The 48,837-nt window shown below is 41.8% G+C and carries 43 protein-coding genes, 1 tRNA gene and 1 pseudogene (1 of these 45 only partly in view); 7 read left to right on the top strand and 38 right to left on the bottom strand.

What is annotated here, in order from left to right; translation table 11 throughout:
- Positions 1 to 187: 187 nt before the first annotated feature.
- Positions 188 to 261: transfer RNA gene (locus NBH03_RS02835), tRNA-Pro, on the top strand.
- Between the two features lie 193 nt (positions 262 to 454).
- On the opposite strand, the gene NBH03_RS02830 is transcribed toward NBH03_RS02835, so the two are convergent.
- The 5 genes from NBH03_RS02830 to NBH03_RS02810 form a co-directional block, all read right to left on the bottom strand.
- Positions 455 to 2,527, bottom strand: coding sequence for a heavy metal translocating P-type ATPase (locus NBH03_RS02830; protein ID WP_250796876.1), 2,073 nt, complete (start codon positions 2,525 to 2,527; stop codon positions 455 to 457).
- A gap of 5 nt (positions 2,528 to 2,532) precedes the next feature.
- Positions 2,533 to 2,862 carry a DUF6110 family protein gene (locus tag NBH03_RS02825; protein ID WP_215689930.1) on the bottom strand — a complete coding sequence of 110 codons (330 nt, stop codon included), beginning with the start codon at positions 2,860 to 2,862 and terminating at the stop codon, positions 2,533 to 2,535.
- Between the two features lie 130 nt (positions 2,863 to 2,992).
- The gene (locus NBH03_RS02820) at positions 2,993 to 3,694 is read right to left on the bottom strand and encodes a response regulator transcription factor (RefSeq protein WP_117528623.1); all 702 of its coding nucleotides are present in this window, start codon (positions 3,692 to 3,694) and stop codon (positions 2,993 to 2,995) included.
- Positions 3,687 to 4,760 (bottom strand): sensor histidine kinase, encoded by a 1,074-nt coding sequence (locus NBH03_RS02815; protein WP_250796874.1) that lies wholly within the window; start codon positions 4,758 to 4,760, stop codon positions 3,687 to 3,689. The genes NBH03_RS02820 and NBH03_RS02815 overlap by 8 nt, the downstream gene beginning before the upstream one ends.
- Positions 4,761 to 4,876: 116 nt before the next feature.
- Positions 4,877 to 5,407, bottom strand: coding sequence for a phosphatase PAP2 family protein (locus NBH03_RS02810; RefSeq protein WP_015514495.1), 531 nt, complete (start codon positions 5,405 to 5,407; stop codon positions 4,877 to 4,879).
- An 82-nt stretch (positions 5,408 to 5,489) separates the two neighbouring features.
- Here NBH03_RS02810 and NBH03_RS02805 point away from each other — a divergent pair, with 82 nt between their 5' ends.
- On the top strand, positions 5,490 to 6,635 hold the full coding sequence (locus NBH03_RS02805) for an SLC13 family permease (RefSeq protein ID WP_250796871.1): 1,146 nt from the start codon (positions 5,490 to 5,492) through the stop codon (positions 6,633 to 6,635).
- 284 nt (positions 6,636 to 6,919) lie between these two features.
- Here NBH03_RS02805 and NBH03_RS02800 read toward each other — a convergent pair whose 3' ends face one another.
- From NBH03_RS02800 to NBH03_RS02775, 6 genes and pseudogenes are all read right to left on the bottom strand, one after another.
- Complete coding sequence (locus NBH03_RS02800) at positions 6,920 to 7,720, bottom strand: helix-turn-helix transcriptional regulator (RefSeq protein ID WP_250796869.1); 801 nt, start codon at positions 7,718 to 7,720, stop codon at positions 6,920 to 6,922.
- A gap of 261 nt (positions 7,721 to 7,981) precedes the next feature.
- On the bottom strand, positions 7,982 to 9,472 hold the full coding sequence (galT, locus tag NBH03_RS02795) for a UDP-glucose--hexose-1-phosphate uridylyltransferase (RefSeq protein WP_250796867.1): 1,491 nt from the start codon (positions 9,470 to 9,472) through the stop codon (positions 7,982 to 7,984).
- A 23-nt stretch (positions 9,473 to 9,495) separates the two neighbouring features.
- Positions 9,496 to 9,633, bottom strand: a pseudogene (locus tag NBH03_RS02790) (NAD-dependent epimerase/dehydratase family protein); the annotation flags it as partial.
- A gap of 31 nt (positions 9,634 to 9,664) precedes the next feature.
- Positions 9,665 to 10,945 (bottom strand): galactokinase, encoded by a 1,281-nt coding sequence (locus NBH03_RS02785; RefSeq protein ID WP_250796865.1) that lies wholly within the window; start codon positions 10,943 to 10,945, stop codon positions 9,665 to 9,667.
- Positions 10,946 to 11,026: 81 nt separating this feature from the next.
- Positions 11,027 to 12,424, bottom strand: a complete 1,398-nt coding sequence (locus tag NBH03_RS02780; RefSeq protein WP_250796861.1) for an MFS transporter — start codon at positions 12,422 to 12,424, stop codon at positions 11,027 to 11,029.
- 167 nt (positions 12,425 to 12,591) lie between these two features.
- Complete coding sequence (locus NBH03_RS02775) at positions 12,592 to 15,630, bottom strand: glycoside hydrolase family 2 TIM barrel-domain containing protein (protein ID WP_250796859.1); 3,039 nt, start codon at positions 15,628 to 15,630, stop codon at positions 12,592 to 12,594.
- Between the two features lie 200 nt (positions 15,631 to 15,830).
- On the opposite strand from NBH03_RS02775, the gene NBH03_RS02770 reads away from it, so the two are divergent.
- Complete coding sequence (locus NBH03_RS02770) at positions 15,831 to 16,703, top strand: AraC family transcriptional regulator (RefSeq protein WP_250796857.1); 873 nt, start codon at positions 15,831 to 15,833, stop codon at positions 16,701 to 16,703.
- A gap of 79 nt (positions 16,704 to 16,782) precedes the next feature.
- On the opposite strand, the gene NBH03_RS02765 is transcribed toward NBH03_RS02770, so the two are convergent.
- Both NBH03_RS02765 and NBH03_RS02760 read right to left on the bottom strand, forming a co-directional pair.
- Entirely contained in the window at positions 16,783 to 17,262 is a 480-nt protein-coding gene (locus tag NBH03_RS02765) for a hypothetical protein (RefSeq protein WP_250796854.1), read from the bottom strand.
- A 17-nt stretch (positions 17,263 to 17,279) separates the two neighbouring features.
- Positions 17,280 to 17,474: a helix-turn-helix domain-containing protein gene (locus tag NBH03_RS02760; protein ID WP_227081273.1), complete on the bottom strand. Its 195-nt coding sequence runs from the start codon at positions 17,472 to 17,474 to the stop codon at positions 17,280 to 17,282.
- 195 nt (positions 17,475 to 17,669) lie between these two features.
- Here NBH03_RS02760 and NBH03_RS02755 point away from each other — a divergent pair, with 195 nt between their 5' ends.
- On the top strand, positions 17,670 to 18,032 hold the full coding sequence (locus NBH03_RS02755) for a hypothetical protein (protein WP_250796847.1): 363 nt from the start codon (positions 17,670 to 17,672) through the stop codon (positions 18,030 to 18,032).
- A 170-nt stretch (positions 18,033 to 18,202) separates the two neighbouring features.
- On the opposite strand, the gene tsf is transcribed toward NBH03_RS02755, so the two are convergent.
- The 7 genes from tsf to NBH03_RS02725 all read right to left on the bottom strand — a co-directional run bounded on the left by tsf (position 18,203) and on the right by NBH03_RS02725 (position 25,985).
- Positions 18,203 to 19,141 (bottom strand): translation elongation factor Ts, encoded by a 939-nt coding sequence (gene tsf / locus NBH03_RS02750; protein ID WP_015514515.1) that lies wholly within the window; start codon positions 19,139 to 19,141, stop codon positions 18,203 to 18,205.
- Positions 19,142 to 19,270: 129 nt separating this feature from the next.
- The gene (rpsB, locus tag NBH03_RS02745) at positions 19,271 to 20,002 is read right to left on the bottom strand and encodes a 30S ribosomal protein S2 (protein ID WP_015514516.1); all 732 of its coding nucleotides are present in this window, start codon (positions 20,000 to 20,002) and stop codon (positions 19,271 to 19,273) included.
- A gap of 206 nt (positions 20,003 to 20,208) precedes the next feature.
- Positions 20,209 to 20,973 (bottom strand): GTP-sensing pleiotropic transcriptional regulator CodY, encoded by a 765-nt coding sequence (gene codY, locus NBH03_RS02740; RefSeq protein ID WP_015514517.1) that lies wholly within the window; start codon positions 20,971 to 20,973, stop codon positions 20,209 to 20,211.
- A 292-nt stretch (positions 20,974 to 21,265) separates the two neighbouring features.
- Positions 21,266 to 23,344 carry a type I DNA topoisomerase gene (gene topA, locus NBH03_RS02735; RefSeq protein ID WP_250796841.1) on the bottom strand — a complete coding sequence of 693 codons (2,079 nt, stop codon included), beginning with the start codon at positions 23,342 to 23,344 and terminating at the stop codon, positions 21,266 to 21,268.
- 17 nt (positions 23,345 to 23,361) lie between these two features.
- Positions 23,362 to 24,441 (bottom strand): DNA-processing protein DprA, encoded by a 1,080-nt coding sequence (gene dprA, locus NBH03_RS02730; protein WP_250796836.1) that lies wholly within the window; start codon positions 24,439 to 24,441, stop codon positions 23,362 to 23,364.
- Positions 24,428 to 24,835 carry a magnesium chelatase subunit ChlI family protein gene (locus tag NBH03_RS15965; RefSeq protein ID WP_334303170.1) on the bottom strand — a complete coding sequence of 136 codons (408 nt, stop codon included), beginning with the start codon at positions 24,833 to 24,835 and terminating at the stop codon, positions 24,428 to 24,430. The genes dprA and NBH03_RS15965 overlap by 14 nt, the downstream gene beginning before the upstream one ends.
- Positions 24,836 to 24,902: 67 nt before the next feature.
- Complete coding sequence (locus NBH03_RS02725) at positions 24,903 to 25,985, bottom strand: YifB family Mg chelatase-like AAA ATPase (RefSeq protein WP_330663646.1); 1,083 nt, start codon at positions 25,983 to 25,985, stop codon at positions 24,903 to 24,905.
- Between the two features lie 220 nt (positions 25,986 to 26,205).
- On the opposite strand from NBH03_RS02725, the gene dtd reads away from it, so the two are divergent.
- Positions 26,206 to 26,655, top strand: a complete 450-nt coding sequence (gene dtd / locus NBH03_RS02720; RefSeq protein ID WP_250796832.1) for a D-aminoacyl-tRNA deacylase — start codon at positions 26,206 to 26,208, stop codon at positions 26,653 to 26,655.
- Positions 26,656 to 26,731: 76 nt separating this feature from the next.
- Here the strand turns inward: dtd and NBH03_RS02715 are convergent, their stop codons facing one another.
- From NBH03_RS02715 to hisA, 7 genes are all read right to left on the bottom strand, one after another.
- Positions 26,732 to 27,367, bottom strand: coding sequence for a GDSL-type esterase/lipase family protein (locus NBH03_RS02715; protein WP_250796817.1), 636 nt, complete (start codon positions 27,365 to 27,367; stop codon positions 26,732 to 26,734).
- Between the two features lie 179 nt (positions 27,368 to 27,546).
- Positions 27,547 to 27,846 (bottom strand): AtuA-related protein, encoded by a 300-nt coding sequence (locus NBH03_RS02710; RefSeq protein ID WP_117528632.1) that lies wholly within the window; start codon positions 27,844 to 27,846, stop codon positions 27,547 to 27,549.
- Positions 27,847 to 27,851: 5 nt separating this feature from the next.
- A complete protein-coding gene (locus tag NBH03_RS02705) occupies positions 27,852 to 29,204 on the bottom strand; it encodes an acyclic terpene utilization AtuA family protein (protein ID WP_250796812.1) in 1,353 nt (450 codons plus the stop codon).
- A 71-nt stretch (positions 29,205 to 29,275) separates the two neighbouring features.
- A complete protein-coding gene (locus NBH03_RS02700; protein WP_117528634.1) occupies positions 29,276 to 30,610 on the bottom strand; it encodes a CitMHS family transporter in 1,335 nt (444 codons plus the stop codon).
- A gap of 204 nt (positions 30,611 to 30,814) precedes the next feature.
- Positions 30,815 to 32,155: a sigma-54 interaction domain-containing protein gene (locus NBH03_RS02695; protein WP_117539061.1), complete on the bottom strand. Its 1,341-nt coding sequence runs from the start codon at positions 32,153 to 32,155 to the stop codon at positions 30,815 to 30,817.
- A gap of 143 nt (positions 32,156 to 32,298) precedes the next feature.
- A complete protein-coding gene (sigG, locus tag NBH03_RS02690; protein WP_015514527.1) occupies positions 32,299 to 33,078 on the bottom strand; it encodes an RNA polymerase sporulation sigma factor SigG in 780 nt (259 codons plus the stop codon).
- Between the two features lie 83 nt (positions 33,079 to 33,161).
- The gene (hisA, locus tag NBH03_RS02685; RefSeq protein WP_250796809.1) at positions 33,162 to 33,932 is read right to left on the bottom strand and encodes a phosphoribosylformimino-5-aminoimidazole carboxamide ribotide isomerase; all 771 of its coding nucleotides are present in this window, start codon (positions 33,930 to 33,932) and stop codon (positions 33,162 to 33,164) included.
- Positions 33,933 to 34,036: 104 nt separating this feature from the next.
- Here hisA and NBH03_RS02680 point away from each other — a divergent pair, with 104 nt between their 5' ends.
- Together NBH03_RS02680 and nrdR are read left to right on the top strand one after the other, a co-directional pair.
- Positions 34,037 to 34,297 (top strand): YlmC/YmxH family sporulation protein, encoded by a 261-nt coding sequence (locus NBH03_RS02680; protein WP_015514529.1) that lies wholly within the window; start codon positions 34,037 to 34,039, stop codon positions 34,295 to 34,297.
- A gap of 75 nt (positions 34,298 to 34,372) precedes the next feature.
- Positions 34,373 to 34,828, top strand: coding sequence for a transcriptional regulator NrdR (nrdR, locus tag NBH03_RS02675; RefSeq protein WP_250796805.1), 456 nt, complete (start codon positions 34,373 to 34,375; stop codon positions 34,826 to 34,828).
- 162 nt (positions 34,829 to 34,990) lie between these two features.
- Here the strand turns inward: nrdR and NBH03_RS02670 are convergent, their stop codons facing one another.
- The 11 genes from NBH03_RS02670 to NBH03_RS02620 all read right to left on the bottom strand — a co-directional run.
- A complete protein-coding gene (locus tag NBH03_RS02670; protein ID WP_250796803.1) occupies positions 34,991 to 37,330 on the bottom strand; it encodes a transglutaminase domain-containing protein in 2,340 nt (779 codons plus the stop codon).
- Between the two features lie 35 nt (positions 37,331 to 37,365).
- A complete protein-coding gene (locus NBH03_RS02665; protein WP_250796802.1) occupies positions 37,366 to 38,472 on the bottom strand; it encodes a DUF58 domain-containing protein in 1,107 nt (368 codons plus the stop codon).
- Positions 38,469 to 39,425: an AAA family ATPase gene (locus tag NBH03_RS02660; protein ID WP_250796801.1), complete on the bottom strand. Its 957-nt coding sequence runs from the start codon at positions 39,423 to 39,425 to the stop codon at positions 38,469 to 38,471. The genes NBH03_RS02665 and NBH03_RS02660 overlap by 4 nt, the downstream gene beginning before the upstream one ends.
- A 148-nt stretch (positions 39,426 to 39,573) precedes the next feature.
- Positions 39,574 to 40,311 carry an RNA polymerase sporulation sigma factor SigE gene (gene sigE / locus NBH03_RS02655; protein WP_015514534.1) on the bottom strand — a complete coding sequence of 246 codons (738 nt, stop codon included), beginning with the start codon at positions 40,309 to 40,311 and terminating at the stop codon, positions 39,574 to 39,576.
- A 47-nt stretch (positions 40,312 to 40,358) separates the two neighbouring features.
- Positions 40,359 to 40,781: a sigma-E processing peptidase SpoIIGA gene (locus NBH03_RS02650; RefSeq protein ID WP_117528639.1), complete on the bottom strand. Its 423-nt coding sequence runs from the start codon at positions 40,779 to 40,781 to the stop codon at positions 40,359 to 40,361.
- 286 nt (positions 40,782 to 41,067) lie between these two features.
- Entirely contained in the window at positions 41,068 to 42,213 is a 1,146-nt protein-coding gene (ftsZ, locus tag NBH03_RS02645; protein WP_215689944.1) for a cell division protein FtsZ, read from the bottom strand.
- Positions 42,214 to 42,296: 83 nt separating this feature from the next.
- Positions 42,297 to 43,070, bottom strand: coding sequence for a cell division protein FtsQ/DivIB (locus NBH03_RS02640; RefSeq protein WP_215689945.1), 774 nt, complete (start codon positions 43,068 to 43,070; stop codon positions 42,297 to 42,299).
- Positions 43,071 to 44,354, bottom strand: a complete 1,284-nt coding sequence (murA, locus tag NBH03_RS02635; protein WP_250796800.1) for a UDP-N-acetylglucosamine 1-carboxyvinyltransferase — start codon at positions 44,352 to 44,354, stop codon at positions 43,071 to 43,073. It lies immediately after the preceding gene.
- A 43-nt stretch (positions 44,355 to 44,397) separates the two neighbouring features.
- Positions 44,398 to 45,489, bottom strand: coding sequence for an FtsW/RodA/SpoVE family cell cycle protein (locus tag NBH03_RS02630; RefSeq protein ID WP_250796787.1), 1,092 nt, complete (start codon positions 45,487 to 45,489; stop codon positions 44,398 to 44,400).
- The gene (locus NBH03_RS02625; protein ID WP_250796785.1) at positions 45,482 to 47,221 is read right to left on the bottom strand and encodes a peptidoglycan D,D-transpeptidase FtsI family protein; all 1,740 of its coding nucleotides are present in this window, start codon (positions 47,219 to 47,221) and stop codon (positions 45,482 to 45,484) included. Before NBH03_RS02625 ends, NBH03_RS02630 begins: the two co-directional genes overlap by 8 nt.
- A 60-nt stretch (positions 47,222 to 47,281) precedes the next feature.
- A protein-coding gene (locus tag NBH03_RS02620) for a peptidoglycan D,D-transpeptidase FtsI family protein (RefSeq protein ID WP_215689949.1) crosses the window boundary here: on the bottom strand, positions 47,282 to 48,837 show its 3' portion. The gene runs 373 nt beyond the window's last position; the window shows 1,556 of its 1,929 coding nt (coding positions 374-1,929); its start codon lies off the right edge, out of view; the stop codon is at positions 47,282 to 47,284.

Genomic DNA, 48,837 nt, shown 5'->3' with positions numbered 1-48,837 from the left:
TATTTTAACTCCGTTTTCAGGGATTTCATATATCTAAGTCATTATTTTTCTATTTTGTATAGAATTTAACCCTGCAAAGTAGAATTTACTTCTGCAAAGTAGAAGTTACTTTTGCAACTCACCAGAAATTTTTTTTGCAGGTAAACCTTGACAAATCTCTTGATTTGATGCATAATAAACAAGTCGGCGGCGTGTGGCTCAGCTTGGTAGAGCGCTACGTTCGGGACGTAGAGGTCGCAGGTTCGAATCCTGTCACGCCGACTCCTTGGCAGGGGCAAGGCCGGAAGCTTTCTGAGTTTCCGGTCTTTTCTTTTTATCCTTGCGAATGATCGTCATGAAACGGCTATATAGATAATACCCATTCCCACAAAAGAAACGCCAACAAAAAAGTACTTCTATTTTCTAAAATCCATGTATAGAAAAATAGAAGTACTTTTTTGTTGGATTGTTTTATTTACAGGATGTCCTGCATACTTTTCAAGCCGATCATCAGTGTAGATGTGTTATGTAATAAGGCAGATGTTGCCGGCTGCAGAATACCTGCAACACCAAGTACGATCAGTCCTGTATTAAATCCGACGATGAATCTGTAATTCTTGTGAATACGTTTCATCAGGCCGTCACTAATCAGTTTCAGTGTAACCAGTTCATTCAGACTATCGGCACCAACTGTGATATCTGCTATCTCACGGGCAATCTCAGCACCGTCGCTGATAGCAATACCGATGTCCGCTGCAGATAATGCCGGTGAATCATTAATACCATCACCGATCATAATAACCTTACGACCGGCTTTCTTCTCCTCTTCAACAAAGGACGCTTTGTCTTCGGGAAGAACCTCTGAATAATATTCATCAACACCGACTCTTGCTGCAATGGCCTTCGCTGTACGGTCACTGTCGCCAGTCATCATAACAACCTTGCTGATGCCGGTTTCTTTCAGTTTCCTGACAACAGCAGCCGCCTCTTCACGCAGTGGGTCTTCAATGCAGATAACTGCAGCCAATTCGTGATCAATGGCCATAAACAGATGTGAGCATTCTGAAGGCAATTTATCAAATTCCTCCATCATACCATCCGGCACGGCACATTTCTCATCTTCAAATACGAAATGATAACTGCCGATAACAACTTTCTTGTCGTTGATCTTGGAAGAAATACCGTGGGCAACAATGTATTCAACCTTTGAATGCAGCTCCTCATGCACCAGATGTCTGTCAATGGCTGCTTGTACAACTGCTTTGGCCATGGAGTGCGGGAAGTGTTCTTCCAGGCAGGCTGCAATACGAAGGAGTTCGTTTTCGCTCATACCGTTAAAAGCAACCACCTGTTTCACAGTCGGCTGAGCCTTCGTAAGGGTACCTGTCTTATCAAATACAATGGTATCGGCTTCTGCCATAGCTTCGAGATATCTTCCACCTTTGACAGTCACATGATAGTTGCTGGCTTCGCGAATCGCCGAAAGAACAGAGATTGGCATAGCCAGTTTCAACGCACATGAGAAATCAACCATCAGCACAGAAATCGCCTTCGTCATATTTCTTGTCAACAGATAGGTAATGCCTGTTCCCAACAACGTATACGGTACAAGTCTGTCTGCAAGATGTTCTGCTTTACTCTCAAGTCCGGATTTCAGCTTCTCTGACTCCTCGATCATCGTAACAATCTTGTCAAACTTACTGGAACCGTTTGTCTCTTTGACGCGAATGGTCAGTTCACCCTCTTCGACCACTGTGCCTGCATAAACCGTGCTCTCTATATACTTTCGGACAGGTTCAGACTCACCGGTAAGAGAAGCCTGGTTCACCATCGCTTCACCCTCTGCAACAGTACCATCAAACGGAACCATATTGCCCATATGAACACGGACAAGGTCACCGGTCTGAATTTTCGTTGTAGGCACAAGCATCTCCTGGCCGTCATTGCACAGCCATACTCGACTGATATTCAGCGACATGCTTCTGGCCAGATCATCCACAGATTTCTTATGGGTCCATTCTTCAAGAATCTCACCAATACCAAGCAGGAACATAACAGAACCGGCTGTACTGATATCACCTCTGAACATGGAAACACCGATGGCTGTCGCATCAAGAACAGGTACCTCGATCTTACGCTGAAGCAGTGTATGAATACCCTGATAAATATACTTTACAGACTTTACACCTGTGATCACCGTTCGGATTGGCATCGGCAAAAACAATTTGTTGCCATAGTGAACAACTACTTTTGTTACAAGTTTATCCCAGTACTCGCGATTGGTCTCTCTTCCGGAATTCTGTCTGTAAACATCCGGAACATCTACTTTCTCATAATGAAAGCTTCTTAACAGAGCGATAACTGCCGATTTCTCACCTGTATAGCAGATTGTCGCATCCTGTGTACGCTCCTGAACTTTGGATGATGTGATCATTTCCTGGGAATCCAGATAATATTGCAAAGTATCCGCTTCTTCAAAAGTCATTCTTTTCTGACAAAAATGAACACGGATCCTTCCTTTTATTTCATGTTTTACAACGAATTTCATGCGAATTATTTCGCCTCGTTTTCCTCAGATGCTTCTTCTGCTGTTTCTTCAGCTTCTTCTACATCCTCAACATCTGTATATTCTTCTGCATCCTTTGCAGCTCTCTCTTCATTAATCTGCTGTGCTTCTGCATAGATATCTTCAGCATTTTCCTGGATTGTTGTTGCTGTCTTCAATACACACTCTTTCGCACGTAAAACAGCGGCTGCACAGTTTGTGTAGAGTTTCTTGGCATCTTTGCTGGAAAGCAGTTTAATACCTGCTGTTCCGAATAAAAGACCTGCTGCAAAAACACCTGTATCTTTCTTGTTAATCTTCTTAAAGCATTTTAACATGATATCATCCTCCTGATTTTGTTTGTAACCGGTAAAACAACGTTTTCTAGGTTTATCCTACATTTTACATATATTTTTTTGTGTTGTCCAGTAATTGATAAAATTTGTCATATTCTCAGGTTACATATTGCTAATCGCTGTTCATCCGGTAACCGACGCCCAACTCGTTGGTAATATAGGTAGCCTCTCCCGGCTTTACGCCGAATTTCTTGCGGATATTGGCCATATTCACCTGAAGTTTTTTAACACTGCCTTCATCCGGATAGCCCCAGACTCCTTTAATGATCGCGGAATACGTCATCATTTTGCCACAATGCTCGGACAGTAATGCCACGATATTATACTCCGTCTGGGTCAGCTTGATTTCCCTGCCCTTAATGAAAACCTGTCTGGCGTCGTATAAAATTTCCAGATCCTGTACAGAAAAACGACCACCCGGAAGTTTACCGGAATCTGCACTGTGAGAACAATTGCGCAATGCAGAACGGATTCTGGCCAGCAGTTCAGCTGCACCAAAGGGTTTTGTAACATAGTCATTGGCCCCGCTGTCAAGCGCTAATACTTTATCCCGTTCATTGGTCCTTGCCGAAAGAACAATAATCGGTGTCAGAGAGTTCTTTCTGACTTCTTTAAGAAATGTCATACCATCCATATCCGGCAGACCAAGATCCAGAATGACCAGATCCGGACAATAAGAAATAAACAACGTTTTGGCCATGGCACATGTTCCAGCCGGGATTACTTGATATCCTGCTGTCTCAAGCATGGTCATTACCAGTGTACTGATATTCTGTTCATCTTCCACAAGAAGAATTTTGTATTTATTATTCACTTTCTGACGTCTCCTCTCTGTTAAGTGAAAATCTGAAAACAACACCGCCTTTGGTATTGTTCTCAGCCACGATCACACCATCATGGGCTTTGATGATTGTCTGGCAGACAGATAACCCTATACCGGAATTGTGTTTTTGGCTGTCAGCGGAAGAAGCTTTATCCTCAAATAAATGGTAGCTGCCGTTAAATATACCGCTGAGACGATCTTTTTCTATACCGCATCCGTCGTCACTGACTTCAAAGACAACCTGCTGGCCCAGCACAAATACTTTCAAAATCAGTTCCGTCATCCCATCTGCATGCAGAACTGCATTCTCAAGCAGATTAAAAATTACCTGTTCGATCAAAATGGCATCCATTGGGATGATAATAATATCCTCTGGCAAGTCCAGATAAACTTCCTGCTGAGGGTAACGCTTGTGAAACTTGACCATAACAGAATCAATCAGTTCATCAAGAACGGTAGGGGTCTTGATAATCTTGATCTTTCCTTCATCAATGCGTGTAATGGACAGAAGATTTTCCACCATGCGCATCAGCCAATCTGAATCTTCTTGGATCCCCTTCAGGATCTTTATCCGCTGCTCTTTTGTATAATTTTCTCCGCTTTCCAGCAAGGTGGTACTGGCCCCATAAATGGTTGTCAGGGGTGTCCGTATATCATGGGATACCGCCCGCAGGAGATTGGCACGCATACGTTCCTTTTCACTCTCTACTTTGATTGCTTCATGCGTTTTGACCTGTGTTGTCAGCATGCCTGTCAATACAGCAATCGCCATCATGACAACTGCAGAAATCATGTTGCTCTGAAATCTGAAATCCAGGGCATAAAAGGGATAAGTATACGCATAGTTGACAGCCAGTGTTCCCACAAGTGCCGATACGATGCCGTAAATATAGCCATCGGTTAAAATAGATGTCAGAAACACTGCAAAAATAAAAATAGCGGTAATATGTTCATGCACACCTGTTTTCTGCAAAATAAAACTGCTGCCAGATGCAACCAGAAAAACCACCGCCATTATTAAAATATTTTTCCATATATGATGACGTTTCTTTTTCATAGTAAACTCCTTTTACCGCTATTTTATCATATTCATATTAAAGATACAGCAAAATCCGCTTATCTGTATCGAATTCTTCGTTTTGTTCGTCCTTTTGGCAGGCCGGCAGGATTATCCTATTCATTCTGATTCGCCCTTTTCTTCATCATGTATGTGACAATTTTGGAGCCTATAAATCCGGAAAAAATGCCAACAAGGATACCTCCCAGAATATCCGTCGGATAATGTACATACAGATACATTCTTGAAAAGGCAATCAAAATTCCAAGTACTATCGCAGCCTTCCAAATTTTTTTATCTCCTGAAAAATATAGCGCTGCCACAGCAGTAAAAGAAGCTGCTGTATGCCCGGAAGGAAATGAATAGTCCGTCGGATGTGAAATCAAAAGCTGTATGGCCGTGTTCACATCACAGGGCCTTGTGCGAGCCACAAGATTTTTCAAGAGGCCATTACATACAATCACATCAATGCAAAGCCCGACTAACATGGCCAGTCCATATTTTCTCATTTTTGGTAGTATAAGTAATAGGATTGTTAAAAAAATCCATATAATTCCCGCATCCCCCAGCTTTGTGATGCCTATAAAAAAATGATCGCCGACTGTTGTGTGCAGGTTTTGTATCATATCAAGAATCTTAATTTCCATTACACATTTCTCCTTTATTTGTTTTTCTATTTATTTTATGATATACTTGCTTTGATTACTTTACTGAAAAGGATTGAAGCATATGCTGCGAAAAATATTAACTTTTTTTCAAAAGGAAACTGTCTTATCTATTTCTGCCATTCTGGCAATCTTATCTATGTTTATTGTACATCCAAACGGCAAGTATTTCTCCTATATTGATTTTCGGACGCTCAGTCTTCTGTTTTGTTTAATGTCAATTGTCGCAGGCCTGAGTGAAATTGGATTATTTGATTATCTTGCCGAAAAAATATTGTCCAGAGCCAACAGCATCAAATCCATCATCGTATTGCTTGTTTTGTTATGTTTTTTCTTTTCAATGATTATCACAAATGATGTCGCATTAATTACTTTTGTGCCCCTTGCAATCATTATTCTAAAAAAAATGTCAGAAAAGCAAAAGAATTACTGGATTTTAAGAACGGTTGTTATGCAGACAATTGCCGCAAATCTCGGCAGTATGCTGACTCCCATCGGAAATCCTCAAAATCTTTATTTATATGCCAGAGCCAATATGTCTGCATTAGCACTCATCCGACTCATGCTGCCTTATTCTATTGCAGCCTTGGTGCTGCTTCTTGTGTGGATACAGATTGCTGCGCATAGAGAACCTGGCTCAACCACCGAGAATCATATAAGTGAATTATTTAGCATACACAAAACAAACGCTCCGAACCAAACATCCCTCATTGGATATCTAATTTTATTTTTAATTTGCCTTTTGGTTGTAGCACATATCATAGATTACAGAATTTCATTCATCCTGGTGATTGGCTATATCTTCTTCAAGAATTGGCATTTATTTAAAAAAGTAGATTACTCTCTTCTACTGACATTTACCGCTTTGTTCATTTTTATTGGAAATTTGAAATGTATTCCGCAGTTTAATCATTTTCTGATCAGCATCATAGATGGACATGAAACCTTAACAGCCATCCTTTCCAGCCAGATAATAAGCAACGTTCCCGCTGCCATTCTTTTATCCGGATTTACAAAGAACTATTCTGCACTCATTATCGGAACAAATATTGGCGGACTTGGAACATTAATAGCCTCCATGGCCAGCTTAATCAGCTTTAAATATATTGCTAAGGAAAAGACGACACTACGTGGTAAATACTTTATGATGTTCACCATTGCAAATATTGTCTTTCTGATTCTGCTGCTGTTATGCATTAACCTTCTATAAATCTGCTGATATCCTTGTACCAAATTTGTTCTCAATATTGAGTATAAACAAAAGCCCTTGCGTATTCTATTCGTAAACGGTAGAACCTAAGTACCTTGAAAAATATCAGGCTGCTTCTGCAGCCACGCTATTTTTCATCCATTTTCTTTGGTTTTCGTATATTTTCTGGAAGTGTTTCTGACCAAGGCAGAAGCTCTTCCAGAAAATTGTTATTTTTATCATCCATATGTTTTGGTATCTCTGTCAGCAGATATCAAAGTAAATATTTCTATCAACAGAACCTTTTATGACAACATCTCTTTCACACAAATACTCCGATAATCACTCGGTGATATTTTATATCTTTCTTTAAATACTCGGTTAAATGTTCTCTGACTTTCAAATCCACTATCCAGACAAATGTTTGTAATAGAATCACTCGTATTTTCCAAACGATGGCATGCATAGTTCAGCCTTGCATCGTTAAGATATTGATTAAAGTTTCTATGGAATGTTTTGGAAAAGAGTCTGGATAAAACATATTTGCTCACCCCCAGATCTTTTGCCATCTCTTCCAGAGAAAACTTCTTCTTAAAATTTGCTGATATATAGGAAACTGTCTGGTAAATAAGATCATTGCTCCCCACACTACTCTTTTCTACCAAATTTAATTTTCCTATGCAGCGTGCCAACACAATTTGAAGATATGCCTGTGCAACAGTAATATCCGACTGTTCTGTCTCTAAAATTGCATTTATACCCCTATATACCTCCGGTTCAACCTTTTCCGCTTTGATGATTGGGTATTCAGGAGCCATGGATTGCATGATATCTGCAAATTTGACTATCGTAAATGGCGATGCAATCAGATAAGTCGTTTTATTTACACCGGGTGTCAGTACCTGATAGTGATGAATAACATATGGAAATACAAAGCCTATATCTCCTTTTTCCATATGGTATAGTTCCTGTCCGACACCAAGTTCTAATGCTCCACTTGTTACACAAACGATCTCCAGTGCATTATGAAGATGTGGTTCAATATGTTTTGACTTCCTATTTATTGCTATAATCTCCTCTTTTGTGTCAACATATTTTAAATGCATGAAATACTCCCCTTTGCAACATTTGTCTATATCTTCTTTCGATTTGGCAAGCAATTCTTTTACACCTATCTTATAATCAACTTGTAAATAAGGAAAGGAGGAATTGCAAATGAGCAACCTAAAAAAATATCTGAATGACCTTTTAGTATTCTACACTGAATATTTTGAGCATCCTTACCATGTATAAATACTAAAAGGACTATTTTGTGAAAACTGTATATTTTCTTAAGGCCATTTCACAAAAATGAAGTGGTCCTTTTTTTATAAACTTTCAATAAATCTTTTGAATGCAGCTTTCCCTTCATCTGTTCTCTTGTAAACGCCTGCATCCTCCAGAACTTTCGCAAACACAATTCCAATTTCTTTCTGTATGATAGAATGAATATTACTATCTGTAATCTTATATTTTGGTATCCATCCCTCTGCCCATTCAGCATGGGCAGCCACTGTTTCATTCTGTCTCAGGTCTTCATGATTCAGAATTGCCTGTTCTAGTTCTGCCATTTCTTTCTTCAATCTGGCGGGTAATACAGCCAGTCCCATAACTTCAATCAGTCCAATATTTTCCTTTTTGATATGGTGATACTCAGTATGCGGATGGAAAAGTCCGAGAGGACAATCAATAGTTGTGATATTATTGCGCAAAACCAAATCCAGTTCATACAAATCTCCACGCATCCTTGCAATTGGCGTAATTGTATTGTGTGGGATGCCATCTGTATCACTGAAAATATTAACTTCTGGATCCGAATATCCACGCCACTTCGTAAGGATATGATTTGCAGCCGCTACAATACTATCCATTGCTCTCCCCTGTAAACGAATCACTGACATCGGCCACTTTACAATTCCTGCATGTATATCTGGATATCTCTCTAAGTCAAATTCCTGTTCATAAGGAGCTTTTGCCATAGCAAAGACATAACTGCCACCCTGAAAATGATCATGACTCAAAATAGACCCTCCTACGATTGGCAGATCTGCATTGGAACCTGCCATATAATGAGGAAACTGCTTAACAAAATCAAGAAGTTTGTTAAAAGTTATCTCATTAATCGCCATCGGAATATGATTCTTGTTAAATATAATGCAATGCTCATTATAATATACATATGGTGAATACTGTAAATAATACTGTTCTCCACACAGAGTAATTGGTATAATCCTGTGGTTTTGTCTTGCTGGATATGAGAGGTGACCTGCATACCCTTCGTTTTCCCTGCAAAGCAGGCACGCCGGGTATCCAGATTTTTTTGCAGTTCCATCTTTTGCAATATCCCTTGGATCTTTTTCTGGTTTTGACAAGTTAATTGTGATATCCATCTTGCCAAATTCTGTATCAGTCTCCCACTTTTCATCCTTTATAATCCGATCTGTGCGGATATAGTTTGTTGCCTGGCTGAAATGATAATAAAATTCAGTTGCTGCCTTTGGGGATACCTGATATTTTTCTTCAAAAATTTTTCTTACCACGGACGGTGCAGGTGTTAAAATACCCATGATCTTTGTATCAAGAAGATCCCTCATTGTCACTGTATCATCTTCAAGAATTCCCTGTGACAACGCAAACTCTAACAAATCATCCAAAATGAGCTGTAATTTTCTCGGTTTTCCTAGTTTCTCCGGTTCTTGATAATCTTGCCTTTGAAACAATTCCAATAAGCCGTTTGTAACATACACTTTATCTGCATCATCTATCAGTCCATTTTCTAGTCCATAAGCCACCAGTTCAGAAATCAGCTGATCAATCATTTTACCGTTTCCCCCTACTCATATGCATCTTGGTGAACAGCTTTACAAAAACCTGTTTCAAGATTATCAACAACTACAACATTTTCTCCTACCGCAATCAGCTCATATACAGTATGAGAACCAATATAACCTGCTCCGCCCAAGACTAAAATGCTACTCATAGATTATTTCTCCTTTTCTTTGTTTTTATGATTATAAAACTTTTATGCCACCATACTTACGAATTTTTAATACTTCACATGAACCATTTCCAAATATCTTATCCATCTCTTTTTGATAGTTGGACACCAGATAATTGGGAACAAATGCCTGTATGGTTCCTGCAAATCCTCCTCCATGTACTCTGCACACGCCTTTTTTTCCAAATATCACGTCACTTAATGCCAATGCAATAGACACATTCTGATGTTGCACATCGTGACATGTATATACATTCTGAAGGTATTTAAAAGAAGAATCTCCGGATTCTTTCACTTTGGTCAGAAATTGTGGAAAATTATTCTTTTTTAGTGCATCTACTTCCTCTTTGACACGCTCATTTTCGCATACAAAGTGTAATGCCCTGAGTGTAGCACGATCACCAGCGCAGTCACGTATCCGTGTGATATTATTGATAATCTCTTCCTTGGATACCTCTCCTAAAAAGTTTTTTCCAAAACATTCCGCTGCCTTTTTCATTTCCTGTGGAATTGCTGCATAGTCTGGGGTCAAATCTGTGTGAGTGCCTTTCGTATCTGTAATACATAAACTATATCCATATGTATTCAAATCAAACTTCAACTGTTCCACAATCGGATTTTCCGGATCTGCAAAATCAATATGTATCAGACTTCCTACTGAGCATGCCATTTGATCCATTAAACCACATGGTTTTCCGAAATACACATTTTCTGCATACTGACCAATCTTGGCAATTTCTATCGGATTAACTTCACCACCATTGTACATATAGGAAAGAATCGTTCCAATAAGTGTTTCAAAAGCAGCTGAGGAAGAAAGGCCTGCACCAATCAACACCTCACTGGTCACATATGCCTGAAATCCTCCAATTGCATGACCATCCATTTTCATCTTGGCAAGCACACCACGGATGAGTGCATTCGTGGTACCTTCTTCTTCTGTTTTTTTCGCCAGCTCATCCAGCTGAACGATAATCATACCACTATATCCATCTGACATCACTTTTACAATCGGTTCATCCAGTTTTCTTGCAACTGCGATTGCATCATTGTTAATGGATGCGGCAAGTACCTCCCCATGCTGATGGTCCGTATGGTTTCCTCCTATTTCACTTCTTCCAGGTGCACTGAATATCTCTATTTCACCTTCACCGAAAAATGTCTTGTAACTGTCGATTGCTTTCCGATAACGTTCCTTCTCATATGGAATCCGGTTCAAATCAACATATAATTCTGTTAATTTATTATCGAAAAAAGTCCCATTCAATAATTCGATCGTTTTTTTAATTTCCATAATACCACCCCAATCACCTTATATATAGAAAAAGCACTGTCTCATCGAGCAACGACCAGACAACGCTTTCTCCTGTCAATTCTAATTTATGTCTGATGCATCTGTTATTTCATCTGCAGCAATTCCTTTTTCTGCTTTCAGTTTTTTATTTGCATCTTCTACATTCATTCTTGAAAGTACAAACATAATCAATACATCAAAGATTAACGGAAGCCAAAGATACATAAACTGCATCATATCAAGTGCAGACTGCGGCTGAGTTGCATTTGTTCCGACATATCCACTGAACTCAAGCATCCATCCAACAACAGCGGTTCCAAGACCTCCACCGATTTTTACGCCAAGAGAAGTACAAGAGTACATCGTTCCGTCAATTCTCTTTCCCTGTGTAAGATAAGTGTATTCAGAGCAGGATGCGATAACTGCATTCATATCTCCCTGCCATGGTCCCTGACCTAAGGCTGCAAGAGCTGTAAACGCCATCATCAGCGGAACACTGCCCATATATCCGGCAACAACAACAAGTGCTCTACCAATGACTGCTAAAACATAACCTCTTAAGTTCAGTTTGTACATACCTTTCCACTTACCAACTAAGGTTGGTGTAAAAATTAAGGCAATGATCAGTGGAATATTAACTGCCCATGCAAATTGTCCAAACAAATTCTTATTTTTCAGTACCCATGTCATGTAATAAATGCCAGCTCCAATCATGGCACCATATAACTGCTGTAAAATATATGTTCCACAAATCATCATGTAATATTTGTTTTTAACAAGAAGCTTGAATGCCTGTACCATTCCGTACTTTTCATTATCATCCTTTACTTCTCCTTCGTTAAGTTCTTCCTCAGGAAGTTCCTTAACAGAAAGTGCTGAAATCGTATTTATGACAAGGCCAATGATTGCATAGATAATAGCAACCGTTCTCCATGCCGCAGCATCTCCACCACATTTATCTACAAATCCAACTGTAATCGCCTGAATCAGAAGACTTGTTGAAAATGCAAAAATAAAACGGTAAGATCCCATCTGCACACGCTCTTTGCTGTTCTTTGTAATCAATGACGTAAGTGCTGAGTAAGCAATATTGTTTGCTGTATAAAACACACCATTTAACAGTGTATAAGAAATAAAGAACCATGCGTATTTAGCCGTTGTTCCAAAGCTGACTGGTACTGCAAAGCAGCAGACCAGCGTAATGGCACAACCAATGTATCCGTATAGCATCCATGGCTTCGCTTTTCCCATTTTACTGTGTGTTTTGTCAATCATTGATCCAAAAAATATATCCGTAAAACCATCAAATAGTTTTGATGCGGCAATCAGGGTACCTACGACACCTGCAGCAAGTCCTACTGAGTCCGTCAGATAGACCATCATGAAAGATGTCAGGAAGGCATAGACTACATTACCTGCAATATCACCTGATCCATATCCAATTTTGTTATACCATTTCAAATACTTTTTTTCTTCCAACGAATTTCTTTGCTCCTCATCTTCATCGCACTTAGAATCTCAATATGTCTAACCGTATGATGTCTAATTCTAATTTTTTCTCTGTTTTTGTCTGATTGCTCTGTATATCCGGACTTTACATTGCAATCAGACCATCCTTCTTTGTTTACGAGTTACATGAAACTTTATTATCCCTTTACATACGGTATCAGCGTAAACTGGAACCGGAATAATACATCATCAAATCGGTACTGATCCAATACAACTGGACCACAACTATTAGAACCAATGCCATTTAATGCGTAGTCAACGCAAAATACTACACTATCTGATTCTGTCAATTCATAATTATGCGTTTTCTTTTCAAGTTCTTCCTGCGTATAATAAGAAGCATTGAATGAGAAGGCATTTTCCGCGGATACCACAATTCCATATCGACTGTTGTTAAGTTCTACATATTCACAATCATAATGGCTTCCATTTTCCTGTGGGCAAATATAATCCTCATGCAAATCGTCTACATTTGCCTGGTACAAACCGTGGCTCGCAGCCTGATGTTTGTCACAATAGCTTTCCTGTGGTCCCATTCCAAAGTATCGTGCAGCTGAAAGTTTTTTATCCAGGAACATCCTCACACCAAATCTTGGCAGGTCCGGGAATTCATCATCTTTTGTTACTTCAATATCTGCATCAATCTTTCCAGCAGCTTCTATTTTCCATGTGATCGTCACATCAAGAATCTTCTGTACTGTCTCTGCCACAACGGATGCATGGCTTGTAATTTTCACACCATGCTTTCCCTGCACGACCTCTGTCGTGTAAGCTCTTGTATAAGCTTTATCATAATGGGCTTTCTTCCATTCAGACTTGATGTACATATCGTTATCTGTTGGAGCTCTCCAAATATTTAATTCCATCGGATGGTTCAAGTATTCCCGCCCTGCGAATTTCATCTCTGTAAAGAGTGCAGTACGTTTGTCTATGGTATAAGCAAATTCACGTCCCTTGATATGGATCTGTGTATCATTTTCATTTACCTGTAACTCAGAGTCCACTGCTGTTTTTTGTAGCCATTTCTCAGCAAGTTTACATTTTGCACCGTCTTTGCTTACCTCAATTTCATCGAATCCAAGAATATGGTCTTCATCCAACAGTGGCAATTCCTTTTTCAGATGGTAAATAAATTTTAAATAACATTTTCCACTCTCCGGCACATTGATTTTAAGGTTTATTTTTCCTTCACTGTGTGGTGCTGCTGAAACTTCTGGAAGTTTACCTTTGCTGATTACAAGCCCGTCCTGCGTCAGTTCATAACTGATCTTCACATAATCTTTCAAGTCATCAAAATCCATGTAGTTATGAAGCACCAGTTCTCCGCTTTCTTTGTCATAGGAAATAACCCTTGCCGGACGATAAACATTCTTGTATTCCAAAAGTCCTGTATGTACCGTTCTGTCCGGATATACTAATCCATCCATACAGAAGTTGCCATCATGAATTTCTTCGCCATGGTCGCCCCCATAAGCATATATAGTCTTTCCATTCTCAGCAGTTCCATGAGCAATCGCATGGTCACACCATTCCCAGACAAAGCCGCCACACATTTTATCATTATCCTGAATCATCTGGAAGTAATCTTCAAAATCTCCAGGTCCGTTTCCCATACTGTGACAGTACTCTACCAAAAGGAAGGGTTTGCTTCCATCTTTATCCAGATATTCCTGAATTTCGGAAAGCGCCGGATACATCCGGCTGTACACATCCAGATTGCTGTAATCATATGTTTCATCATAATTACGGTATCTTGCACTCTCATATTGTGTGATGCGGTCTGGATCAAAATTCTTTGTCCATTCCAGTGCTTTTTCAAAGTTGCAGCCATAAGCACTCTCATTTCCCATTGACCACATAACAATACAGAAACGGTTTTTGTCACGTTCCACCATGAGTTTTACGCGATCAACGATTGCCTCTTCCCATGCCGGATCATCTGCAATCATCTCATTCCAGCGTTTGAACCGATTGTAATCGGTGTCTTCTTTTCTGTAGATCATAAATGGACCATGAGCTTCAATATCTGCTTCATCTATCACCATGAATCCATACTTGTCACACATTTCATAGAAAAATGGTGCGTTCGGATAGTGGCTGGAACGGATCGCATTAAAATTATGCTGCTTCATTAACGTAAGATCGGTTGTGAGCTGTTCCAGACTGATTGTAAATCCAGTAACCGGATCGGAATCATGTCGATTGACACCACGGAATTTAATCTTCTGTCCATTTAGGTAAATGACCTGATCTTTAATCTCTATCTTTCTTAATGCAATGTGATCTACAATTACTTCATTCTCTGTTTCAAGAATCAGTTTATATAGATATGGATTTTCTGTATTCCAAAGTTCCGGACTTGCAATTTCTAATACAGCTGTTCCTTCTTCAGCAATACTTCCTAGTGCTACAACTGCTCCGTTTCTATCTTCAATCGAAATTTTTACATTTAGGGGAGAGTAGAATTTCATTTCAATTTCTACTTTCGCCAGCATATCCTCAATTCTTGTTTTAATATGATAATCACTGATTGCCTGTTTTGGGCGTTTCAAAATGTACACATCCCGGAAAATACCACTCATACGGAATTTGTCCTGATCTTCCAAATAGGAACCATCACACCATTTCATTACCAACACTGCCACCGTATTCGTTCCATCCTGAAGTACATCGGTAACATCAAACTCACTGGTCATATGTGAAACCTGGCTGTATCCTATGTAAGAGCCATTGATCCATACATAAAAGCAGCTGTCTACTCCTTCAAAGTTCAAAAAAGCTTTTGATGCTTTCTCATCTCTGCTGTACTCAAAATTATGTACATAAGCTCCACACGGAATATCCTGTGGCACATATGGTGGATCAAACGGAAACGGATACCGGATGTTTGTATACTGGTGTGTATCATATCCTGCCATCTGCCATACACTTGGAACCTGAATCTCATCAAAATTTTCTGTATCATAATTTTTCTCAAAGAAAGAATCCTGAATGTCATAGATGCTGTTAAAATACTGGAATTTCCAAGTTCCATTCAATAACTGCATACGATCTGATTCTTCTCTGTGTTCCACCAAGTTATCCATTCTTTTGGATGCCGGAATATAATAGGCTCTGGCTGGCATTGTGTTTTCGTGCAGTACGCTTAGATTTTCATAATAACGTGGCACAATCATAAATAACTCTCCTCCAATACATATACTTTTTTGTTCTTTGTTTCCCTAAAGCAAACCTTATACTTTACTTTTCTGTTTACGTTCCTTAGTTATGCTATATATAGCTTATCCTAATCCGCAAAATATGTCTATGAATTGGATTAGACAAAATATGCACTAAATGATACAATGATAAAAAGTGCGAAAAGAGGTGCTGTCCTATGTATTTGAACACCGGTTATTTGAACAACTCACATATGGATTTCAAAGACAAAAGTCATCCGCTGATTGTAGGTAGCTGTGGTACTTACCGTCTTTCCAGACATCCCAAACTTCCTACCTACCGTCCAAGGGGTCGTCTGGATTATCAGATTATATATATCACTGCTGGTTGTGGGCATTTTCATTTTGATAATGTAAATAACGAAACGATTGTTCCAGCCGGCAACATTGTACTGTACAGACCGAAAGAACTTCAGAAATATGAATATTACGGAGAAGATAAGACAGAAGTATACTGGATTCACTTCACAGGAAGCAATGTGAAAAATATCTTACGTCAATATGGGTTTCCGGATAAAGAACGTGTCTTTCAAGTGGGTACATCTAATGAATATGAACAAATTTTCAAACGTATCATTATCGAGCTCCAACGCAGTCAAGATAATTATGAGGAAATGCTTGTCCTTTTGCTACGTCATCTTCTGATTAGTTTCCACCGGGAACTGACAAGAGAGCATATATTAAAAAATGAATATCTTGATCATGAGATGGATAATGCTGTTACCTTTTTCAGTGAAAACTACAATCAAAATATCAATATTGATGATTATGCTGCCTCACGAGGCATGAGTGTCAGCTGGTTTATCCGAAATTTCAAAAAATATACCGGTTCTACACCAATGCAATTCATTGTGGGAATCCGTATCAACAATGCTCAGATGTTACTTGAAACAACAACTTATTCCATCAATGAGATTTCTAAGATTGTCGGATATGATAACCAGCTTTATTTCAGCCGGCTTTTTCACAAGCTGAAAGGATATTCGCCAAGAGAATACCGAAAAATAAGAAATAAGTTATGGAATCTATAATGTCATAAAAACTAAATGTCAAAAAAGGATGCCACCGAATCAAAACAGATTACGTGACATCCTCTTCTTTTTATTAGTGCTATTTTATAAATTCAACCGAATAGTAATACATGTACTCATTATCTGTATTTATATGCTCCCCTGCAATATCCTGTATTGGCAACGAACTTAACCCTTTTTCTCCATAAATCAGTGCTGCTAATCCTTGCTCTGTTCCATACTCTATCTTGCATTTGTTTTCAATAGTCGTTGCTGATCTTCCATAATATTCCCTGTTTGTAACTCCCTCCAAAATTGGTATTTCTGTCATATATTTTGAATATTTATCTGCTGCGATGAGCTTTGCAGTAAAATTATCAAAATCCGGTGTAATGACAATCAATCCATTTGTGGAAGATTTCACATCTTCATAGGAAAGTTCCAAAACTTTTTTATGTGAAACTCGTTGCCCAAGCTGATATTCTGACAAGTAAATAGATAACGTTTTAAATGTATCCCTTGAATTGTATCGAAACATCATTGTTCCATCAATTCCTGATAACAATTCAGCAGTTTTCATTTCTATACTATCTGAGTCTACTGCTTCAATATAGTTTTACCTAATATTTCGCATAATTCTAAGTATACTGATACATCCGGCAAACAGATTCCTCGCTCCCATTTAGAAACAGACTTATCACTCATACCTATTTTTTCTGCCAGTTGCTTTTGTGTCATCCCCAATGACTTTCGCTTACCTGCAATGTATTTTCCAATTTTGATAAGATCCATCCATCTACCTCCTTTTTTATATTGATCATACTCTTTTTTAGAGAAAAAACATACCCCTCGAAGGTAGAATATGATTTTTAAGCCTGTCTAGTTTGCCAGATAAACGAAAGAGCTTATATATCGGATTCATATATAGCCTTACAGTTTTTATTACTGTATCCTATATATTCCATACACTGCAAGGAGGAAAGGAAAATGTACACTATGTCCCAGATCAATCATATCAAAGATTTAAGCAATTGTGGATACCGGATCAGCGAAATTTCAAAGAAAACTGGTGCCGATCCTAAAACAATCCGCAAATATCTTTCACAGGAGGACTTCTCTCCGGTACCGCCGGTTGTCCAGGCACAGCCATCTAAGCTGGATCCGTTTAAATCAGTTATCCAGGAGTGGCTTGATGATGATAAAAAGCACTGGCGCAAACAGCATCACACTGCACAGCGGATATATGAACGCCTGGTTGAAGAGCAGGGATATACAGGCAGCTACAGTGTTGTCCAGCGCTATCTCCCCAACTCACTCCCCCAACTTTTTCCCAATTCCATGCATAAATAGCGGTAATTTACGATAAGTCAAAATTTATTCTCCAACACGCAAAAAAACCTTGAATCATCCCATTTTCATAGGAAATTCAAGGTTTTTCGTTGATTTACATGATAATCATACGGTTCAAATTCTTATGCGAACTGTAAGATTATGCGTTCATCTGATTTGCGACTTTTGGCTTACATTCCAGCCTGTTTAGCAACCTCAGCTGCAAAATCGTCTTCACGTTTTTCCATACCTTCACCTGTCTCGAAACGTACGAAAGATTTAACAGCGATAGGTGCACCAACTTCTTTAGCTACAGATTCAACATATTTGCCAACGGACTGTTTACCGTCTTCAGCTTTAACATAAACCTGATCAAGAAGGCAGATTTCCTTTAATTCTTTGTTGATACGACCTGTTACGATACCATCGATAACCTTAGCTGGTTTCTGAGATTCCTTAGGATCGTTCATGATCTGAGCAAGAAGGATTTCTTTCTCGTGTGCGATATGCTCTGCACTTACTTCGTTACGGTTTGTGAACTGAGGCTTAAGAGCTGCAACCTGCATACAAACATTCTTGCCGCATTCTTCAACTGCTTCAGCGGATGCTGTTGTATCCATGTTAACCAGAACGCCAATCTTACCGCCTGCGTGGATGTAAGAAGCGATAACACCGTTTTCGTTTGTCACTTTCTCAAATCTTCTGATGCTCAGTTTCTCACCAATCTTAGCAACCATCTGGGAAAGTTCCTGTTCTACTGTGAAAGAAGCATCATCGATCCATGGTTCAGCCATGAATGCTTCCATTGTTGTGTTGTTGGAAGCCAGTACCTGTGCAGCTACACGTGCAACGTATGACTGGAATACTTCATTCTTAGCAACGAAGTCTGTTTCAGCATTAACTTCAACGATAGCAGCGGATTTCTTGTCATCGGAAACAAGTGTTGCTACGATACCTTCTGCTGCGATTCTGGATGCTTTCTTAGCTGCTGCTGCAAGACCTTTTTCTCTAAGGAATTCTACAGCTTTGTCCATATCGCCGTCTACTTCGTTCAGTGCTTTCTTGCAGTCCATCATGCCTGCGCCTGTCATTTCTCTTAATTCTTTTACCATTGCTGCGGTAATTGCCATGATTCTATTCCTCCGTTATTCATATAATATATAAAAATAATATCATTTAGTTTAAAAAGCTGTCTCAAAGCTTATCCGGCCCCGAGACAGCCTGAACTATTTATTCAACGAACAAATCAGTCTCTATAATTATTCTGCATCAGCTTCAGCTGCTTCTGCTTCAGTTGTTTCAGCATCTGCACCCTGTTTTGCTTCGATAACAGCATCTGCCATCTTGGAAACGATCAGTTTAACTGCTCTGATAGCATCATCGTTACCTGGGATAACGTAATCCAGTTCTTCTGGGTCACAGTTTGTATCTGCGATACCGATCAGTGGAATACCAAGGATGTGTGCTTCCTGTACACAGATTCTTTCCTTCTTAGGATCTACGATGAAGATTGCATCTGGGATTCTCTTCATATCCTTGATACCGCCAAGGTTCTTCTCAAGCTTCTCCCATTCTTTCTTCAGTTCGATAACTTCCTTCTTAGGAAGAACTTCGAATGTACCGTCTTCAGACATCTTCTCGATTGCTTTGAGTCTTGCGATTCTGCTTTCGATTGTCTTGAAGTTAGTCAGCATACCGCCTAACCATCTCTGGTTAACATAGTACATACCACAACGTTCTGCTTCTGCTTTGATTGCATCCTGTGCCTGTTTCTTAGTACCAACAAAAAGGATTGTGCCGCCATCTGCAACGATATCTTTGATTGCATTGTAAGCATCGTCAACCATACCTACAGACTTCTGAAGATCGATGATATAGATACCATTTCTCTCTGTGTAGATATAAGGAGCCATCTTAGGGTTCCATCTTCTTGTCTGATGTCCGAAATGAACACCGGCTTCCAGTAACTGTTTCATTGAAATAACGCTCATTTTAATACCTCCATGGTTTTGTTCTTCCGCAGACGTCCTCTCCGGGTTCAACCCTGTGGGCACCATTCCCGAAATCAATCTGCGTGTCTTTTTTTACCGAATAGCATTATAACATAAAGGCCTGCCAATGGCAAGCCTTTTCATAAAATTCCTTCTGATTCGTGTAATTCTTACAATTAAATCTGTTAAACCCGATCAACTCAAGCCTATAATTTCTTTAATTCATCAAAAACCACGTCATTCAAAACCTTAATATATGTTCCCTTCATACCGGAAGAACGGGATTCGATTACCCCGGCGCTTTCGAACTTACGAAGTGCATTCACAATAACGGATCGTGTAATACCTACCCGGTCTGCAATTTTACTGGCAACAAGAATTCCTTCATTACCATCCAGTTCTTCAAAAATATGTGTGATAGCCTCTAATTCTGAGAATGACAGTGTACTGATAGCTGACTTGACGATCTGAACCTTTCTTGTCTCTTCTGCATTCTCCTCGTTGACGGAACGAAGCATTTCAAGACCAACGACGGTGGTGCCATATTCGCTCAATATAATGTCATCAATTTCATATGGCTTATCCTTGCGATAAATAAACAATGTACCCAAACGCTCAGCTGCAATATCTATCGGGGTAATAATAGCCTGATAGGTGTTGATGTCGTCGCTCTCAAAGCCAAGTGTCAGCAAATTGACATTCTCCTTTGTAGAAAGGACACTTAATAATCTCTCGTTCAGCATTTCATCAATATGTCCGCCTACAGCATCCACAATCAGTTCATGCAGTTCTGCAATATCCGGTCGATTCTTAATACCGAGTACTTTGCCTTTACGACTGATCACAAGAATGTTGGATTCCAGTATTTCACTGAGCACTTCGCATATGTCGTTAAAGACAACCATATGTGAATTATTGTTATGCAGTAATTTATTTATTTTACGTGTTTTATCTAACAATTGTACGCTCATATCAAATCCTTCTTTCTTTTAAGATTGCCATTATTACTTTCTCATTCTATCATGAAAATTCCAACATAACAAGGGGAATGTTGGAAAATTTCAAATTTTATTATTAATTAAGAAAATTATACCTACAATTAGGATGAAAAACGACATAAGCACAGACGTTTCCGCAAACTGAATGTTAAATTTAGGTAAAAACAGACAATACACTTTGTCACATTACAAAGAAAAACAAAAAAAGAATCTGTCCATAAAATCTTTTCAGACTTATCAGACAGATTCTTCTATCACTTAAGGACTATTGGTCTTCTTCTTTTGGATTGGCCATGACAAAGCCGCAGGTTTCATTCATACATACAAGCTTATTGCCTTTATGCAAAAGAACACTTCCGCATTCCGGACACTTCTTATCCGACGGACGCTGCCAGGTCATAAAATCGCATTCAGGATTGCCCATACAGCCATAATAACGGCGACCTTTCTTCGTCTTCTTAATGACGATATCCTTACCGCACTTCGGACAGCTTACGCCGATTTTCTCGAAGTACGTCTTGGTATTTCTGCATTCAGGGAATCCCGGACATGCCAGGAACTTACCGTGAGGACCATACTTGATGACCATCATACGACCGCACTGATCGCACTGGACATCTGAGACTTCATCTTCAATCTTAACCTCTTCCAACTCTTTTTCAGCCTTCTGAACTGCTTCATCCAGATCCGGATAGAAATTACGGATAACAGTCTTGTAATTCACAACACCTTCACCGACTTTATCCAGTAAATACTCCAGATTGGCTGTAAAGTTCACATCCACAATACTTGGGAAGGACTGTACCATCATTCGATTAACCACTTCACCTAATTCTGTAACATAGAGATTCTTGTTCTCCTTTGCCACATATCTTCGAGAAATAATGGTTGTAATTGTTGGCGCATACGTACTTGGTCGGCCAATACCGAGTTCTTCCATTGTCTTGACAAGGGATGCCTCTGTGTAATGTGCCGGCGGCTGTGTAAAATGCTGTTTTGCGTCAAAATTCTTGAAACTCAACTGACTGTCTTTATTGATCTTTCTGGCCAGCACATTGTTCTCAGCCTTTTCATCGTCCGGTTTATATACAGACATAAAACCTTCAAAAGCAAGTCTTGAAGTTGATACCGTAAACAAGTATCCTGCCGCTTCTATCTTGATGTTGGTTGTCTCGTAGACAGCCTCTTTCATACGGCTGGCAACAAAACGATTCCAAATAAGCTGATACAAACGGAACTGGTCTCTGCTGAGGGACTCCTTGACCTTGACCGGCAGCTGATCAAGATATGTCGGACGGATTGCTTCATGGGCATCCTGGATCTTCTTGCCAGACTCTGCGGTCTTAGGTGCTGCGGCGACATATTCCTGGCCATAATTCTCAGCAATGAAGTTTCTCGCGTTGCTGTCAGCTTCTTCTGAGATACGAATAGAATCTGTTCTCAGGTATGTGATCAGACCAACGGTTCCCAGTCCCTGAATATCGACACCTTCATACAGCTGCTGTGCGAGGCGCATCGTCTTCTGCGTTGAGTAATTCAGCTGCTTGGAAGCCTCCTGTTGTAAAGTACTTGTTGTAAACGGAACAGGCGCTTTTCTTGTTCGCTCACCGGTTTTAATGTCCACGATCTGATACGCGGCATCCTTGAGTGCATCCATGATTGCATCCAGCTCTTTCTGAGAATGGATCTCAATCTTCTCCTTTTTCTTGCCATAGAACTTGGCCGTCAGCGGCTTCTTTTCACCGCTGACATTTAAAACAGCGTCCAGTGACCAGTATTCCTTCGGAATAAAAGCATCAATCTCCTGTTCTCTGTCACAGATCAAACGAAGCGCAACTGACTGAACACGCCCCGCACTTAAACCGCGTTTAACCTTGCTCCAAAGAAGCGGGCTTATACGATAACCGACCATTCGGTCAAGCATTCTGCGCGCCTGCTGTGCATCCACCAGGTCCATATCGATCTTACGAGGATGTTTAATAGCCGTCTTAACCGCATTCTTTGTGATCTCATTGAATGTAATACGATTGGTATGTGCTTCATCCAGCTTCAATGCCGTTGCCAGATGCCATGATATTGCTTCTCCTTCACGGTCCGGGTCAGTTGCGAGATAAATCTTATCTGCCTTCTTGGCTTCTTTACGCAACATTGCCAATATATCCCCTTTACCCCTGATTGTGATATATTTTGGTTCATAATCATCTTCAACATCGATACCCAGTCGGCTCTTCGGCAAGTCTCTTACGTGTCCGTTAGAGGCTACAACATGATAATTTGAACCCAAAAACTTATTAATTGTCTTCGCCTTGGCCGGGGATTCAACAATAACTAAATATTTAGCCACAGCCTTTTCCTCCACATCTATATACTTAACACATATTGATTTTTTCCTACTCTGTGTATAATTCCCTTCAATTCCATCCTAACCAGACAGTGAATGATACACTGCACATCCATACCGGTCAGCGCAGCAATCTCATCTGCACTTCTGGGAACTAAACATATGCTAGCATACACTACTTTTTCAGAATTATCAAGCGTAATATTATTTTTTTTATATTCCCTGGCCAGAATGCCGAATTCTTCAAGAATGTCCGATGGCTGCATCACCAGCTTGGCACCGGCCCGAATCAGCTGGTTACATCCTTCACTTAAAGCATCATCTATCCTACCCGGAACAGCAAAAATATCCTTGCCCAGATCCAAACCATGTTCAACGGTAGTCAGAGTTCCGCTCTTTTGCTTGGCTTCTGTGACTACAATACCCTTTGCCAATGCAGCAATCAGACGATTCCTTCTCGGAAAATGATATCCCTCCGGTTTTGTCCCCGGAGGAAATTCAGAAAGAATCCCACCGTTTCTGCTGATCTCCGTATAGAGATCAATATTCTCCCGTGGATAACAGACATCAACACCGCATCCAAGAACAGCAAAGGTACGTCCGCCTTCTTCCAGTGCGCCCCAATGAGCAGCGCTGTCACTGCCCCTGGCCATTCCACTGACAACAGTCAGACCGGAAGCAGCGATACCGCGTGCGAGCATCCTGCTGACCTGTCGGCCGTAACTGCTGCATTGTCTGGCTCCGATCAGTGCGATCATCCACTCTTCCGGGGCTGGTATGCTTCCAAGAAAATATAAAACAATGGGCGGATCATGAAGTGATTTCAACATATCAGGATAATGTGTATCCACAATGGAAAGGCATTGAATGCCCTTTGCCTTCATCTGTGCATAGGCACGGCAGATTCTGTCCCTGTTTCTACTATATATAATACTCTGAAGCTGTTTTTCACTCACAATATGACGACCGGCGATTGTTTTCTTATCAGCTTCATATAATACTCGGATATCTCCGTCGAAAGCATTTAACAACTTAAGCGCTGTTACGTTCCCAATACCGGGAATTGTTCCAAGCCAGAGCCAGTATTCATCCTTTTCCATTGCCGCTTCCCCAATACCTCCCATCCAAACACTTATAGAACACTGCTTCACTTATATCATCTGTCGTAATCCTCAAATGTCCCGAAAGATCTGCAATGGTCCGTGCAACCTTCAAAATCTTATGGTATGTCCGCGCACTCAGATCATACTGTTCATAAATATTCTTCATCAACATCCGTTCTTCTGCTTCAAGCGCACAATATCTCTCCACATCCCTGTCATGCAGCTGTGAATTATATCTATAACAGGTTCCGCTGTAACGTGCATCCTGCATGGCCCGGGCTTGTTCCACCCGCTTCAGAATCTGAGCTGAACGCTCTTCATCTGACGCAGCTTCCTGTAAAGACTCAATTCTGGCCGGAAGCACCTCTATATTCAAATCAATCCGATCCATCAGTGGTTGGCTGATTCTGCCAATATAACGTCTGATCTGTAAAGGTGTACAATGGCACTTCCGTACGTCAGGGATAATAGCCGCATCGGCATGGATTAATCGCTGCCACCAGCATAAATCCTGCTGGAAACACACACATCGCCTGCAAACGATTGATCATTATATGGCCGGTCTCTATGGGCTGACGCATTACTTCCATGGCCGCGGAACTAAATTCTGTTAATTCATCCAAAAACAGTACCCCCCTGTGAGCCAGGCTGATCTCCCCAGGCTTTGGCAATCTGCCGCCTCCAGCCAATGCCACATCAGAAGCCGTATGGTGCGGACTTCTGAAAGGCCGTGTCGTGATCAATCCCTCTGCAGGCTTCAGCAATCCTGCAGCACTGTAAATTTCAGACACTTCCAGACATTCTTCCCATGTCATCTTCGGCAAAATTGTCGGCAGGCGTCTTGCCGCCATGGACTTTCCTGCTCCGGGAGGCCCGATCAGCATCGTATGATGCATCCCTGCAGCAGCGATCTCAAGTCCTCGCTTCATCGTGTGCTGCCCGCAAATGTCACTGAAATCCAGCTGTGATATCTGCCCTTCTGATCGTTCAAGCAAAGTATCCCTGTCGATATATGCCGGCTCAATAACCAGACGTCCATCCAGGAAGCCAATGAGTTCCTGTAATGTATGTACACCATAGACCTCTATACCATCAACAGCTGCCCCTTCAAAGGCATTCATTGCAGGTACAATACACTTAGTCATCCCCATCCTCTTCGCCATCAAAACAACAGATAAAACACCATTAACAGGGCGCACACTGCCGTCCAGACTCAATTCACCGATCAATACGGTATGTTCCAGACTTTCCGGCATAATAAAGCCATAAGCACACAAAACAGCCGATGCAATGGCTAGATCACAGATCGTTCCCGACTTGCGTACATCTGCCGGTGAAAGATTCACAATGATACGTCTCGGTTCCAATTTGAAACCGGCATTCCGAATAGCAGTTCTAACACGCTCCTTCGCCTCCTTCACCTCTGCTGATAAATAGCCTACCATCTCAAAATAAGGCAGTCCGCCGCTGACATCTGCCTCAACAGTGATCATATCACTTCTCATTCCCAGCAGGACTGCACTGATTGTCTTACTAAACATTTCTGCACCTTTCCTGCAGCAAATACTTCAATCCCCTGACTCACATTATATCTGACAGACAAAAACGTCGCAATTATCATTCATCGACAGTTTTCACAATATACTTTGAGCTTTGTCGACAAATGACAGGTGATTTATCGGATAAAGTCTGGTATAATGTCATCATACATTCATTTTCAGTTTTTACTGATAGGAAAAGACATTTATTGGAGGTTTGTTTATGCGAGCAGTTATACAGCGCGTATCCCGCGCAAGTGTTGATGTTGATAATGAGACCATCGGAAGCATAGAAAGAGGCTTTCTTGTTCTTCTCGGTGTTGCTGATGATGATACGGAAGAAGACATGGCGTATCTTGTGAAGAAGATTACTCAGATGCGAATATTTGAAGATGAAGCAGGCAAGATGAATCTTTCTTTAAGGGATGTCGGCGGTGAGCTCCTGATTATTTCCCAATTCACACTGTTTGCCAGCACGAAGAAAGGCAACCGTCCGAGCTTTACAGAAGCCGGTGCTCCTGATTTTTCCAAGGATATGTATCTGAAGTTTATTGCAGCCTGCCGTGATTGCGGCATACATACAGAAGAAGGAGAATTCGGCGCTCATATGATGGTTTCACTGGTGAACGATGGTCCTGTGACGATTACGATCGACAGCAAGCAGAGACATTGATTCACAGCATCACTGTTATACATATGATGAACCCAGCGTCTTTGAATCATTATGCATAAGCAGCAGGAAGACATCCTTATTCGAGGATGCCTTCAATTTCTATTACTTTTTGATAAATTGCCTCTGCCAGCAATCGATGACTCTCAGGGTCCATATGTTCCTGATCGGCTGCACTTGGCTTTGCATATGCAGCCGCATTAAGAAATGCAATATTTTCTTTTTCTGCAATCTGACGATAAACTTTTGCCAGATGCTTTGAGACAGCGACAGATTTCTCCGAGAACTCCGGATCATATCCCGGTTTCCAGACTTTCTCTCCCAGCCAGATGGGCGATATGAGCAGAATTTTACTGTCAGGTGCACCCCCTCGTATTTGCCCGACAATTTTTTCAATACCTTTTCCAATCATTTCCGCTGACGCGCCATAGGCTGCCTTGCAGTCATTGGTTCCCAGCATGACGATGATCAGATCTGCGTGCTGATGTGTTTCAAGCAAAGCCGGGAGCATACGAGAGCCATTTCGATTGTCCCGCAGCGGATCCTCGAAGATGGTTGTCCGTCCGCACAGTCCTTCCTCTTCAATATGATATTTGCCATAGCCCAGCTTTTCATTCAACAAGCTGGTCCATCGTACACCCCAGGGATATCTCTCCCCGTTTTCAGGAATATACCCATATGTATTAGAATCTCCAAAACACACAATCTGCTTCATATCTATCTCACCTCTTGCCTTTATCACTAAATTGTACGTGTCATTTCTCCTTGGATATGCATTAATCATACTATCCAGATATGATATAGTCAAATAGATATTTTTTATAACCTGCTATTATTAAAAGCGGGCCCTGAATTTCAAGACCCGCTTTAAATGTGTGATTACATTGAACTGTACTAAATTTCCATCTCCATTAAGGCCATGCCTAATGCTTTACCATGTTTATCAATGGCCAGTGAACGTGTAACACCACCGCCAAGTGTCTTATCAAGCACAAAATTCATAGCGCAGATGCTGTCAATATCATAGCGAACAACTTCACCTTTGCAGATTTCACCAAAATATGCTTTTACAACTTCCGGTGTTACCTTTTCTTTCAGCATTTCATAATCTTCTTTTTTGTATGGGATTAATGAAATGTTTGAAATATCACCTTTATCACCTGTTCTTGAATGTGCAATTTCTTTTAATTTCATAATAATTAAACCTCCTTATAGCCTACTTCAATCTTGATAATATCTCTAGGTACAAATATTGAACAAATTGATACGATTTCTGAAACTTTCTTTGTTGCGCCGGCACCGCCTGCTGGACCGTTTGTATAAAGTGCTTCTACTTCATTTGCGATTAATGTTGCATTTGCTTTATCTTTTGTTCTGCCGCTGACACGGAGTCTGATTTCAGGGAATACATCCGGTGCATACTGGTCAGAGATCTCTGATTTATAAAGAGAATTATAACCGATATAGTCAATACGGAACTCTTCCATTTCAACACCAACCAGTTTCAGACGCTTTTCTACAATATCCGCAGCCAGCTTTGCACGATTCATACAGTTCATACCACCGTAGCTGATCTCGCCTTCACCAATAAAGCAGTCTTTATAACCAACACTGACTTTTAATGTCTCAGGTTTGCCATGGGAAGTTGCATGGGCAGCTTCAACTCTGTCTTTGCCTACCTGTGTAAATGTGACATGTGAAAAGTCGGCAATTGTATCCGGTGTCAGATATCTCTCAGGGTTATGGATTTCATAGATCATCTGCTCTTTGCATGTATCCTCACATACCAGACCGCCGGATCCTTCAACCTTTGTCACAACAAATTTACCTGTTTCATCGATTTCAATAAGCGGGAATCCCAGTCTGTCAAGATCAGGCACATCTTTATAACCAGGATCTGCATAATAGCCGCCGGTTACCTGACCCGCACACTCCAGAAGGTGGCCGACTAATGTAGCCTGTCCCATCTTATCAGCATCATCTTTAATATTCCAGCCGAATTCATGTACAAGGGGTCCAATTGATAAGGCCGGGTCAGATACACGACCGGTGATAACGATATCAGCACCATTTTCAAGGGCTTCAATAATACCTTCTGCACCAAGATAAACATTGGTAGAAAGAATAGATTCTTTGATATCCCCCAGTTTGCAATCCAATTCAAGGACATCATTATCATAATATTTTTCAATCTGAGGTGTAATATCATCACCTGTTACATAAGCGATTTTTAATCCGCTGACGCCCAGTTCTTTTGCAATTTCAGCTGTCTTCTCAGCAGCAGCTACCGGATTGGCTGCACCCATGTTTGTGATAACTTTGATATGATTATCTTTGGCGAGCTTAAGGATCTTTCTCATTCTTGCCTCAAGAAGCTGATTGTAGCCTTTTGTCGGGTCTTTCATCTTATCCTGCTGGCCAATGGCAATTGTTCTTTCAGCCAGGCATTCAAAGATAATATAATCCAGATTTCCTTTTTCCATTAATTCTACTGCAGGTTCAATACGGTCTCCTGCATAACCTGCGCCACTTCCGATTCTGATTTTTTTCATAATAAGGTCACTCCTTTTTATTCTGTCATAGCTTTGCTTAAAACAAGCACTTTAAATACTTTACGTTATAATTAAATTGAAATTGAACCAACGATTACTGCTACAATCAGCATGACGATTGTTGTCATAAATGCAAATGGAATCGTATGTTTCTGATGTTCACCAAGATCAATGCCTGAAAGACCTGTCAGCAGGAATGTTGCACCAGTCAATGGGCTTACAGGGAAACCTGTTGTCATCTGACCGATAATAGATGCACGTGCAATCATGATTGGATTCACACCCATCTGTTCAACAGCAGATGCAAGAACCGGCATAACACCATAGTAGTAGGAATCCGGATCAAACAACAGACTGGCTGGCATTGAAATGATACCTACAAGTACCGGCATCAACTGTCCAACTGAAGCAGGAATAATCTTGACAATCGCTTCTGCCATTGCTGTCAGCATACCTGAATTCTGCATAATACCGATAAAAGAACCGGCTGCAAAAAGCATACTTGCCATCATTAAAGCAGATTTTGCATGCGCATCCACACGTTCAGACTGCATTTTTTTATCAGGATAATTGACAAGCAATGCAATCGCTGTTGCAATCATAAATACCGCTGCCGGAGGCAGAATAGATTTGATCAATACGACAACCGCAATAATAATCAAAGCAATATTAAAGATGAAAAGATGCGGACGCTTTAATTCATCAGCTTCTGTCGCTTCATGATGCGAATCATCCAGTTGAACCGCATCAAGAGCAGCGCCCAGACGCTTTTTCTCAGATTTGCCAAGAAATACTGCGACACCAAGTACAAATGCAAGGCCACAAATCATAGGAATAACCATCGGAGTAAATAATTCCTCGATGTTAGATGACATTGCTGTAATGGCACGAATTGTCGGGCCGCCCCAAGGCAGCATATTCATAACACCGGCTCCCAGTGCAACCAGTGTTGCCAGTGTTGTTTTTCTCATTCCCAGTTTCTCATAAAGCGGCAGCATGGCTGGAATAGCAATCAGGAATGTTACTGCGCCGGAACCATCCAAATGAACGAGACAAGCTAAAATGACTGTACCAATGCAGATCTTGACAGGATCTTTTCCGACTACCTGAAGAATTTTTTTGATGATCGGATCAAAAGTTCCTGCATCCGTCAGAATGCCGAAGAATAAAATTGCAAAGATAAACATAACGCCTGTCGGAGCGATGCTCTTTAAACCGGCTGTAATAAATTCGCCCATGGTCTTGACGGTAAACACACCTTCCTCAAGAACAATATTGCCGGTAAATCCTGCAACAAGGCATCCAATGATTGGTACAATGATCAATGCCAGTAATGTTTGTAACTTTTTTGTCATAATGAGTACAAGCATGATGACAATGGTAAGTACGCCAATGAGTGCTAACATGAAATTTCCCTCCCGTGAATTCATTTGTTTTTTGTTATTTAAGCAGTTGGCCATTTGCTTTTTTCTTACACTTTAATATATAGCAAGATGCGTGCCAACTTTATTTTGCACTATTTAGGCCATTTTACGTTATTTTTCTATCAAAAAATTCCAGATATTTGGAATTTAGCATGGAATAATTCTAAATATCTGGAATTTCAACAATCAAGTTTCGCTTTTTCCTATTTTATTATAAAGAGAAGACAGGGAAATTCCCAATGCCTTCGCCGCTTTCTTCTTTCCATCCGTTGTCCGCCCGTATATATCCAGTGTATGCATAATCTCATTCTTCTCAAATTCACGAATTCTCTGATCAAGAGGAATGATATTCTCTTCCTGCATAACTTGCTGTCCCTGCAAAAGGCTCGGCGGTAGGCAATCCAGCGTAATCTCTGTGCTCAGTGCCATAAGTGCACAATACTCTACGGTATTTCTTAATTCACGGACATTGCCCGGCCAATCATAGCAATACATTCTTTCTTTTACTTCATCCGTAAATGTATAATTTTGTTTATTCTGAATTTCTGCAATATGAAGATAATGTTTCATTAAAGGCAGAATATCTTCTCTTCGCTCTCTTAAAGGCGGAATTGTCAATGGAAAAACAGCAATTCGATAAAATAAATCCATTCGAAACTTCTTTTCTTCTATGTACTGCTGCAAATTGACATTGCAGGCACTGATCAGTCGGATGTCAGTGTCAATTTCCTGGAGTCCGCCGATTCGTCTGAATTTCTTTTCCTGCAGCACACGCAGCAACTTTGCCTGTAGATCATAATCCATTTCTGATATTTCGTCAAGAAAAAGCGTCCCGCCCTTTGCCGTTTCAAAAAGTCCAGGCTTGCCGCCTTTTCTGGCTCCGGTAAATGCACCATTTTCATAGCCAAACAATTCACTCTCAAGCATCGTCTTATTAAGCGCCGCACAGTTGATGGCCACAAATGGCGCATCCCGACGATCACTTTCATTGTGAATAGATTGAGCAAATAGTTCCTTACCACATCCACTTTCCCCCTGAAGTAAAATATTAACAGGGTGTCTGGCCACTTTTTTGGCTTTTGCAATAGTTTCTAATGTTTTGGGACTGCTGCAGATAATTTGTTCAAAACTATAGTGCGTACCGTTTGTTCTGCTTAAACGGTCCTTCATGACTTTCTCCTGTTCTTCCAATTTAAGCATCTTGTCCTTAATACAGTTAGCATTCATCATCGATGTAACAACGGATACACTGCCGACAACCTGTCCATCTTCCATGACCGGATAGACATCAGCAAAATACTCCTGATCATTTTCAACTCTAAACAATGATTCCTGGGGTTTTCCATTCGCAATAACATCCGGCACAACAGCTCCGGGACGAATATCTCGAATTGGCTTACCGCATATTTCTTCCAGACGATAGCCTATAAAACGACTATAGCTGCTGTTAAAATATAAAATTCTGGATTTTTCATCACACAATAGAACCCCCTGATTCATAGCCTCATATATATCCTTTTCTCTCATCCCTATCCCCTTTTCTCATCCAATATTTGTAACTGTTCAGAGCCAAGCAAAATTTCAAAAAAGAGGTTGGCTCTGAAAAGTTACCAATATTTTATTTTTGGAGTCTGCCTGAAACTGAAGCTCATTTGAAATACAGCATTCATTCAGGCCCTCAGATATGTCCGCATATTCTGAAGTGCTGATTTTTCTATTCTTGAAATCTGAGCCTGCGAAATGGCCAGTTCATCCGCTACTTCCATCTGGGTCTTTCCTTCATAAAAACGCATTTTGATAATCCTGTTCTCCCGATGACTGAGTCTTTTCATTGCATCATTCAGCGCCAGATTCTCAACCCAGCTGTTTTCACCATTTTTCCTGTCGCTGACCTGATCCATAATACACAACGCATCTCCACCATCGGTATAAACCGGTTCATATAAAGACATCGGGCTCTGAATGGCATCCAGGGCAAAGACAATGTCTTCCTTCGGAATGCCCGTTTCCTCAGCTATTTCCATTACTGTCGGTTCACGATTATTTCTTGTAATCAAAGCCTCTCTGGCGTATATCGCCTTATAAGCCGTATCTCTTAAAGAGCGACTGACTCGTATAGCACTGTTATCCCGCAGAAAACGACGAATTTCTCCAACGATCATAGGTACAGCATAAGTGCTGAAACGTACACCTTGTGTTAAATCGAAGTTGTCGATTGCTTTTATAAGGCCGATACAGCCCACCTGAAAAAGATCATTGACATTTTCATTGGTACCCGAGAAACGCTGTATAACACTGAGAACCAGCCTGAGATTACCATTGATAAAACGCTCTCTGGCCCGCAGATCATGGCTCTTGATCCTCTTCATCAACATTTCCTTCTCGTCTTCTTTCAGGAGCGGCAGTTTTGCCGTATTGACACCGCAAATCTCCACTTTGTATCCAGCCATACAAATACCTCCGCATCATTAGATTGAGAATTCATCCCAAACATAATGATGCGCATGATGAGGTCATTTTATGCAATGCTGTATCAGGAAATATCTGCCGCCTTCTCAAAAGAAATTGTGCCGCCAAAAATATCCAACGCACTGCCAATTGTCACATCCAGACGACGGTTGCCAAGTTTTTTTAATAATTCAACATCATCAAGAGATCCGACACCGCCGGCATAAGTAATCGGAATGCCATCCCAGACGCCAAGCATTGATGCAAGTTCTTCCTCTATTCCGGAGGCTTTGCCTTCCACATCCACTGCATGAATCAGGAATTCACTGCAGTAAGGCGCCAGAAGATTCAGTGTCTCTTCGTTCACAACATGTTCCGTAAACTTTTGCCAACGATCTGTGACAATATAATAAAGTCCATCCTTTTTTCGACAGCTCAGATCCAGAACCAAATGTTCTCTGCCAACGGATTCATGGATTGCTTTTAAATGTTCAAAATTAATCTTTCCTTCCTTAAACACATAAGAAGTGACAATAACATGTGAAGCGCCGGCGCGAATAAACTTCATCGCGTTATCACTATGAATGCCGCCGCCGATCATCAGACCGCCCGGAAAAGCCTCAAGTGCTCCCAGGGCCTGAGCAAGGTCTGCATCATAGTACTCAGAGCCTTCGGGATTTAAAAGGATAATATGACCGCCAATCAGTCCTTTCTCCCTGTATAACCTGGCATACCAGGCTGCATCCTGTTCTGAAACAAAATTGTCAATGGCCTGATTCATTTCATCCTTTAAACTGCCGCCTACAATCTGTTTCACCTTTCCATTATGTATATCAATACACGGTCTGAATTTCATTGTTCCGCCTCCATTTACGCTTTTGGCCTTATTATATCCAAAATAAAATAATTCTTCAAGCCGCATCATATATTTTAGAGATAGCATTATCGGAGAATTGCTTTATGCGTATCTGTGAACTCCGCGAAAAAGAAGTTATTAACATCCGGGACTGTCAGCGTTTGGGTCGTGTTCTGGATATTGAATTTGATCTTCATACAGGCGTCATCTGTCAGCTGATCCTTCCGGGGCCCTCCCGTTTCTGCGGTTTCTTCGGCCGAGATGCCGAATATCTGATCGGTTGGAAATGCATCCGCCAAATTGGTGCAGATATCATTCTTGTGGACGTTGATCTCGAAAAATGTATGCAAAAACCGACGAATTAAATTGACCTGTGATTCACAATTGTTTATAATAAACGGTAGCAGGGAGTTTTCCCTTTTGTACAGGAGGAAGAATATATGAAGTGCCCATTTTGCAGTGCAGAAGATACTCGTGTTATTGACTCACGTCCGACTGACGACAACGCTTCTATTCGACGTCGCCGCCAATGCCCGGTTTGCGGCAAACGTTTTACGACTTACGAGAAAATCGAGACACTACCATTAATCGTCATCAAGAAAGACAACAATCGTGAACCCTATGACCGCTCCAAAATCGAAGCCGGCATCGTTCGTTCCTGTCATAAACGCCCGATTTCAACCGCTCAGATTACAGCGATTGTGGATGATATCGAAACGACTCTTTACAACAGAGAGGACCGTGAAATTCCGACAATGGTCATCGGAGAGCTTGTCATGGATCACCTGAAGGATCTGGATCCTGTAGCCTATGTTCGATTTGCATCCGTTTACCGTGAATTTAAAGATATCGATACATTTATGGATGAGATTAAAAGCCTTCTCTCATCTAACTAAACGAGATGAAACACATTTTGCGAGTTTCACTCGTTATCGCAACAGTCGCCAAGGTCTTGTGCCAGCACAGTCTTTTGCTCGTTGTTAGCGTAAATCAAAAAGGAAGCTATTCCATCACCCATTCCGTTTGATAACAGAATGGGTTTAGAATAGCTTCCTTTTTTATTTCTTTTTTATCTCCCTTTGAATTCTGCAGCATATCTGCACACACTGTTCATAGGTTTCCTCCGGCAGCATATCTTCACCGAAAGCTGCCTGATAGAGTTTTTCCATGAGAAAAGTCAATTCCTCCGGCTTTACCGTCTGGACTCTGGACTGAAGCCATTTAATATAAGCCCAGTCATCCATTTCCTTATCTGTTCGAATACCTGACTGATCCAGCTCATCCGTCAAGTGTGCCCACATTGCAAGCAATGCTTTATTACGATTGACACGGCTGTAATGCCGGGGCTGATTCTTTCTGCGCCTGTAAACATACACACCCAAACCGGCAATAACAATCATCAAAGCCATGCCGAGCACTATTTTTACTGCGGCAGAAATGCCCTGATTTGTCCTGGAAATATCGGTATTTACACCGGTCTTTGTCTCCTCGGTACGATCATTATCATTACGACTCTCTGAAACAATTTCTGTACTTTCAGTATGATTTCCAGTATCACCGATATCCGAGATTGTCTCTGTACTGTCTGTATAATGATTGCTGACATTATCGGTACTTTCTGAATGGCTGCTGTTTTCCTGAGTTGGCGGATAATTGGATGTCTGCACGCTGTCCGCTGGGGTCATATCCACTGGCACCCATATACCCTGTGACGCATTATAAACTTCCACCCAGGCATGTCCTCTGTATCCGGTCACATCTGCCATATAACCATCTGAAGCACTGTCTGCTTTGAAATCATCCGGCCAGATGACATACCCTGTCACATATCTGGCAGGAATACCCGCCATTCGAAGCATCATCACCCCTGCAGATGCAAAATGCGTGCAATAACCTTTTCTCTGTCTGCCAAAGAAATCCTCAATCACATTACTGCCATCAGGTACAGATTCAAGGTTATCTTTTTGATAGGTGCAGGTTTCCCATAAAATATTCTGTATCTGAGCAACCCACTGAGATACCGATAAATCCCCATTCTCGTCCTGTATGACCTGCACTGCGGCTTCTAAGGAAGGCAGTCCATCCGGCACATTCAGATAATTGGCTTGTACATACCGATTGTAGATATCGAACAACTCCGCTCCATCACCTGCAAAAATACCCGATACGTCTGCATTTGACAATAAAGCATCGTTATCAGTCAACGGATACCCCTGAAAGTCTCTGTTTGATGATGATTTAAGATAACTGTCACCTTCCATTTCTATCCCATCTGTATCAATGCCATAGGGCGCCCATGTGCATGTTTTGCCTGCGGACACATTAGAGATAATATAATTAACAGTACCCGTTTCATCAGATAATCTATCCAGATAATCATACAGCTGTTTCGCCCACAGCGCCTTTGCTTCATCATAGTTCAGACTGTCAGATACCGTCCAATTCAGATATTCATTCTGTAAGCTGTTATCTGTAATCACATTCCACTGTTCTGTCTGTGTATTAAAGCCATCACCGACAAACCCCTTCAGATATATGGCTGCTTCCGGCTTTTTATCCGTCCATATTTTCAGCTTGGTTCTGCCGGACTGTACCGGAGAATGATTCGACACCTGCCACTCCCTGTCACCCAGAAAGACTGATAAAACCTGCTCCGAAGCTGCCATCATTTTCTGGGGATATTTTTTGACTGCTTCATAATGACTGCGCATATATTCCGCTGCAAAAGTATCGGCAATATAATAACTCGATCCAAATATAACTGCCATCAGCACCAAAGCAAAGAGACCGTTTTTCATGGCTTTTGCATTGAATATCCGGCTTCGTCCCGAAACGCTCGTTGATAAAAAAGCCGTCAGTCCTCCACAAAATACTGTTGTCATCACCATCATCCGAATATCCGGAAAACGATTCAGCAGTAGCGACATTGCAAGCACCAGACCGGTAAAAAACAACGGCAGACGTTTTAAACGCCATATGCTGACTGCATATCCCACTGCCAGCACTAATATTCCCAGTACAAGCACATAAAAAAACATACTCTCTGCGGCCTCGGTTTCCCCTGCGGACAACTGCAGATCAATCTGATAATAATTGCGGACAGCATCTGAAAAGCCGTTCAGCCATGCATTCAGCCCGGAGACTGCCTTTGTATGATTAGTATATATGGAGACTGCCAATATACCCATCGCAGCCGGACATGCGATGCTTAGTTTTTGAAGTATCTGGATAATTTCAAATATCAGGCAGAAAATCAGCGCCGCAGCCAATAACATTAGAAAATCAGGGGATAGTCCCACATTTTCACATACCCAGCAAAGCCATCCGGCAGACCAGAATCCAAGCATTATTCCCTGCATGGCCGCTGCCGCAATCAACGTCTTATGTTTATTTCCCATCTTTTTTCCTTTTATTTATCACTATAATCCATTGATCAAACACGGAGCATGCATTTTCCCATGGATGTCTCCATATCTTTTTCATCAAAATGCCCTACCGGTTCATCTGCCGTAAGGATATCCCCGGATAATCTGAGGGTAATATCTGCCGCATACAAACCATACGGAAATGCTTCTTTATACATTACTTTCAGATCCATATTCTCATCATAGCAGACTGCTGACATCAGATAGCCTGTCACCTCATAAATGTCCTCTATTTTGCTGATACGCTGTTTACAAAGATGTCTGCCTTCCAAATCATACCAGACAATAAAATGCCGGCAATTCTGTTCCAGTAAAGCATTCGAAACAGACAATGCTGCCTCAATCAAAGCCGCCATATGCTGCTTTTCTGCTTTAGATGCAGCATAAAAATCTATAAAAATGCCTACTGCAAGGCAGATAGGTTCACCGGCTTCCCTCACATAGAGTTCATCATTTCGCGCTGTCAATTTCCAGTGAACCGTCTGAAGTCTGTCCCCCGGACGATAAGGACGAATTTGATAAGTCTGCGAAGCATCATGACCGGCAGCCTCCGGTTCGTCCTCCTCAGTCTCTCCTGCAAAGTGCCGTACTCCCTCCGAAATTTCAGCTGCTGTATCATAAATCTGCGGTAAAATAGTTATCTCTCCAGTCAAATTGACTTTTTTCGTCAGACAGAATAAATGAAAAATATCCCAAATCTGAATCCTGCCTGCAAACACATGCATCTTACCGCAGTTGTCACCGAAAATCTGACATACTGTAGTCACCGCCGTCCCCTGTTTTCGGCCGTTGTCAAAACTTACGGCATACTTCTCTTTCTTTCCTGTAAAATGGGATAAGCAAATAATTTCCGCATGAATACTCCCGATTAAAAACGGCAGTCTGTTCTCCAATCTGAAAAGAAGTTGAACACCTTTATTCTTCTCTGCCACCGGAACAGGGATTTTCATGGAGACTTTCAACATCTGTCGCTGTATCAACAACAACAGCAATAACAGTACAAAAAGTAGCAATGCCGCCACAAAAAACATGGTCACTGCAGCATCCTCAAAAACAACAGACTCATAAGCCGCAAATATCAGCAGTCCGAGATAAATCATCCATCGTATCATCATACATTCTTTCTCCGGACGGTGGGCCGTTCTGTTTCATTGATAATCTGTTCGATCAATCCCTCTGCCGTTACATGGTTAATTCTTGCTTTGGCATTCAGCCGGATACGATGAATCGCCACATCATAAAAAATATCCGCCACATCATCCGGATAGACAAATTTTCTTCCTCGAAGCCAGGCACTGCTTTTGGCCATAGCCGCCAGCGCCACTGTTCCTCTCGGGCTTATGCCCAGCTCGATCATGTCGTTATTTCTCGTCCTATTCACCAGCCGCACCATATATTTATAAATGGCATTATGCACATAGATCTGCTCCGCCTCACGGCGCGCTTCCAAAAGAGATGCCGCATCCATGACTTTCATCACATCATTTAACGGGTCTCCTGCAGATTTGCCCTTCAGAATAGCAATCTCATCTTCAGGATTCGGATATCCCATGGTCAGACAAATCATAAAACGGTCCACCTGGGATTCTGGCAACATCTGCGTACCGGCGCTCCCCACCGGATTCTGGGTGGCCAGTACAATAAAAGGATTCGGTACCGGTTTGGTGATGCCATCCACCGTCACACCGCCCTCCTCCATGACTTCCAGAAGCGCCGATTGGGTTTTCGGCGATGTACGGTTAATTTCGTCCGCAAGAAATAAATTGCACATAACAGCTCCCGGCTGATAGACAAATTTTCCGCTGCTTTTCTCATACATGGAAAATCCTACAATATCTGCCGGAAGAATATCCGGTGTAAACTGAACACGATTCTGCTTTAAATCCATGGCCTTTGAAAAAGCCAGTGCCATGGTGGTCTTTCCAACTCCAGGTATATCATCCAGTAAAATATGCCCGCCGGCAATCATCGCCGCCATAACTTTCAAAATGCAGGTGTCTTTTCCGATAACTGCCTTTTTAACTTCCGCCATTACAGCATTTGCCTTTTGTAAATTTACAGACTGCATCCGTATTTTCTCCATATTTCCTCCATATTGATTGGCCTTTTTTATCATTTTACATGATTTATTCGGTCAATTCAATCCTTTCAACACTTTAGATGCATTTTAGATGCAGCCGTCAAAACGTCCTGCAGCTACAATCCTTTTTCTGACCTCAGGCTCCTTCCATACGGACAATATCTTTTTTCAGGCGTCCGATAATCTTTTTCTCCAGCCTTGAGATATAGGATTGGGAAATGCCGAGAAAATCTGCTACTTCCTTCTGGGTTTTTTCTTCACCGTCAGCCGTTCGTATGCCAAATCGAAGCTGAATGATTGTCTTTTCTCTCGGCGACAGCTTTGCCAGAGCTTTATACAGCAGATGATAATTAACTTCCTCCTCCATTTTATTGTAGATCACATTTTCATCCGTCCCCAGAATATCAGACAAAAGTAATTCATTGCCGTCCCAGTCTACATTCAGCGGTTCATCAATGGATACCTCCATTTTCAGTTTGCTGCTGCGTCGCAGATACATCAAAATCTCATTTTCAATACATCTTGACGCATAAGTGGCCAGCTTAATATTTTTATCGGGATTATAAGAATTAATGGCTTTGATCAGCCCGATGGTTCCAATAGAAATCAGATCTTCCATTCCTGCACCGGTATTATCAAATTTTCTTGCAATATAGACAACCAGTCGCAGATTATGTTCAATCAGAATATTACGTCCGTGCTCTCTTTCTGCCTCCGTTGCCAACATAGCAATGGCATTTTTCTCCTCCTCGCCCTCTAACGGCACAGGAAGTACATCCGTCCCGCTGATATAATGAATTTCTCCGTTTGATTTATAAATAATGCTTCTGAATCCCCGCACCATACGATATCCCGCATAATTGATTGTCCGCATCACGTCATTACCTCCTGATTTATGATGATTTTACCTATCTGATGCGCTCAGACCATATTCGGATGCAAGATGATCTCATAGCCATCCGTTTTACCAAAAGGCTGCTTTGCTACAGCCAGTACCGGATACGACGTTTGAAAAAAATACCGGCCCTCGAATACAATCAATTCATCCGCGACAAATCCCCTCAGCAGGCCGTTTTCAACACCAATACTGCTGTATGGAATCAATCGAAACCGTGTGTCCCACTCCATTTCTCCCTCAAAAAGACGTGCAGCCAGTTCTTTCCCAATAATGCTGACCGGCTTTCTTCTGATAGGTTCGTACAAACAGTTCCCCGTATCATAAAGCCCGATGGTTTCTATTGTTTTTAGTCCCAATTTGATTTGTACACGGTAAAGAGTCTTCCGCTTATGACGGCAAAGTCGCCTGCATCGTTGACGCAGTTTCCCTGCCAAGTGATGATTCATGAAATGCGTATAATGGAATTGCAGGAAATCATTGTACCTATATATTTCATCCCAGGTGGCAGTCCGGTTTAAAATATTTCTTTCCTCCTGATTTTTGGTACGGATTTATTATAGCGTATGTCCCATAAATAATTTGTCAAAACAGGGCCGTATCATCTGAAATATTTCGACTAAAACTGCCGGATTCATCACGCCAAAGTTTTGTGATGATAAAAAAGAATGATAATATTGAAGACAAAAAGGCACACCCTGACGGATGTGCCTTAAAATTCAAATATTCAATTCATTATTTCTTCTGTAAGAAGCTAGGAATCTGAATGTTGCCTGTTGTACCTGCAGGTTTCTTCGCAGACTGATTCTGCTGAACGAATGAAGGTGGTACAGGACTTCCTGTCGGCGCTTTGTATGTATTGCTGCCAACGCTTGTCTGGTAAAGCGGTTTCTTTGCATAACCAGGTTTCTGTGGTGTTTCCACTTTCTTCTCTTCTTCAAGACCTGTTGCAATAACAGTGATTGTTGCTGAATCCGGGTTAGAATCATCATACATTGCACCGAAGATAATATTCGCAGATTCACCTGCCAGCTCTTCAACATACATAGCTGCTTCATTGGCTTCAATCAGACCGATATCACCGGAAATATTGATAATGATATCTGTTGCGCCTTCAATCGTTGTCTCAAGCAGAGGGCTCGTGATTGCCTGCTTAACAGCTTCAAGTGCTTTATCATCACCATGGCCTTCACCAATACCGATATGTGCAATTCCCTTGTCTTTCATAACAGTTGAAATATCTGCAAAGTCAAGGTTGATCAAACCAGGAACATTGATCAGATCAGTGATACCCTGAACGCCCTGCTGTAATACTTCATCTGCCTTCTTCAGCGCTTCAGGCATAGATGTTCTTCTGTCAACAATCTCAAGCAGCTTGTCATTCGGGATAACGATCAGTGTATCAACATTCTGTTTCAGTCTTTCAATACCCTGGATCGCATTGTTCATACGCTGTCTTGCCTCAAATCTGAATGGCTTTGTAACAACACCGACTGTCAGACATCCGAGATCTTTGGCAATGCCGGCAACAACAGGTGCTGCACCTGTACCTGTACCGCCGCCCATACCACAGGTAACGAATACCATATCAGCGCCTTTGATCAGCTCTGTAAGCTCGTCCATACTCTCTTCTGCCGCCTTTGCACCTACTTCAGGCTTTGCTCCGGCACCAAGACCTTTTGTCAGCTTCTCGCCGATCTGTACTAACTGTGGTGCCTTACATAACTGCAGTGCCTGACGGTCTGTATTAACACCGATGAATTCAACACCGAGAATATTTTCATCTACCATTCGGTTGACAGCATTGTTACCTGCACCGCCAACACCAATTACAAGAATTTTTGCTGCTGCTTCATTTTCATTTGGTTTTATCTCAAGCAAGGTTCTTCCTCCTTCATATTTTACCTTTTATCGTACCATACCATTATATAATATTATTTTTTTTTAAAAATATCAACCTTTATTTATGAATCTTTTGTAAAAATAATTGAATCTTTTGTCGAATCGTACTCCTCAAGATGCAGTGTCCCGGACAGACCTTCCAGTTTCGAAAGCAGATCATTCAGTTCAGAAATCTTTTCTTCCATATATATATCTTTGCCGAGAAGAACCTTAACCTTGCCCATGACAATATAATAGCCGCCGTCATCTGACTTGCCAAGACTATCTGCAGTAATCGCTTCGCTTCGAAGAATAGCTGCAATATCCAAAAAATCTGCAAAGACACCGGTATCATCAGACACCAGTTGTTCACCTACTTCTGCTGTATCAGCTGTTATACCGCTTAAAAGAAGGACATCCTGAAGCTTCTCTGTCTGTTTCAAAACAATTTTGCCGCTGTCATTGACATAAATGTATTCATCTTCTGACTGAACATATCCCGACAGTTTTTCTTCATTCACCTGTACAACAATTGTCTGTGGATTTCTGAGCTGTACATGAATGCTGTTCAACAATGGCTCAGAGGATATATCCGTTTTGCGGTTAAGCAGCCACAACAGCAATGAATTGTTCTGACATTTATCATATTGGATCAATGTCTGGATCGTCTCATCACTGACACGCTCATTCCCTGTAATCCGGATAGTCTTAATCCTGCAGCCAAACACCACCGCCAGAATAAGGCCGACAGTAACAATCAGAACCAGCCACCCCTTCATGCTTTTCTTCTTTTTCTTTTGTTTGCCGGGACGCTTCCTTCTCTGACTTTCTTGCATCTCTCTGTCTGTATCTGTCAATCAATTATCCTCCCATCTTCGTTCTGTATGATCAGTTATACAGCAAATCTCAGCGCCTAATTGCCCAAGATCCCTGCATATATCCTGATAGCCGCGTTCAATATGCTCACTTCCGTGAATCACCGTCTCTCCCTCTGCCGCAAGACCTGCGATGACAAGTGCCGCCCCGCCCCGCAGTTCTTTCGCCTCCACCGTTTCACCATGCATCCGGCAAGGGCCATGAATCACTGCTCTTCGCTGATCAACGGTAATATTACCGCCCATTCTTATCAGTTCCGGAACGACTTTGTATCGATTCTCAAATATATGCTCCGTCACGGTGCTGTCCCCTCTGGCCTGACACAGACATGCCAGCATCTGAGACTGCATATCCGTCGGAAATCCCGGATAAGGTTCTGTTTCAATTCCTTTAACAGCCAAGAGCATAGACGGTGCTATTATTTTAATACTTTCTTTGTAAATAATCAAGCCACATCCTGATTCTACCAGCACATCTGCAACAGCACGCACATTTTCAATATGAATTCCCTTTAAAACAATCTCTCCGCCAACAGCGGCGGCAGCAGCCATGTAGGTACCCGCAGCAATCCGATCAGCCATGATCGTGTACTCTGTATCATGAAGTGTTTTTACCCCTTTGATCCGTATCCTCTCTGTGCCTTCTCCTTCTATGCACGCACCGGATTTTTTCAGAAAACGGCACAGATCTGCAATTTCAGGTTCCATAGCGGCATGGATAATTTCAGTAACACCGTCTGCAAGTACAGCAGCCAGCAAAATATTTTCTGTCACCCCTACACTGGGATAAGGCAGTTCAATCCTGTTTCCCTTCAATCCTGTCGTTTTGCATTCAATTTTATTTTCCTTCAGATCGATCTGTACATTCATCTTTCGAAGTGCATCAATATGCCAATCTATAGGCCTGGCCCCTATGGTACAGCCGCCGGGATAAGGCATTGTAACTTCCTGTCCTCTTCCCAGCAGCGCTCCCAAAAGGATGATCGATGAGCGCATTTTTCCGGCATCCAGAGAAGAAACGGCAACTGTATCCATCTGATCTGTTTTTACCCAGACGTCTCCGTCATCCCACATAATCCGGGCACCCGACTGCTGAAGAATACGCAGCATATGATGCACATCCATTATCTGTGGGCAGCGACGAAGACGAACCATTCCGTTATTCAAAACAGAGGCAGCAATGATGGGCAGCGCAGCATTTTTGGCGCCCTGAACTTCAATCTCGCCATGTAGACTGTGTCCGCCGCGGATCTTTATATGTGACATATCTCGCCTCCACGATTACAGGTTTGTGACTTCCCGTCATAATTTATGATATGTATGTTTTTCCCTGTTGTGCAATGTTTTGTACAATTCCGATTTCACACATCAAAAATATCAGCGACGTTCCGCCGTAACTGATAAACGGCAGTGGGATCCCGGTATTTGGAATACTGTTTGTCACGACAGCAATATTGATCAGCATCTGAAGCCCCAGATGTGCTGTTACCCCCATCGTCAGCAGTGCCCCCGGTATATCCGGTGCAGAATTAGCCGTAATCAGACACCGCCAAATCAGAAAAATAAACAGTGCTGCAATAATTCCTGCACCAAGAAGTCCCCATTCCTCGCATATAACAGAAAAAATCATATCATTATGTGCCTCCGGTATATACGCCAGTTTTTGAATACTTTTCCCATAGCCCCGGCCAAAAAGGCCGCCTGAACCAATGGCATACAAAGACTGTCTTGTCTGATAACCTTTTGGATGCGTTTCAACATTCAGCCATGCCTCGATCCTTCCTAACCGGTATGAGGCAAGCTTCAAAAATATCCCCATGAATCCACCACCTAATCCCATCAGCACAAAAAACGGCAGCCATTGCCTGCTGGCTGTAAAAATGATAATGAAGGCAATTCCCATAATGATAATTCCCGTGCTGAGATTTGTCACCATGACCATTCCCGCCACCGGCATCATCCATAAAAACACGAGCAGTATGCCCTTCCATTTTTTCATCATGCTGCCGGCGGCTCCGCAGATGGATGCCAGGAAAATAATCAGTACAAATTTAGCAAATTCCGACGGCTGAAAACCAATAGAACCAATATAAATCCAGCGTTTTTGGCCATGGCTGGCTGTCCCCACAACAAAAACCGCCGCCAGCAGCAAAAGCGAAAGACCATACAGCGGCAGAGCCATTTTAAGCAATCGGTGATAATCCATTTTCATCATCAGAAACATCGCTGCTGTCCCGAGAAGTACGGTAAAAATCTGTCGTTCCACATAATAAAAAGCATTCCCCATATGCAGCCGGGCAGTATAATTGCTGGCACTGTAAATCATCAGCAGCCCAAACAGAATAAGCCCGAACACCGTGCCGAGCATCGCCCAGTCGCCCACAAATCTTTTTCTATTCATTGCCGTCACCCGAATCACTTTCTATGTCCGGCCATTGCCCCAGGTAATAAGGCAGAACATTCTCAAAAATCTCTCTCATGACCGGCGCCGCAACGGTTCCTCCATAATAGGCACCGGTCGGCTCGTCAATCAGAACGATGCCTATGATCTCAGGGTTATCCGCCGGGGCAAAGCCGATAAAGGAGGCAATATATTTGCCGGATCCCCTGGGCAATTTCTGGCTGGTTGCCGTTTTGCCACCAATCCGATATCCCTCAATGAAGCATTTTTTGCCTGTACCTTCCGAAATAACCTTTTCAAGCAATGCCTTCATTGTATCGGAGACTTCGGAACCAATGACATGTGCTTCTTCATTATAGTGCAGTCGGATCATATTGCCTTTGGCATCCACGATCCGAACCCCCAAATGCGGTGTGATCAGTTTGCCGCCATTAATGACAGCACTGACTGCCCGCAGCATTTGAATAGGTGTAATCTGAAAAGACTGTCCAAAAGAAATCGTCGCAAGTTCCACATCCCCCACATTGTCAATCTGATGCATGATCGAACTTGCCTCTCCCGGGAGATCAATGCCGCTCTTTTCCATAAGTCCAAGCCTGTCAAAATATTGGTACATTACCTGAACGCCAGTTCTAAGACCGGTTTCGATAAAAACAGGATTGCACGAATTCATCAGTCCTTCCACAAAGGATTCAGAGCCATGTCCGCTGATCTTGTGACATCGTATCCGCCGGTCATCGACAATCTTATATCCCGGGCAGTAAAAACGGTCATTTTGTGAAACCGCGTGGGATTCCAGCGCAGCTGTAGAGGTAATGATCTTGAAGGTGGATCCGGGTTCATAGGTATCGTTCAGGCAGCCATTTCGCCACATCTGGTTCAACGCATCCTGTATAGCGTCTGTTTCGGCATTTTCAGGCAATAAATAAGGCGCATTCAGATTGAATTCCGGTTCATTGGTCATGGCCAAAATTTCTCCGTTTTTCGGATTCATTAAGATAACAGAGACGGATTTTGCTTCCTTCTGTTCCATGATTCTTTTTGCAACCTGCTGGACATAACTCTGGATCGTATAATCCAGACTGATATAAAGATCACTTCCGGGAATCGGTTCCACCCGCCCCTCGGATGTATTTTCGACTTCAATGCCTCTTGCATCCGTCATTGTCAGAATTGTCCCCTCTATTCCCTGCAAATAGACATCATATTGAACTTCTAACCCAATAATGCCCTGATTGTCGCCGCCCGTAAAACCCAGCACTTTGGAGGCCAGCGTTTTGTATGGGTAATAACGGGTATAATCTTCATCCACCATAACCCCATCCAGTTTGTATTCACGGATTTTGTCCCCCAGCGCTTTGTCAACATTAGCCTTAATACGTTCAATAGATGACACTTTTTCGACCCGTGCCCGTACTTTTGCTTCATCCAGAGACAAGACCTCTGATAAAACACGGATAATCTTTTCAGGTTCTTTGATCTGATTGTGTATCACAGAAATTGTACAGACAGATTTGTTGTCCGCCAAAACCCTTTGGTTTCTGTCATAAATCAGCCCCCGTGCCGCCTTGATGCTTCGCTCCCTTTCATGCAGTGCATCGGCCTGGCTCTGATAGTACGCCGACCGAAATATCATCAGATAAGCCAGCCGCCCCATCAAAACCAGGCCGATACCCACAATAAAAGCGGCCACTATGAGCATCTTTCGTCTATGATAGATTTTAATATGCATACATACGTCCGCTTTATTTTTTATTATATTATGTTGTCGTTATTCCTATTAGAACAGCTGTTATTCATCATCATCTGATGTGCCGTTATCCGAATTGTCCGCACCTTCATCGAACTGATCATCATCAGAACCGTCTGAGGTGTTCTCATTGGTTGTCTCTGTCACTTCTTCCGTCGGGAAGATCTGCAGATATGGTAATGCCTCAGAGAATATATTACTTGCAATTGTGGAGGCAAAGGAGCTCTGCCCCTGATCCTCTGCATTGGCCTCATCGACAACCACATAGACAACCAGCTGCGGATCATCAATCGGTGCTGCGCCAACAAAGGACACAAGACGTTCTTTGCCGCCTCGAGGAAGCTTCTCAGCTGTACCTGTCTTGCCGCCAATCTTGTATCCGGCTACCTGCGCTGCCTTACCTGTACCATCCTCTACTGTCTCATACAGAGCATTCTTCATCCATTCGGAGGTTGTCTTTGAAACAGTTGTCCGCATCAGTGTCTTATCAAAAACCTGCACCGTATTGCCATTATCCGATGCAATCTCAGATACTACATGCGGCTTATAATAATAGCCGCCATTAACAATCGAGCAAAAGGCTGATACAACCTGTACCATCGTTGCATTGTATCCCTGGCCAAAGGAACTTGTCCACATTTCAACAGGTCCCATATTGTCTGCTGTATAAATCGTACCGGCACAGCTTGCTTCTCCCGGAAGATCGATACCTGTCAACTGCCCAAGTCCAAACAGTTTCTGCATCTTCGTAAAGGAAGTAATACCGATTCTGTCGCTGAGCTGCATCATGACATCATTGCAGGAATGTGTAATACCGCCCGTCAGATCTAATTCACCATGCACACTGTTGCAGGAAACAAAAGTACTGTCGTTCTCATAGGTCTGACCACCGTCACAGTAGAATTGTTCGTTCGGGTCTACAAGTGCCTGATCCAGCGCATAGGAAACCGTCATAGTCTTGACGGTTGAACCCGGCTCATAGCTATCATTCACACAGAAGTTACGCCAGAGCGTATAAAGGGCATCCGACATTTCCTTATCCGTCATGTCCGCCAGCTGATCCTCTGTGTAACCGGCCACTGTTAGATCTCTCGGGTTATTCAGATCAAATATCGGAGCACTCGCCATAGCCAGAACCTCTCCGTTATTCGGATTCATAACAATAGCAGCCACGTTTTTGGCCCCGGTTTCTGTCATGAACTGGCTGATATATTTCTCTGCAATACGCTGGATATTGATATCAATGGTTGATACAACTGTCTTGCCATTATGTGGTTCCTCTGTAACGGTCTGGAGATCCACATTATCCGTGAGATAACCGTACTTTCTTCCATTGGTTCCGGACAATGTATCATTATAATAGCTTTCAATTCCCCAGAGACCGCTGTTATCAGAAGCTGTAAAACCAATCAGATCACAGGCCAGCGTCGAAAAAGGATAGATTCTCTGATAGCTTTCTTCAAACCAGATTCCCGATGAAACAGCCTTGATCTTCTGCGCATCATTCTCATCCTCTGAAGCAAGAAAATCATCATACGGCTTTTTCTCATCATATGTCATTTTCCTCTTCAAAACGACATATCGGCTGTCCGGCTGCT

The sequence above is a fragment of the Coprococcus intestinalis genome (genome assembly GCF_023656595.1).
Lineage (GTDB): Bacteria > Bacillota > Clostridia > Lachnospirales > Lachnospiraceae > Coprococcus_A > Coprococcus_A intestinihominis.
The sequence above is the reverse complement of the archived record's forward strand: the minus strand, read 5'-3'. Positions and strand labels throughout refer to the sequence as shown.

Coding starts and splice junctions, on each gene's coding strand:
- NBH03_RS02825 (WP_215689930.1), bottom strand. CDS start 2,862: ATGTTAAAATGCTTTAAGAAGATTAACAAGAAAGATACAGGTGTTTTT.
- nrdR (WP_250796805.1), top strand. CDS start 34,373: ATGAAGTGCCCATTTTGCAGTGCAGAAGATACTCGTGTTATTGACTCA.
- NBH03_RS02650 (WP_117528639.1), bottom strand. CDS start 40,781: ATGAATCATCACTTGGCAGGGAAACTGCGTCAACGATGCAGGCGACTT.
- NBH03_RS02775 (WP_250796859.1), bottom strand. CDS start 15,630: ATGATTGTGCCACGTTATTATGAAAATCTAAGCGTACTGCACGAAAAC.
- NBH03_RS02670 (WP_250796803.1), bottom strand. CDS start 37,330: ATGGGAAATAAACATAAGACGTTGATTGCGGCAGCGGCCATGCAGGGA.
- NBH03_RS02800 (WP_250796869.1), bottom strand. CDS start 7,720: ATGCATTTAAAATATGTTGACACAAAAGAGGAGATTATAGCAATAAAT.
- NBH03_RS02760 (WP_227081273.1), bottom strand. CDS start 17,474: ATGGATCTTATCAAAATTGGAAAATACATTGCAGGTAAGCGAAAGTCA.
- NBH03_RS02715 (WP_250796817.1), bottom strand. CDS start 27,367: ATGAAGCAGATTGTGTGTTTTGGAGATTCTAATACATATGGGTATATT.
- sigG (WP_015514527.1), bottom strand. CDS start 33,078: ATGGCTGGATACAAAGTGGAGATTTGCGGTGTCAATACGGCAAAACTG.
- NBH03_RS02725 (WP_330663646.1), bottom strand. CDS start 25,985: ATGTTTAGTAAGACAATCAGTGCAGTCCTGCTGGGAATGAGAAGTGAT.
- NBH03_RS02755 (WP_250796847.1), top strand. CDS start 17,670: ATGTACACTATGTCCCAGATCAATCATATCAAAGATTTAAGCAATTGT.
- NBH03_RS02830 (WP_250796876.1), bottom strand. CDS start 2,527: ATGAAATTCGTTGTAAAACATGAAATAAAAGGAAGGATCCGTGTTCAT.
- NBH03_RS02785 (WP_250796865.1), bottom strand. CDS start 10,945: ATGGAAATTAAAAAAACGATCGAATTATTGAATGGGACTTTTTTCGAT.
- NBH03_RS02630 (WP_250796787.1), bottom strand. CDS start 45,489: ATGAATAGAAAAAGATTTGTGGGCGACTGGGCGATGCTCGGCACGGTG.
- codY (WP_015514517.1), bottom strand. CDS start 20,973: ATGAGCGTACAATTGTTAGATAAAACACGTAAAATAAATAAATTACTG.
- dtd (WP_250796832.1), top strand. CDS start 26,206: ATGCGAGCAGTTATACAGCGCGTATCCCGCGCAAGTGTTGATGTTGAT.
- NBH03_RS02665 (WP_250796802.1), bottom strand. CDS start 38,472: ATGATGATACGATGGATGATTTATCTCGGACTGCTGATATTTGCGGCT.
- galT (WP_250796867.1), bottom strand. CDS start 9,472: ATGATTGATCAGCTGATTTCTGAACTGGTGGCTTATGGACTAGAAAAT.
- NBH03_RS15965 (WP_334303170.1), bottom strand. CDS start 24,835: ATGGATCGGATTGATTTGAATATAGAGGTGCTTCCGGCCAGAATTGAG.
- NBH03_RS02705 (WP_250796812.1), bottom strand. CDS start 29,204: ATGAAAAAAATCAGAATCGGAAGTGGCGCAGGTTATGCAGGAGACCGT.
- NBH03_RS02695 (WP_117539061.1), bottom strand. CDS start 32,155: ATGAGAGAAAAGGATATATATGAGGCTATGAATCAGGGGGTTCTATTG.
- murA (WP_250796800.1), bottom strand. CDS start 44,354: ATGTCACATATAAAGATCCGCGGCGGACACAGTCTACATGGCGAGATT.
- NBH03_RS02805 (WP_250796871.1), top strand. CDS start 5,490: ATGCTGCGAAAAATATTAACTTTTTTTCAAAAGGAAACTGTCTTATCT.
- NBH03_RS02700 (WP_117528634.1), bottom strand. CDS start 30,610: ATGTTAGCACTCATTGGCGTACTTACCATTGTCATCATGCTTGTACTC.
- NBH03_RS02710 (WP_117528632.1), bottom strand. CDS start 27,846: ATGAAATTAAAAGAAATTGCACATTCAAGAACAGGTGATAAAGGTGAT.
- sigE (WP_015514534.1), bottom strand. CDS start 40,311: ATGCGGACAATCAATTATGCGGGATATCGTATGGTGCGGGGATTCAGA.
- dprA (WP_250796836.1), bottom strand. CDS start 24,441: ATGGAAAAGGATGAATACTGGCTCTGGCTTGGAACAATTCCCGGTATT.
- rpsB (WP_015514516.1), bottom strand. CDS start 20,002: ATGAGCGTTATTTCAATGAAACAGTTACTGGAAGCCGGTGTTCATTTC.
- NBH03_RS02765 (WP_250796854.1), bottom strand. CDS start 17,262: ATGAAAACTGCTGAATTGTTATCAGGAATTGATGGAACAATGATGTTT.
- hisA (WP_250796809.1), bottom strand. CDS start 33,932: ATGAAATTCAGACCGTGTATTGATATACATAATGGAAAGGTGAAACAG.
- NBH03_RS02680 (WP_015514529.1), top strand. CDS start 34,037: ATGCGTATCTGTGAACTCCGCGAAAAAGAAGTTATTAACATCCGGGAC.
- NBH03_RS02625 (WP_250796785.1), bottom strand. CDS start 47,221: ATGCATATTAAAATCTATCATAGACGAAAGATGCTCATAGTGGCCGCT.
- NBH03_RS02815 (WP_250796874.1), bottom strand. CDS start 4,760: ATGAAAAAGAAACGTCATCATATATGGAAAAATATTTTAATAATGGCG.
- NBH03_RS02810 (WP_015514495.1), bottom strand. CDS start 5,407: ATGGAAATTAAGATTCTTGATATGATACAAAACCTGCACACAACAGTC.
- NBH03_RS02770 (WP_250796857.1), top strand. CDS start 15,831: ATGTATTTGAACACCGGTTATTTGAACAACTCACATATGGATTTCAAA.
- NBH03_RS02660 (WP_250796801.1), bottom strand. CDS start 39,425: ATGCAGTCTGTAAATTTACAAAAGGCAAATGCTGTAATGGCGGAAGTT.
- tsf (WP_015514515.1), bottom strand. CDS start 19,141: ATGGCAATTACCGCAGCAATGGTAAAAGAATTAAGAGAAATGACAGGC.